The following is a 53,138-nucleotide window of genomic DNA, read 5'->3' as shown; positions in this document are numbered from 1 at the left end:
CAGACGACGGTACAGTGGCATCTGGCCACCCTCGAAACCGCGACGTACGCCACCGCCAGAACGAGAGTTCTGACCTTTGTGACCACGACCACCGGTTTTGCCGAGGCCAGAACCGATACCACGACCCAGGCGTTTACCCGCCTTTTTAGAGCCTTCGGCCGGAGACAGAGTATTTAAACGCATCTCTTACTCCTCAACTTTAACCATGAAGTAAACCGCGTTGACCATACCACGAACAGCAGGAGTATCCTCGCGCTCAACGGTATGACCAATACGACGCAGACCCAGGCCAAGCAGCGTTGCCTTGTGTTTCGGCAGACGACCGATTGCACTGCGGGTTTGAGTGATTTTAATAGTCTTTGCCATGGTCAATTACCCCAGAATTTCTTCAACGGATTTACCACGCTTGGCAGCGACCATTTCTGGAGAATTCATATTTTCCAGGCCATCAATAGTTGCACGAACCACGTTAATCGGGTTGGTGGAACCATATGCTTTGGCCAGAACGTTATGAACCCCAGCAACTTCCAGAACGGCGCGCATTGCACCACCGGCGATGATACCGGTACCTTCTGAAGCTGGCTGCATGAATACACGAGAACCCGTGTGAACACCTTTAACAGGGTGTTGCAGGGTGCCGTTGTTCAGCGCGACGTTAATCATATTGCGACGGGCTTTTTCCATCGCTTTCTGGATCGCTGCTGGAACTTCACGCGCTTTACCGTAACCAAAACCAACGCGACCGTTACCATCGCCTACTACAGTCAGAGCTGTGAAGGAGAAAATACGACCACCTTTAACGGTTTTAGATACGCGGTTTACCGCGATCAGCTTTTCCTGCAGTTCGCCAGCCTGTTTTTCGATGTGAGCCATCTTACACCTCTACCTTAGAACTGAAGGCCAGCTTCACGGGCAGCATCTGCCAGTGCCTGGACACGACCATGATATTGGAACCCGGAACGGTCAAAGGAAACATTGCTGATGCCTTTTTCCAGAGCGCGTTCAGCAACAGCTTTACCTACAGCTGCAGCGGCGTCTTTGTTACCGGTGTACTTCAATTGTTCTGAGATAGCTTTTTCTACAGTAGAAGCAGCTACCAGAACTTCAGAACCGTTCGGTGCAATTACCTGTGCGTAAATATGACGCGGGGTACGATGTACCACCAGGCGAGTTGCACCCAGCTCTTTGAGCTTGCGGCGTGCGCGGGTCGCACGACGGATACGAGCAGATTTCTTATCCATAGTGTTACCTTACTTCTTCTTAGCCTCTTTGGTACGCACGACTTCGTCGGCGTAACGAACACCCTTGCCTTTGTAAGGCTCAGGACGACGGTAGGCGCGCAGATCTGCTGCAACCTGACCGATCAGCTGTTTATCAGCGCCTTTCAGCACGATTTCAGTTTGAGTCGGACATTCTGCAGTGATACCGGCCGGCAGCGGATGCTCAACAGGGTGTGAGAAGCCCAGAGACAGGCCTACTGCATTCCCTTTGATCGCTGCACGATAACCTACACCAACCAGCTGAAGCTTTTTAGTGAAGCCTTCGGTAACACCAACAACCATTGAGTTCAGCAGGGCACGCGCGGTACCAGCCTGAGCCCATCCATCCACGAAACCATCACGTGGACCGAAGGTCAGAGCGTTATCTGCATGTTTAACTTCAACAGCTTTGTTGAGGGTACGAGTCAGCTCGCCGTTTTTACCTTTGATCGTAATAACCTGACCGTCGATTTTAACATCAACGCCGGCAGGAATGACGACCGGTGCTTTAGCAACACGAGACATTCTTTCCTCCGATTAGGCTACGTAGCAGATAATTTCGCCACCAAGACCAGCCTGGCGCGCTGCACGATCAGTCATAACACCTTTAGAGGTAGAAACAACTGCGATACCAAGACCAGCCATAACTTTTGGCAGCTCATCTTTTTTCTTATAGATGCGCAGGCCTGGGCGGCTGACACGCTGAATGCTTTCTACAACAGCTTTACCCTGGAAATACTTGAGAGTAAGTTCCAGTTCCGGCTTGGTGTCGCCTTCAACTTTAAAATCTTCGATAAAACCTTCTTCCTTCAGCACGTTGGCAATTGCCACTTTCAGCTTGGCGGAAGGCATGGTGACCGCAACTTTGTTCGCGGCCTGACCGTTACGGATACGGGTCAGCATATCCGCGATCGGATCTTGCATGCTCATCTGTCTTTACTCCCGTGATTCAATTGGTAATTACCAGCTAGCCTTTTTCAAGCCTGGCACTTCACCGCGCATGGCGGCTTCACGCAGTTTGATACGGCTCAACCCAAACTTGCCCACATAACCATGTGGACGACCTGTTTGACGACAGCGGTTACGCTGACGAGACGGGCTGGAATCACGCGGCAGAGACTGCAGCTTGAGAACCGCATTCCAACGATCTTCGTCGGAAGCGTTCACATCAGAAATGATCGCTTTCAGTTCAGCGCGTTTAGCGAAGAATTTATCAGCTAAAGCTACGCGCTTTACTTCGCGTGCTTTCATTGATTGCTTAGCCATTCAGTAACCCTACCTTACTTGCGGAACGGGAAGTCAAAGGCAGCCAGCAGAGCACGGCCTTCTTCGTCAGATTTCGCAGTAGTGGTAATGGTAATATCCAAACCACGCACGCGGTCGACTTTATCGTAGTCGATTTCTGGGAAGATGATCTGCTCACGGACACCCATGCTGTAGTTACCACGACCGTCGAAAGACTTAGCGGACAAGCCACGGAAGTCACGGATACGTGGAACAGCAATAGTGATCAGGCGCTCAAAGAACTCCCACATGCGTTCGCCACGCAGAGTTACTTTACAGCCGATCGGATAGCCCTGACGGATTTTGAAGCCTGCAACAGATTTGCGTGCTTTGGTGATCAGCGGTTTTTGACCGGAGATTGCTGTCAGGTCAGCTGCTGCGTTATCCAGCAGTTTCTTGTCAGCGATCGCTTCACCAACACCCATGTTCAGGGTGATCTTCTCGACCCGAGGGACTTGCATGACAGAATTGTAGTTAAACTCAGTCATGAGTTTGTTAACTACTTCGTCTTTGTAGTAATCATGCAGTTTCGCCATCGTACTACTCCAAATTACTTGATAGTTTCGCTGTTAGACTTGAAGAAACGGACTTTTTTGCCGTCTTCGAATCTAAAGCCTACACGGTCAGCCTTGCCGGTAGCCGCATTGAAGATTGCAACGTTAGAAACCTGAATAGCAGCTTCTTTTTCAACGATGCCACCTGGTTGGTTCAGGGCCGGAACCGGCTTCTGATGTTTCTTAACCAGGTTGATACCTTCAACGACGAGTTTGCCGGAAGACAGAACATTTTTTACTTTACCGCGTTTACCTTTATCTTTACCGGTTAACACGATAACTTCGTCATCACGACGGATTTTCGCTGCCATGATTCGCTCCTTAGAGTACTTCTGGTGCCAGAGAGATAATTTTCATGAACTTCTCAGTACGAAGTTCACGAGTTACCGGCCCAAAGATACGCGTGCCGATAGGCTGCTCGCTGTTATTGTTCAAAATAACGCATGCATTACCATCGAAGCGAATGACAGAACCGTCAGGGCGACGAACACCCTTCTTGGTGCGCACCACTACCGCTTTCAGCACATCACCTTTTTTGACCTTACCACGTGGAATTGCTTCTTTGATGGTGATCTTGATGATGTCGCCTACGCCTGCGTAGCGACGGTGCGAGCCACCCAGAACCTTGATACACATTACGCGACGTGCACCGGAGTTGTCGGCGACGTTCAGCATAGTCTGTTCTTGGATCATTTTAGTGCTCCGCTAATGTCAACTACTACCTGAGACTCTAAAATCAGAGCCGTTAAAAAGCCCCATATCGAGGGCGCGGCATTATAACACCGCTTCTGCAATATGGGTAGAAAAAATAAACGGCTCATCGCTGAGCCGTTTATTCGTATTGAGAATGCGTACTGTATTACAGAACCGCTTTCTCTACAACGCGAACCAGCGTCCAGGACTTAGTCTTGGACAGTGGACGGCATTCACGGATTTCAACCTTGTCGCCGATACCACATTCGTTGTTCTCGTCATGTACGTGCAGTTTGGTCGTACGCTTGATGAATTTACCGTAGATCGGGTGTTTCACAATACGTTCGATAGCTACAACAATGGATTTCTCCATTTTGTCGCTAACAACACGACCTTGCAGAGTACGGATTTTATCGGTCATTACGCACCCGCCTTCTGAGTCAGTAAAGTCTTAACGCGTGCAACATTGCGACGCACTTGCTTCAGCAGGTGAGTCTGTTGCAGCTGGCCACTTGCAGCCTGCATACGCAGGTTGAACTGCTCACGCAGCAGGTTCAGCAGCTCAGCGTTCAGCTCTTCAACGCTTTTTTCACGCAGCTCTTTTGCTTTCATTACATCACCGTCTTAGTTACAAAGGTGGTTTTGATAGGCAGTTTCGCTGCTGCCAGGCCGAAGGCTTCACGGGCCAGCTCTTCCGGAACACCGTCCATTTCATAAAGGACTTTGCCCGGTTGGATCAAGGCAACCCAGTACTCCACGTTACCTTTACCTTTACCCATACGAACTTCCAGCGGCTTCTCGGTGATCGGTTTGTCCGGGAATACACGGATCCAGATCTTACCTTGACGCTTAACTGCACGGGTCATTGCACGACGTGCTGCTTCGATCTGACGTGCAGTCAGACGACCACGGCCAACAGCTTTCAGACCGAAAGTGCCGAAGCTAACATCCGTACCCTGCGCCAGACCACGGTTGCGGCCTTTGTGCACTTTACGGAATTTTGTACGCTTTGGTTGTAACATCAGCGACGCTCCTTATTTACGGCCTTTACGCTGCTGCTTTTTAGGTTGAGCAGCCGGTTTTTCCGGTTGTTCAACAGCAGCCATACCACCCAGGATCTCACCTTTGAAGATCCATACCTTAACGCCGATTACACCGTAAGTGGTGTGCGCTTCAGAGGTGTTGTAGTCGATGTCAGCACGCAGAGTGTGCAGCGGTACGCGACCTTCACGGTACCATTCGGTACGTGCGATTTCCGCGCCGCCCAGACGGCCGCTAACTTCAACTTTGATACCCTTAGCGCCCAGACGCATTGCGTTCTGTACAGCACGCTTCATAGCACGACGGAACATAACACGACGTTCCAGCTGAGAAGTGATGCTGTCAGCAACCAATTTAGCGTCCAGTTCAGGCTTACGAACTTCAGCGATATTGATCTGTGCAGGAACGCCAGCGATATCCGCTACGACCTTGCGCAGTTTTTCTACGTCTTCGCCTTTCTTACCGATAACGATGCCAGGACGAGCAGTGTGAATAGTCACACGGATGCTCTTAGCTGGACGCTCGATAACGATACGAGATACAGACGCTTTAGCCAGTTCCTTAGTCAGGTACTGACGTACTTTAAAATCGCTGTCCAGGTTGTCAGCGAATTCTTTGGTGTTCGCAAACCAGGTAGAGTTCCATGGTTTTACAATACCCAGGCGAATACCATTAGGATGTACTTTCTGACCCATTGCTAGTCTCCAGAGTCTCAGCGATCGGACACAACCACAGTAATGTGGCTGGTGCGCTTCAGGATGCGATCTGCACGACCTTTCGCACGCGGCATAATGCGCTTCATGCTTGGGCCTTCATCTACGAAAATTTTCGCGACTTTCAGATCGTCGATGTCAGCGCCATCGTTGTGTTCAGCGTTAGCAATGGCAGATTCCAGTACTTTCTTGACCAATACCGCAGCTTTCTTGTTGGTATAGGTCAGGATGTCCAGGGCCTGCGACACTTTCTTACCGCGAATCAGGTCAGCAACAAGGCGAACCTTCTGTGCAGAAGAACGAGCATGGCGATGTTGAGCTAAAGTTTCCATCTCTTCCTCCTACCTTATTTCTTCTTCGCTTTTTTATCAGCAGCGTGGCCGCGATAAGTACGAGTCGGTGCGAATTCACCCAGTTTGTGACCAACCATTTCGTCGGTAACAAAGACTGGAACGTGCTGACGACCATTATGGACAGCGATGGTCAAACCGATCATGTTAGGAAAGATCGTTGAACGACGGGACCAAGTGCGCAGGGGCTTCTTGTCTCCGCTTTCCACCGCTTTCTCTACCTTCTTCAGCAAGTGCAGGTCAATAAAAGGACCTTTCTTGAGAGAACGTGGCATGGCTTATCCTCTAAAATTATTTGCTACGGCGACGTACGATAAATTTATCAGTACGCTTGTTGCTGCGGGTCTTCTTACCTTTGGTCTGAACGCCCCACGGAGTTACCGGGTGCTTACCAAAGTTACGACCTTCACCACCACCATGTGGGTGGTCGACTGGGTTCATCGCAGTACCGCGAACGGTAGGACGAACACCACGCCAGCGTGCAGCACCTGCTTTACCCAGAACGCGCAGCATATGCTCAGCATTGCCAACTTCGCCCAGAGTAGCGCGGCAGTCTGCTTCGACTTTACGCATTTCACCAGAACGCAGACGCAGGGTGACATAAGCACCGTCGCGCGCAACGATCTGAACGTAAGTACCCGCGGAACGCGCCAGCTGACCGCCTTTACCTGGTTTCATTTCTACGTTATGAACGGTAGAACCAACCGGGATATTGCGCATCGGCAGGGTGTTACCTGCTTTGATTGCAGCATCAACGCCAGACTGAATCTGGTCGCCAGCTTTCAGGCCTTTAGGGGCCAGGATGTAACGGCGTTCGCCATCTTTGTACAGAACCAGCGCGATGTTCGCGGAACGGTTCGGATCGTACTCAAGACGTTCAACAACTGCTGGGATACCGTCTTTGTTGCGTTTGAAGTCAACAATACGATAAGCCTGCTTGTGGCCACCACCGATGTGACGAGTGGTGATACGGCCATTGTTGTTACGACCACCGGATTTGCTGTTTTTTTCCAGCAACGGAGCAAAAGGTTTGCCCTTGTGCAGCTCAGGGTTAACCACTTTAACTACGTGGCGACGACCCGGAGATGTCGGTTTACATTTAACAACTGCCATTGTATTACTCCTCCGACTTACTCAGCGCCGCCAACGAAGTCCAGGTTCTGGCCTTCTTTCAGGGTGACGTAAGCTTTTTTCCAGTCGCTACGACGACCGATACGCTGTCCGTGACGTTTAACTTTCCCTTTAACAACCAGGGTGTTAACGACTTCAACTTCGACTTCAAACAGTTTCTGCACAGCAGCTTTGATCTCTGCTTTGGTCGCGTCTTTAGCAACTTTGAGAACGATGGTGTTTGTTTTTTCCATCGCAGTAGACGCTTTTTCAGAAACGTGCGGTGCGCGAAGCACCTTCAGCAGACGTTCTTCACGAATCATGCCAGCATCTCCTCAACTTGCTTAACAGCATCAGCAGTCATTACGACTTTGTCGAAGGCGATCAGGCTAACCGGGTCGATACCAGTCGCATCGCGTACGTCAACCTTGTGCAGGTTACGTGCGGCCAGGAACAGGTTCTCGTCCAGCTCACCGGTGATGATCAGCACATCTTCCAGAGCCATGTCTTTCAGTTTCTGAGCCAGCAGCTTAGTTTTAGGCGCTTCTACAGAGAACTTCTCGACAACGATCAGACGATCCTGACGTACCAGTTCGGACAGGATGCTTTTCAGCGCGCCGCGGTACATCTTTTTGTTAACTTTTTGACTGTGGTCCTGTGGACGCGCAGCGAAGGTCACGCCACCTGAACGCCAGATCGGGCTCTTGATAGAACCTGAACGCGCACGGCCGGTACCTTTCTGGCGCCATGGCTTTTTGCCAGAACCAGTTACTTCAGCACGAGTCTTCTGAGCACGAGTACCCTGACGAGCACCAGCTGCATAAGCAACAACAACCTGGTGAACCAGCGCTTCGTTGAAATCACGACCGAAGGTAGTTTCGGAAACAGTCAGCGCGCTCTGCGCGTCTTTCAATACTAATTCCATTGCTATCCCCTTACGCCTTCACAGCTGGTTTAACGATCAGGTCGCTACCGGTTGCACCCGGGACCGCACCTTTAACCAGCAGCAGGTTGCGCTCAGCGTCAACACGTACTACGTCCAGGCTCTGAACGGTTACACGTTCGTTACCCAGCTGACCTGCCATTTTCTTGCCTTTGAACACTTTGCCCGGAGTCTGGTTCTGACCGATAGAACCCGGAACGCGGTGAGACAAGGAGTTACCGTGGGTAGCGTCCTGGGTACGGAAGTTCCAGCGCTTAACGGTACCAGCAAAACCTTTACCTTTAGAGGTACCGGTTACGTCAACTTTTTTAACGTCAGCAAACAGCTCAACGCTAATGTCCTGACCTACGGTGAACTCTTCGCCTTCAGCAAGACGGAATTCCCACAGACCACGGCCAGCTTCTACGCCAGCTTTAGCGAAGTGACCCGCTTCTGGTTTGGTTACACGGTTAGCTTTTTTAGCACCAGTGGTAACCTGAATAGCGCGGTAGCCATCGTTAGCCAGATCTTTAACCTGAGTAACGCGGTTTGCTTCAACTTCGATTACGGTTACTGGGATAGAAACGCCATCTTCAGTGAAGATGCGGGTCATACCCACTTTTTTACCGACTAAACCAATCATTGTTTCAACCTCTCAATCGCTCGATGACCTGATTAACCCAGGCTGATCTGCACGTCTACACCGGCAGCCAGATCCAGACGCATCAGAGCATCAACGGTTTTCTCAGTTGGCTCAACGATGTCAACCAGACGCTTGTGAGTGCGGATTTCGTACTGATCACGCGCGTCTTTGTTAACGTGCGGAGAGATCAGAACGGTAAAGCGCTCTTTGCGGGTCGGCAGCGGGATCGGACCACGGACTTGCGCACCAGTGCGCTTAGCAGTCTCGACGATTTCCGCGGTTGATTGATCGATCAGACGATGATCAAACGCTTTAAGGCGGATACGGATTCTTTGGTTCTGCATGAGACCAGAGCTCCAATTATTTTATAAACGAAAATGATTACTCCTCAAACCCATTACGATTGATGGGAGAGTGTAACCGTTCTTACGTAGCTCCCCAATTGGGAGCATTGTTGAGTAACAAAATGCGCTACCCAGGTTCATATCGAACCAGCCGTCAATTACGACAAGCCCGCGCATTATACGTATTTACAGGCTTAATGCAAGTCGACTGTGTCGATAATAACCAACCTTTTGCAAGACACGTACACTACTGGTCAATATCTGCTATCGCCTGCTTAACACGCGCTTCAAGATCGCCCTTTTCTCCGGCAGCAACCGGATGCTCAGCGTCGCTTTCCTCCGACACACTAACATCCGTCTCTTCCACCGGCACCGGCAAGGGACGCTTCTTATAGATATAGTGCTCCTCAGAAAGCCGATAATGCTGAGGCTCTGGTGATGAAGACGCGTGCAGAGCAATCCCGCGGTACAGGTAATACCCGACCATCGCGCAACCCACACTATATAAAAGCCAGGACAATGCGATGCATATCCCCGCCCAAAGCGGGCGCGGCATATCTGGCCGGACAAAGCGTACTTTGGACTGCAAAGAGGTTTCCGTTTGCTCGCTCATATCGTCCCTCTTTCCTGAATCAACGTTGGACTTTCACCCAGGGCTTGCCATAGCCTGATAAGTGACAACTGTCCCATCACACCATCGACTTTAATCTTATTTTGCGCCTGAAACTGGCGAACCTTCTCAGTTAGCAGCGAACTCCATTCTCCCGTCCCTTCCGCCTCGACATTCAGCACGCGGCTCAGCATCGTATCAAGCCAGACAATGTCATCGGTGCTACTCTTCTTTGTTATGCTTGCGTTGCCGTCGGGCGATGGCTTCCACATTCGCGTCACATTCCCTGTCCAGACATGGCTGAACCATGCCTTATCAAGGATCCATGTTTGATTTCCTGACAGCACGGTAAGCGTGTTCTCTCCTCCCCCGATCACGACGACAGGGAAACTGGCGCTATCAACTTCCAGGGTGGCGACCCAGGGAAGTCCGTCAGACAACAGTGTTTCAAGCGTTTCGGTGCCGGAAAGGCAGGCCATCCCGCCCCGGTATGCCTGATCGCACCAGGCTTCCCCTTTGTCTACCTCATACCCCCAGACGCTAAACAGTAAACTGAGCGATTCATTGGTAGACATCGTCTCTGCCATCAGTCGCGCATGAGTTGAGACAGGTCTTGAGAATTCTACAGGAAGCAACGTTGTGAGCGGTGGCAGCCACTGGGAAAGAGGCCTGGCGAAGTATGCGCCACCACCACCACATAGCACCGTTAACACCAACAGCAGCAACCAGGTTAAGCCCTGACGGCCCGGTGCGGGCAGGTAACGCAGCGCCTCACGCTGAAGAGAAGCGTCAATAATGGAGGCGGCGTGTTCCTCCTCCTCCATCTTATTACGGCGAATAACCCCTCCCAGTCGCGCGGCAAGATGAAGATTGCCATCGCAACGTCTCATGCATCGTCTGATAAATTGTTCCGGAAGAGTGTTGGTTGTCTCAGGGCCAATGCCTGCATGAGAGGAGATCACCTTGCGGTAATCTTTACTGTCCGGCGCGGGTATCTCAAACCATACCGGCTGTAATACCCGTAACTCGCGCTGCTGACGACGGTTGAATATCCCTGTAAGTAGCAATCGGGCTTGCGGCATCATGGTCATAAACGCCAGAATCGTTGAAACAAGCCCCCTGGAGATTCGGTGTCCATCTTCCAGGACAAACAGCGGCATACTGCCGTGTGTCACGGTCCCCGCGCTGTACAGCTCCTCCCAGAGCTTCTCAACAGGGAATATTTTTCCCGCCAGACTGTTATCCGTCTGCGAATCCGCAATAATCACCCACTCCCACAGGTAACCTTTTCGGTTCAAAGGGCTGATGGTGAGCGCGCGATAAGGCCACGCGCTAATCACCCCTTGCGCAAGCACACTTTTTCCTGACCCTTTACCGCCCTGTAATATTAGCCATTGTTCCTGAATTAACGTGGAAAACATGCTGTCCCGAATCAGACAATGCCGCGTAGTATAAAAAGTATTTAGCTCATCCATGAATAGCCGCATTACCTCGAAAATTATTCTATTCCTAAAATAGGGATATATATTGCATATGACTTGCTGCGTGCCAATGACTGATTATATTATGACGGACTTAAACAAGAAACACGTTCACTCTTAGTCATTCTTAAAAGTGATTTCATGGCAACCATCTCTCCCTTAGTGAAAAATGCGTTATCGTATCGCACCCTGAGCCTTATGATTATATTGACTAGCGCTATGGGTATCTTTATTTTCATTTACTCAGCATATATACAGTGGGGTAATAACAAAGCGTCGCTGATTAATGAGGATATCATCACGCCATTGAATAATTTTAATGAAAAATATAAATGGAATTTATCATCGTCAGTCAATAATCGCATTGACGCGCCCCCATTAGTGAGTGGCAACGTAGATACTCTGTCCCATATCCATTTAAGCGGTATTATTCATAGTTCGGATAAATTATCGTCCCGGGCCATTCTGCAGGAAGGGGGGGAACAGAATGTCTATTCTATTGATGATGTGCTTAAATCATCCAACAGCACGCGCATCATTGATATCACTAAGAACCAGGTGTTTTTCTCCTCAGGCGGAAACACCGCGCAGCTTACGCTGCTTACCGAACTGACGCCACCTGCCGCAACGCCAGAAAAAGTGAACGAGCAGCCGGCACCAACAGATGTCACATTGTCAGATTTTATTGAAGCGATTCCTGTCGTTGATAAAAATGTCTTGCTAGGATTGCGCCTTTTACCTCGCGGTAATACAGAATTATTTTCACGGACAGCCATTGCACCTGGTGACATTGCTATTCAGCTTAACAATATGTCTTTAACGCAACAGGCGAATTTAACCCAGGCGCAGGAGGCACTTAGACATCTGCAGACGGCTCAGATTACCCTCTTGCGAAATGCATCACCAAAACTAATTAATGTTGCCGTTCAACAATTCCAGGACGGTCAGGATAAATAAATGGATGGAACCTCCGCAAGCCAGCGACTGAAAGCGCTTTCGCTGTTTTTTTTGCTCATCGCCACCGCTAAGCCCGGATATTCAGCTGATTACACGGCGAATTTTAACGGTGCGGACATTCAAACGTTTGTCAACATCGTGGGACAAAACATGGGGAAAACGATTCTGATTGATCCCGATGTTAAAGCATCCATTTCCGTCAGAAGCGTAGATACCTTTAATAAAGAGGAATACTATCAATTTTTCCTCAGCGTGCTCGACCTTTATGGCTTTTCACTTATTACTCTTGATAATGGCCTGCTGAAAGTCGTGCGTTCAGAAACCGTGAAAAATCTTCCAGGAAAGCTTACCAGTAACACGCAGCCCGGCAAGGGTGATGAACTGGTGACACGTATTGTTTCTCTGGAAAATGTTCCAGCGCGATCGCTGTCTCCTCTGCTTCGTCAAATGCTCGATGGCGGTAATGTCGGTAACGTCTCGCATTATGAGCCCTCTAATGCGCTGGTCATTACCGGCAAAGCATCAACCGTCAATCGCATGCTGGAAGTCATTAAACGTGTCGATGTCATGGGTGACGAGCAAGAGCAAATTATCCCGCTGAAATATGCTTCCGCTGTCGATCTTGCCGATGTCCTTAACACGCTGTCGCGTGAGAACGCAAAAGAGGCACAACCTGCGACACTCCAGACGCACATCGTTGCCGATAAAAGAAGCAATGCGCTGATTATCAGAGGCTCAGAACGCGCCCGCGCAAGAATTGCTGAGTTGGTAAAACGTCTTGATACCCAGGAGCAAGGGCAAGGAAACACGCGGGTATGGTACCTGAAATATGCCAAAGCGGATAAGCTTGTTGACGTTTTAACCGGTGTCACGCAAAAACTGAAAGATGGCAAAAGTGGCACAACCAATACGGCAACCAGCAGCAGCCGCGATATCTCTATTACTGCAGATGAACAAACCAACTCACTGGTTGTGACCGCCGATCAGGGTATTCTCCAGCAACTCGATGAGGTTATCGCTAAGCTGGATATTCGTCGTGCACAGGTTCTGGTGGAAGCGATTATCGTTGAAGTTCAGGACGGTAAAGGTCTGAACCTGGGTGTGCAGTGGGCCCAGAAAAACGTTGGTGGACAACAGTTTACCAAAACTGGCCTGCCAATCTTTAACGCGGCACAGGGCGTGGGTGAATTCAAAGCAAACGGAGGGATCACCAGCGATAACCCAGCTTACAACCTCTTCAGTAATTATAACGGCCTTGCGGCAGGTTTTTTCAACGGCGACTGGGGGGTGCTCCTCACAGCACTCAATACCGACAACAAAAACGACATCCTGTCTACGCCCAGCATCGTTACGCTTGATAATAAAGAAGCAGCCTTCAACGTCGGGCAGGATGTGCCCGTACTTTCCGGTTCCCAGACGACCTCCGGCGATAATATTTACAATACCGTCGAGCGTAAGACGGTGGGGACCAAGTTAAAAGTCACCCCGCAGATTAACGAGGGTGATTCTGTTCTGATGGAGATCGAGCAAGAGGTTTCCAGCGTCGACACATCGACAAGCTCTTCCTCGCTCGGCCCAACCTTCAACACCCGAACAATACAGAATGCCGTCCTGGTGAAAAGTGGCGAAACCGTTGTGCTTGGCGGTTTAATGGATGACGCCAGTAAGCAAGAAGTTTCAAAAGTTCCCCTACTGGGCGATATCCCTTTGGTGGGACAGCTTTTCCGCTACACATCCAATGAGAAAAGCAAACGTAACCTGATGGTCTTTATCCGCCCGACCATTATCAGAGACGATGAGGTCTATCGTTCACTCTCACGTGAGAAATACACCAATTTCAAAGATCTGCAAAAAGAGAGACGAGAAAAACAAAGTGAAACACTGATTAACGTCGACAACATCAAAGAGCTTGAAGATCGGGCTTTTAATAATGCACCGGCAACACCGGACGCCAAAAATCCGTTCAGGGAAGGTCGAACGGAATGAGTCAGCACGCATGGAAAAAAGCGCAGCGCTATGGCATTGCCTTACAAGGAGAGACTCTCTTCTACTCGACAGATGCCACACTTGAGCATCTGCTCGAGTTCGCATCCGTTGCGCCAGAGTGCACCTGTTTTACCCGGCTCCCCCCGCAGCAGTTTGCCGAAAAGCTAGAACTTATTTACCAACAGAACAGCGGGTCAGCCCAGTTAATTGCCGAAGATATTAATAACTCGGACGATCTCAATACTCTCTCTGAAGAGATCCCAACGAATGAAGATCTGCTGAACGAGCAGTCGGACGCGCCGGTTATCAGGCTTATTAATGCCGTGCTCAGCGAAGCAATTAAAGAACACGCCTCAGATATTCATATTGAAGTGTTTGAAAAAGCGATGAGTATCCGCTTCCGGGTTGATGGCATCTTGCGCCCGGTGGTTCAGCCGAATAAAAAACTGGCGGCCTTACTCATCTCACGTATCAAAATCATGGCCAAACTGGATATTGCCGAAAAAAGGCTGCCGCAGGATGGACGCATTACCTTAAAAATTGGTCAGCGAAATGTGGATGTCCGTGTGTCGACGCTCCCGTCGCAGCATGGCGAACGTGTTGTTCTGCGTCTGTTGGATAAAAGTAGTCTGCGCTTATCCATCGATAAACTGGATATGTCAGCGGCAGACACACACAGTCTGAAGAATCTGCTTGCCCTTCCCCACGGTATTATTCTGGTCACGGGGCCAACGGGCTCCGGGAAAAGCACCACGCTCTACGCCATTCTCTCCGCGCTAAATAGCCCCGAACGCAATGTGCTTACGGTAGAGGACCCAATTGAATACGAACTGGAAGGTATCGGACAAACCCAGGTTAATAGCCGCGTAGATATGTCATTTTCCCGCGGACTACGCGCTATTTTACGTCAGGATCCTGATGTCGTCATGGTAGGAGAAATTCGCGATAACGAAACCGCTCAAATTGCGGTTCAGGCTTCTTTGACCGGGCATCTGGTGCTTTCCACTCTCCACACTAATAGCGCGTGCGGTGCCGTAACGCGATTACGGGATATGGGCGTTGAGCCGTTCCTTCTCTCTTCCTCGCTCGTGGGGGTGATTGCCCAACGTCTGGTCAGACGGCTATGCCCCCACTGTAAAACGACTCACGCCGTGCGGCCTCAGGAGCAACAGCTCCTGCAAGCACATGGGATTAATGCATCTCATCTCTGGCAAGCAAAGGGTTGCACCGCTTGCAGACAAAGCGGCTATCAGGGGCGCATGGCTATCCATGAACTGCTGCTCGCCACACCAGAACTGCGTGACGCTATTCACAATGAGCGCCATGAAAGGCAGCTGGAAGAGATCCAGCGTCGTCATCACCTCAGCCTGTTGGCAAACGGTCTTCGCGTAGCGGCAGAAGGGATGACCTCACTTGAAGAAATTCTGCGGGTGACCTCTGAAGGTCAGACTCCAGCGGATGGGCACCAATGAAATTTCACTGGACGGCGACGGACGCGCGGGGAAACCGCCATACGGGGCTGAGTGAGGCCGCGAGTGAAAGAGAGATGGTTGCGCAGTTGCGTAGCCAGGGGTTATTACCGCAAACGCTAAAACGGCAGCGACCCAAGGTTGCCCTCAGGGCTTTTTCGACACGAATCAGCCACAGCGAATTAACGCTTTTTACGCGTCAGCTGGCGACGCTGATCGCCGCGGCGCTGCCGCTGGATGAAGCGCTCGCCGTTGTTCAACAGCAAAAAGAAAATAAAAAACTGGCCGACGTCATCACTTCTCTGCATCTCGCCGTTCTGGAGGGACAGCCCCTCTCTGTGGCCATGCAAGCCCACCCTCGTCTGTTTGATACGGTCTTTTGCACCCTGGTAAAAGCGGGAGAGACGGTCGGCCAGCTGGGCACCGTTCTTGAAAGGCTGGCCGAATATAATGAAGCACGTCAGCAAATGCGCAGCAAACTCACACAGGCGTTGATTTACCCTGCCCTGCTCACCACGGTCGCCATTCTGGTGGTTATCATTTTGCTTACCACGGTGGTACCGAAGGTCGCCGCGCAGTTCACTCATCTTAAGCACGAGCTACCGCTTTCCACCCGAACGTTACTGGCTATTAGTCACTTTCTGTCGACATACGGTCCCTGGATCGCACTGACGCTGATCTGTGGTGGAACGCTATTCTCTTTCTGGCTGAAGCGCGGGAAAAACCGGGATCATTTTCATCGCTGGCTCATCGCGTTTCGCATTACCTCCCCGCTGGTCTGCGCGATCAATAGCGCCCGTTATCTGCGCGCCCTGAGTATTCTCAATCGCAGCGGTATTCCACTCCTGGAAGGGATGTCGCTCTCAGCAGAAGGTGTGGGCAACCGTGAAATTGGACAGCGGCTCAGCGACGCAGCAGAAAGTGTGCGCCAGGGAAATAGCATCAGCCAGTCCCTGAAGCAGACGCAAATATTTCCCCCCATGATGATTTACATGATTGCTTCCGGAGAAAAAAGCGGTCAGCTCGGGGAACTCATGCAGCGTGCGACAAATAACCAGGAGGTGCAGCTGCAAAACCGCATTTCGCTGACCCTGGCAATTTTTGAACCGGCGCTAATTGTTGTCATGGCAGCGATCGTTTTGTTTATCGTTGTCTCGATCATGCAGCCCATCTTACAACTCAACTCATTGATGAATTAAGGAAAAATCATGGAAGCGCAGAAGAAGGAAAGGCAGCGTGGTTTCACGCTTATGGAATTGATGGTCGTCATCGTGATTATGGGGGTTCTGGCCAGCCTGGTGGTGCCTAACTTAATGGGCAATAAGGATCGGGCAGACCGGCAAAAAGCCGCCAGCGATATTATTGCTCTCGAAAATGCGCTGGATATGTACAAGCTGGATAATCATCGTTATCCCACAACAGAACAGGGCCTGGAGGCGCTTATTACCGCCCCAGCGCAAGCTCCCCGGGCTGAAAACTACAACCCGGACGGTTATATCCGCCGTCTGCCCGCCGATCCGTGGGGGAATGACTACATCCTGATTAGCCCGGGTGAGCATGGCGCGATCGATATCATGTCCACAGGTCCTGATGCTGAAACCGGCACCGAGGATGATATCCACAACTGGGATAACGATAAAAAGTCACGCTAAAAATGGCCCATCAGAAAGGATTCACACTGCTGGAAGTGATGCTGGTTATGGTCATCATCGCCCTGGCGGCAGCCGGCGTTGTCGCTATGCAAAGTGACAGGCTGAGTGCTACCGGAAAGCTACTGCGGCAGATCGATGTCCTCAGACAGACAGTAAAATACATGTCAGACGTGGCGCTACTGGAAAAACATACTGTCGGCCTTCAGCTCACTACTGACGGCTGGCTTTTCTATGCACCGAAAAAGGATCGCACCGGTGAATGGCAGTGGCAGGAAATAGCAAACAATGACAATTTGCCGTTACGCGGCGATTGGGACGCACCGGCCAGGCCTGACGTGACACCCTCGTCGGAGGAGGCCAAACCGCAAATCGTCATCCTGCCCGATGGACAAGTCACTCCCTTTTCAGTGGTTTTCAACGCTGAAGATGGCGAAAAAATCGCCATCCTGCAATCACACGGCGCACTGCCGCTTGAGGTCATTCGCTTTAAGGAACCGCAATGAAACAACAAAGCGGAATGCTGCTGCTTGAAGTCTTGCTGGCAATGGCTATTTTTGCGACCGCCATTATTGCACTCCTCAACAGTATGCAATGGCAGCTTTCAGCGCTGGAAACGTTAAAACAGGAAACGCTAGCGCTTTGGGTTGCAGACAACGTACTCGTGACCTCGACTTACGGACAACTCGCCGCCAAAGAGGGAGCCTCTTCTCAATTAAATGAGACCTTCTCCTGGCAACTGGTTGAAGGGAAAAAAAGTTCGTCTCCTTTGCTTCAGAAAGAGGCCAGGGTGATAACGTCTGATGGCCGAACCCTCAGCCTGTATGCCTGGTCTTCAGATAGTAAGAAAACGGAGGCGAAGCATGAGTAAAGTCCCCAACGGCTTTACGCTTCTGGAAGTGATGCTGGCGATCGTCATTTTCTCAACGCTCAGCTTTCTGGCCTCTCAGGTGTTCTCCCAGGCAACCGAACAGTACCAGCGAGCCAAGAAGACTGGCGATGATTTTGAGGCCATCCAGCACACCGTGCTCATGCTTGAAAATGATTTAATGCAGTATGTTCCGCGGAAAAACCGGCAAACACCGCTCCCCTTCTTGAGTGAAAAAGAGAGCGTAATTTTCACAACACAAACCCGGGATCCCGCAATGCCTTTTGGGGCAACTTTCGTTTTGACGACCGTCCACTGGTATGTCGAAAACGACACATTATTCCGTGCAGTACGCTACTCATCCGACAGTGAAAAGGACGTGGCACCACAGCCCCTGCTGGATCATGTCTCCCATTTTTCTGCAACAATGACGCCGGCGGATGAAAAGAGCGTGTCAACGACAGCCACGATAACGCTGGAGCGTGACGGTAAAGCGGAAATAACCCGACGCGTTGTCCTGCCCGGCTGGTTTCCAGAAAAAAAAGCCGCCAGCCAACCTGCAGGAGCGACGCAATGAATGCGCAAAAAGGTTCTGCATTGCTGATTGTTTTAATGATTCTGGCGCTGATGGCTGCGCTGGCAGCAGAGATGACGATAAGTTTTCAGGTTCAGCTCCAGCGCACCCGGCGCATCAATGATAGCCTGCAGGGGAAATACGCTCTGCTCTATGCTGAAGCACAATCTATGGCGCGTTTTCAGGAGAAGCCTCGAGACGTACTCACCCACTCGGAGAGTCCTGGCGACGACACCGACGTCAGCTGGCAGATAAACGATCTGCACCATTGCTACAACCTGAACGCACTGAAGAATACGCCGGAAGAACCACTGGCGACGCCACCGTATGAAATCAGCGTGTTTTACGCCCTACTGGAGAAGCTCGCCGTTGAAAAATACCGGGCAGAAGAGATCGCACAATCCATCGCAGACTACATCGATGATAACGACTCAACGCGCGTTAAAGGTGCAGAAGACGAATACTATCAACATAGTCAGCCAGGCTACCTGACCGCCGGTCAGGTGCTCTTTTTACCCACAGAAGTGCGCAAAATTAAAGGGATGACTGACGCGCTTTATCAAAAACTCGCCCCTTTTATCTGCACCCGATTCAGCAGTGACCTCGCCATTAATATCAATACCCTTACTGAGCAGCAAGCGCCGCTTCTGGCAGCCCTCTTCCTCAACAATATCAGCTTGTCAGATGCAAAAATGCTCCTGAAAAAACGTCCTGTAAATGGCTGGGAAAAGGTAGAGGATTTTCTTTACCAGGCCCAACAGGATTTCAGCGCAGCAAAACCGCTGGTGGATTCGCTTAAAAAACAGATTACAACCAGCAGCAGTTATTTTTTGACCACATCCACGGTTCATGAGGGTGACCTTACCTTTGGTATGCGCACATTTTTCATTTATGACGAAAAAACTAAAACACTCAAACTCTATTTACGCCAGCTTACGGATGGCAGTAGCGAACAATAAAGCAGTTAACGTCCCTGCGACGAAACTGCTTTTCCGCCTTTCTGGATCGACGCCGAATGCCCTTGAATGGGTGGAATATGATGGATGTGGCTACAGCCAGGTTCAGAGTCTGACAACAGAACAGTTGCCGGAGATTGCCGCACGCCCGGCATCAGGATGCACTCATCTCGTTATTCCGGCCCAAAAGGCAACGAGCAGAATAATCGTCATCCCAGACGAAAATTACGAACTGACCGATCAAAAACTTCAGTGGCTTGCGGATGAAACACTGGACGAAGGCATGCCCTCGCTGCACTGGACGCTACTCTCTCGGGAGGGAACGCGAGTTTCCGTCATTGGCGTTGACGCCGACTGGCTTATGTCCCAACTTCGTCTCTTTGCCGGGGCTGGTTTTAACGTCACGCATGCGACGATTGACGCCCTTCGCTTGCCAGCCTGTGAAAGCGGCTGGACGGTATTATCAGACAGCTGTGGATGGTTGCTCAGAACGCATGAGAACAGTGTTGCCCATTTGACAGAACCCTGGCTGGCACAGCTGCTAGCGCATTATCCCCCGCAAGAGGTTGTCAGCTACGGTCCACTGCCAGCTGGCCTTTCCGCGAAGGAAACGCATCCCGCATGTCATAGTTTGACACTCCATCCACAGGAACCACCCGCTAACCTTTTGCACGGGAAAATGCGCCCGCCTGCCCCGCGCTCTTTCTGGTCCACCAATATCAAACGGGTGGCGCTTTGCAGTCTTCTCCTGTTAGCCGGGAGTGCGTGTCTGGCTCAGGTTGTCGTGTATTTGCAACTTCGGGAGTATGAAAAACAGCTGAGCCACACACTGACGCAGCAATGGCAACGTTATATTCCAGAAAACAGGCATACCCGTAATCTGCGTACCTATTTACCCAGGCAGCTACAGCAACGATCGCCTGCCCCCTATTTGCTCTTACAACAGCTTCAGGCTCATCTGTCCGCTTTCCCGGAACTGGCGCTGGAAGGGTTGAGTTATAACCCGGCACGTAATGATTTACGTCTTTTTATTTCTACCCGCGATGACCAACAGATCCAGGCGTTTTTAAATCAAAAACTGGCTGGCTACTCACTCAAAGTCGATAAACATGAACAGGGATTATGGACGATTCGAAATGATTAAACGCGCTCAGGAATGGTTTCACCAAAAAGATCCGCGTGAACAGCGGCTGCTACTCGCACTGCTTGTCTGCGGTGTCAGCATTCTTTTCTGGTTTGGGCTCTACCAGCCCCTGAAGCAGGCTACGGACACCATGCAATCCCGCTATGCTAAGGTGCAACGCGATCTGCAGTGGTTGCAGAAACAGGTTTCGGCTGCAGCTCTTCTTCCGGAAAAGAGACCATCAGGCTCCCTGGAGAATCAGGTTAAAAGCAGTTTGCACATGCTGGGCACTGCCGCAAAACTCCAGCGCACCGATAGCGGAGAACTGACTGTATCGGCCGATGCTCTCAGGATGGACGCTTTTATGAACTGGCTGGCAGTGCTACAGGGAGACTACGGTCTGCGGATTGCGGAACTTGAATTCCACGCCAGTGAACAGGGTACGGACGCTATAATCCTGACGCGCCTGACGCTCGGAGTGAAATAAAATGGATAGCTCACTGGTTACTCTGTTTCTCATCATTGGCCTGCTGTCAGGAACCGCAATGGGTATACTCACCTGGCGTTTGCCTGCCGAGATTTTACGACCGTCTTCGACAGGCGAGGCGGGTTCAACGTCAGAGTTTACGTTCTCTGGCTCCCGGTGCTGCCAGTGTCAAACCCCACTGTTCTGGTACGACACGGTTCCCCTGCTCGGCTGGATGCTTCTCAAAGGGAAATGTCGCCACTGCGGCCAGCCTGTTTCAACACGCTATCCCTTGCTGGAAGGGCTTTGTGCGATGATGGCCGTCATTTGCTATGCCCTCCATCCAGCATCAATGATAATGTCACTGGCGCTTTTTCTGTTCTTTTGGTTTGTACTCGCACTCAGCGTGATCGATCTGCAGCATTACCTTTTACCCGACAAGCTCACGCTACCGTTACTGTGGGTTGGCCTGTTTTTTAATGCCTTTTTTGGCCCTGTTTCCTCCCAGGACGCCATTGTGGGTGCCGCTGCCGGCTATTTAATTCTGTGGCTGCTCTACTGGCTGGTCCGCTTAATCTGTCACAAAGAAGGGATCGGTTACGGGGATTTCAAGATGCTTGCGGCAGTGGGCGCCTGGTGCGGCTGGCGAGAGGTACCCGTGATCCTTTACGTAGCGTCAATCGCAGGGATCTTTTACGGGCTTCTGCTGTGGGTAAAAAAAGGGCATTTCGGTGACCCGATACCTTTCGGTCCGGCGCTGGCACTGAGCGGCTGGGGCTGTTTCTGCTGGGCAACGCTGTGAGGAAGCAGGAAGGAGGGTTTCCTTCCTGTATCAACTACTCTTTTTCTTCGCGGATTTGCGCCTGCAGATAGTTTTGAATACCCAGCTTATCGATCAAATCCAACTCGGTTTCCAGCCAGTCTATATGGCCTTCTTCATCGGCAAGGATCTCAATCATCATGTCACGGCTGACATAATCAAAAACGCTGTCGGCATAGGCAATGGCTTCACGGAGATCTTTGGCACCTTCAAGTTCCAGCCTGAGGTCGGAACGTAGCATCTCCTCAACATCTTCACCGATGCCCAGCTTGCCGAGATCCTGCAGGTTTGGAATACCTTCAAGGAATAAAATGCGCTCGATATATTTATCGGCGTGTTTCATCTCATCTATAGATTCATGGTACTCAACGTCGTTCAGACGTTTAAGTCCCCAGTTTTTGAACATTCTCGCATGAAGAAAGTACTGGTTGATTGCGACAAGCTCATTTCCCAATAATTTATTGAGATAACTTATGATTTTAACATCACCTTTCATTATATAGTCCCTCCGCTTCCACTCATTGAAGCGTAGATCGGGCTACGGGGATGTCAAAAAAAAGATGGGCGCTTACGCGATCTCTTTGTATTCCGGGATCTGCATCAACTCGTCCTGCATGATTTCACGTGCAGCACGTACACATTTACCGCATTGATTTCCAACCGGAACAAATTTGCGAAGCTGCTGAAATGACTGTGGCTGAAACTGGCGAACGGCCTGACGTATTTTTTTGTCGCTTACACCATTACATAAACAAACGTACATAGAGACTCCCGTTCAAATTATGCGCAAAGTGTAAGTGAGAATGGTTATGATTACAATAGCACAAACGCCAGAATACGGGGCGGGTGCAGGCAAAAAATGCGAAAGTTTGTGACAACACCTGAGCAGCATAAAACAAAAAAGGACGCCGAAGCGTCCTTTTTTAATTCGGGGATAATTAATTAGCCCAGAACTTTAGCAACAACGCCCGCGCCAACGGTACGGCCGCCTTCACGGATTGCGAAACGCAGACCGTCGTCCATCGCGATTGGGTGGATCAGAGTCACAACCATCTTGATGTTGTCGCCTGGCATTACCATCTCAACGCCTTCTGGCAGTTCGATGGTACCGGTCACGTCAGTTGTACGGAAGTAGAACTGTGGACGGTAGCCTTTGAAGAACGGAGTATGACGGCCGCCTTCGTCTTTGGACAGGATGTACACTTCAGATTCGAACTTGGTGTGTGGCTTGATTGAGCCTGGCTTCGCCAGAACCTGACCACGTTCGATTTCTTCACGTTTGATACCACGCAGCAGAACACCAACGTTCTCACCAGCACGGCCTTCGTCCAGCAGTTTGCGGAACATTTCAACGCCAGTACAGGTAGACTTCGCAGTCTCTTTGATACCAACGATTTCAACTTCTTCACCAACTTTGATGATACCGCGCTCTACACGACCGGTAACAACGGTACCACGACCGGAGATGGAGAATACGTCTTCGATTGGCAGCAGGAATGGCTTGTCAATCGCACGCTCTGGTTCTGGGATGTAAGAATCCAGGAAGCCAGCCAGTTCGATGATTTTCTCTTCCCACTCTGCTTCGCCTTCCAGCGCTTTCAGCGCGGAACCACGAACGATTGGGGTGTCGTCGCCTGGGAAATCGTACTGAGACAGCAGTTCACGAACTTCCATCTCTACCAGTTCCAGCAGCTCTTCGTCATCAACCATGTCGCACTTGTTCAGGAACACGATGATGTAAGGAACGCCTACCTGACGACCCAGCAGGATGTGCTCACGAGTCTGAGGCATTGGGCCGTCAGTCGCAGCAACAACCAGGATCGCGCCGTCCATCTGCGCAGCACCGGTGATCATGTTTTTAACATAGTCGGCGTGGCCTGGGCAGTCTACGTGTGCGTAGTGGCGAGTCGGGGTGTCATATTCAACGTGAGAAGTGTTGATGGTGATACCACGCGCTTTTTCTTCTGGTGCGTTATCGATCTGGTCGAATGCACGAGCAGCACCGCCGTAGGTTTTAGCCAGAACGGTAGTGATTGCAGCAGTCAGGGTAGTTTTACCATGGTCAACGTGGCCGATAGTACCAACGTTAACGTGCGGTTTTGTACGTTCAAATTTTTCTTTAGACACGGCTATATTCCTTACTATAGTGCTCTCCCCTTCGGAGAGAGCACGGGACTTAGGTTTTAATCCTGTGGATTACTTACCACGGGCTTCAATAACGGCCTGAGCAACGTTGTTAGGCGCATCATCATACTTCAGGAATTCCATGGTGTATGATGCACGACCTTTGGTCAGAGAACGCAGCTGAGTTGCATATCCGAACATTTCAGACAGCGGAACTTCAGCGTGGATCTTAACGCCAGTTACTTCAGATTCCTGACCACGCAGCATACCGCGACGACGGCTCAAGTCACCGATAACGTCACCGGTGTTCTCTTCAGGAGTTTCTACTTCAACCTTCATGATTGGCTCAAGCAGAACTGGTTTTGCTTTCTTAAAGCCTTCTTTAAAGGCAATAGACGCAGCCAGTTTAAACGCCAGTTCAGAGGAGTCAACGTCGTGGTAAGAACCGAAGTGCAGACGGATACCCATGTCAACAACTGGGTAGCCAGCCAGAGGGCCCGCTTTCAGCTGTTCCTGGATGCCTTTATCAACGGCTGGGATGTATTCGCCAGGAATTACACCACCTTTGATGTCGTTGATGAACTCGTAACCTTTCGGGTTAGAGCCCGGCTCCAGTGGGTACATGTCGATCACAACGTGACCGTACTGACCGCGACCACCAGACTGCTTAGCGTGTTTACCTTCAACATCGGTAACTTTCGCGCGAATCGCTTCGCGGTAAGCAACCTGAGGTTTACCCACGTTCGCTTCAACGTTGAATTCACGCTTCATACGGTCAACGATGATGTCCAGGTGCAGTTCACCCATACCTGCGATGATGGTCTGGTTAGATTCTTCATCAGTCCATACGCGGAATGATGGGTCTTCTTTCGCCAGACGGCCCAGAGCCAGACCCATTTTTTCCTGGTCAGCTTTGGTTTTTGGTTCAACCGCGATGGAGATTACCGGCTCTGGGAATTCCATACGCTCCAGAATGATCGGGTGATCCGGGTCACACAGGGTGTCACCAGTGGTCACGTCTTTCAGACCGATAGCTGCAGCGATGTCGCCCGCACGAACTTCTTTGATCTCTTCACGTTTGTTAGCGTGCATCTGTACGATACGGCCAAAACGCTCACGCGCCGCTTTCACGGAGTTCAGGATGGTGTCACCGGAGTTAACCACACCAGAGTAAACGCGGAAGAAGGTCAGGTTACCCACGAATGGGTCGGTAGCAATTTTGAACGCCAGTGCAGAGAACGGCTCGTCGTCGCTTGCGTGACGCTCAGCCGGAGTATCTTTACCGTCGTCCAGGATGCCGTTGATCGCAGGAACGTCAACCGGAGATGGCAGGTAGTCAACTACCGCATCCAGCATCGCCTGAACACCTTTGTTCTTGAACGCAGAACCACAGGTTACCAGGATGATTTCGTTGTTCAGAACACGCTGACGCAGAGCTTTTTTGATCTCTTCTTCAGTCAGTTCTTCACCACCCAGGTATTTCTCCATCAGCTCTTCAGAAGCTTCAGCAGCGGATTCGATCAGGTTCTGGTGCCATTCGTCAGCCAGGTCCTGCATCTCAGCCGGGATGTCTTCGTATTCGAAGGTCACGCCCTGGTCTGCGTCGTTCCAGTTGATGGCTTTCATTTTCACCAGGTCGATAACGCCGGTGAAGCCTTCTTCAGCACCAATTGCCAGCTGCAGCGGAACAGGGTTCGCGCCCAGACGGGTTTTGATCTGACCAACAACTTTCAGGAAGTTAGCACCCATACGGTCCATTTTGTTAACGAACGCGATGCGTGGAACTTTATATTTGTTCGCCTGACGCCATACGGTTTCAGACTGTGGCTGAACACCACCAACTGCGCAATAAACCATTACCGCGCCGTCGAGCACACGCATGGAACGTTCTACTTCGATGGTGAAGTCAACGTGCCCTGGGGTGTCGATGATGTTTACGCGATGCGGTTCGTACTGCTTAGCCATACCTGACCAGAATGCAGTAGTCGCTGCGGAGGTGATAGTGATACCACGCTCCTGCTCCTGTTCCATCCAGTCCATGGTGGCTGCGCCGTCATGAACTTCACCGATTTTATGGTTTACACCGGTGTAGAACAGAATACGTTCGGTAGTAGTGGTCTTACCGGCGTCGATGTGCGCACTGATACCGATGTTACGGTAGCGTGCGATGGGTGTTGTACGAGCCATTTGATTCCTCGTTTGTTTCTTTAGGCGTTCAGTTAAGTTACCCAGAGCGGGCGGCTTCTCTGAAGCGCCCGCCTGGTGACTAATACTCCGAAGGGATTACCAACGGTAGTGTGCGAACGCCTTGTTGGCTTCTGCCATACGGTGAACGTCTTCACGTTTCTTAACTGCAGTACCTTTGTTTTCTGCAGCATCAGAAAGTTCGTTCGCCAGACGCAGAGCCATGGATTTATCACCGCGTTTACGAGCAGCTTCAACGATCCAACGCATTGCCAGAGCATTACGACGAACCGGACGAACTTCAACTGGAACCTGATAAGTAGAACCACCAACGCGGCGGGACTTAACTTCTACAGTTGGGCGAACGTTGTCGAGAGCGACTTCGAAAGCTTCCAGTTCATTTTTACCAGAACGCTGAGCCAGGGTCTCAAGCGCGCTGTATACGATGGCTTCTGCAGTAGATTTTTTACCATCTACCATCAGGATATTTACAAATTTTGCCAGCAGTTCTGATCCGAACTTCGGATCTGGAAGAATTTTACGCTGACCAATGACGCGACGACGTGGCATGGGAATACTCCGTTGTTAATTCAGGATTGTCCAAAACTCTACGAGTTTAGTTTGACATTAAGATAAATCAGTTTGGCCTTACTTAACGGAGAACCATTAAGCCTTAGGACGCTTCACGCCGTACTTGGAGCGAGCCTGCTTACGGTCTTTAACACCTGAGCAGTCCAGCGCACCACGAACGGTGTGGTAACGAACACCCGGAAGGTCTTTAACACGACCGCCACGGATCAGGATCACGGAGTGCTCCTGCAGGTTGTGACCTTCACCACCGATGTAGGAAGTCACTTCGAAACCGTTAGTCAAACGCACACGGCATACTTTACGCAGTGCGGAGTTTGGTTTTTTAGGAGTGGTGGTATATACACGAGTACATACACCACGTTTCTGCGGGCAGGCTTCCAGCGCAGGCACGTTGCTCTTTGCAACTTTGCGTGCGCGTGGTTTGCGTACCAGCTGGTTAACTGTTGCCATTAAATAGCTCCTGGTTTTAGCTTTTGCTTCGTAAACACGTAATAAAACGACCTCATACAATATGAGGACGCGAAATTTTAGGGCTACGTCGAAAAGGTGTCAAGAAATATACAGCGATCTCGGATCACCAGTTCATTTGACTGGCGTGCGTCACAGTAAGATTGACGAAATCAGTATAGCCAACCACGTCAATTTTGGCTGAAATTTGACCAGAAAGACCTCGCGCGTCCAGATCGTCCTTCAGCGCAGAGACTGTTATGGGGGCATTCGTGAGAATTTCAACGAAACGGCTGCCTTCAAGCGCCGCGAGCACGCCGTCCTGAATGAGCAGCAAATCATCACCTTCGCGCAGCATGCTCAACAGTGTGTCGATATCACATTGCCACGGTGAGTGGCTCAGAATATGGAGCATGGTGGCCTCAGAACGTCAAAACGGTGTCGTAGTGGGAAAGGTGTTCACGCAGATCAGAGGAAGGTAAGAGCGTCACATCCAGCACAAAAGACGACTTATCACTCAAACCGCGCGCCGTTAAGGAGTCGGCACAGACATAGCAGGTTTCGATATCGTACAGCGGCAGCACTTTGAAGGTTGCGATGTAATCGCGCGCCAGGATGGCCTGCGGCTGTTGGCCCACGAGCAGTTGAAACACCCCGTCCCCCAGAAAAAAGACGCCGATATCTTCTGTTAACGCCGATGTCGCAAGTAACGCATCCAGCCCTTCGCGGCCCGAGGCGCTACCGTGCGGCGCAGAAGTAAAAACAAATGCCACGCGGTTCATCAGAATTGCACCACTCTGTCGCAGGTTAACGCCGCCTGAGCCAGCGCGCCCAGACCACTCAACGAAAAGCCAGGCTGAAGGTTAGCGCCCGATAACCCCAGGCGATCGGCTTCGGTTGCATCCGTCACGCCGCGACGCAGTGCCGCCGCCACGCAGATGTTCAGCTCAACGCCCTGCTTTTCATTTAACGCCTGCCACGCGCGGACCAGATCAAACTCATCGCTCGCCGGTGACGTAAACTGGTTCGCGTTATACACCCCTTCCCGATAGAAAAAGACGCTCGCCAGTTCATGTCCGGCCGCCAGTAGCGCATGCGCAAACTGCAGCGCGCTGCTGGCCTGCTGAGTGCCGTACGCCGGGCCTGTCACCATTAACGCAAAACGCATTACTTATCTTGCCCTACGAAGTCGCCGCTTTTGAACTGGCGGATGTAGAGGTAGACCGTATGCTTGGAGATATTCAGACGATCGGCCACCTGGTTAATGGCGTCTTTGATATCAAAAATCCCTTTCTCGTAGAGATTGAGTACGATCTGACGATTCTTGGCATTGTTCGAGACGTTGCGATCGGCATTCACCTCTTCAATCGTAAACTCAAGCGTTTGAGTCACCAGATCTTCTACGGAGGAGGCAAAGTTAACGGAGGAGCCAACGTCTGGCGTTTCAGGCGGAATAAAGGTGCTCATGATTTGCGAGAAAGGCACATCAAGGTTCATGTTGATGCACAGCAGCCCAATCACACGATGTTCGCGGTTTCGAATCGCGATAGTTTCTGATTTCATCAGCACGCCGCTTTTGGCGCGGGTGAAATAACATTTGGAGACGCTGCTGTCCGCGCCGGTCATGTCATGCAACATACGCAATGCAAGGTCGGTGATTGGCGAACCAATTTTACGGCCGGTATGCTCACCATTAGCAATGCGGATGGCGGAACACTTCAGATCTTGCAGGGAGTGCAATACGATTTCGCAGTGGGAACCAATGAGCATCGCTAACCCGTCCACCACCGCCTCATAGGATTTAAGAATATCGAAGTCGGTCTGGTCAAAAGGACGTTGATCCAGCAAATCAAGTTCACTGGTTTCGTTGGTTAAAAGCGACCTGGACATGAAAAAAACACTCCTTTTCAGGAGCCTGTCGTTAGGTTTTCAGGGCAGGCTCATTATCTACACGGACAACTAAATTAATACAGCGTACCAGACGCTTTCCAGTGTTAATTATATCTGCCCCGCAATAAAAAAACCGCCGCCTTAAAGGCGGCGGTTTTTATTACATTACTTCTTAGCGTCTGTCGCAGCTTTCTGATCTGCCTGCGCTTCCGGTTTCGCATCCGCTTTCGGTGCTGGTTTAATGTCCAGCAGCTCTACGTCGAAGACCAGCGTGGAGTTAGCCGGGATACCCGGAACGCCCGTTTTGCCGTAGGCCAGATCCGGTGGAATAACCAGCTTGATCTTGCCGCCTTTCTTGATGTTTTTCAGGCCTTCAGTCCAGCCAGGGATCACACCGTCCAGACGGAAGGAGAGCGGCTCACCGCGGGTGTAAGAGTTATCGAACTCTTTACCGTCGATCAGCGTACCTTTGTAGTTTACGACAACAGTATCGCTGTCTTTCGGCGCATCACCGGTGCCTTCTTTCTCAACTTTGTACACCAGGCCAGTAGAGGAGGTCTTCACACCCTTCTCTTTAGCAAAGGTATCGCGGTAGGCTTTGCCTTTCGCTTCGTTGTCTTTCGCGTCCGCTTCCATCTTGGTCTGAGCGGCACCCTTCACGCGTGCTTCGAACGCCTGCAGCGTCTGCTCAATTTCCTGGTCAGACAGCTTGCTCTTATCCGCAAATGCGTCCTGTACGCCTGCGATCAGCTGGGCTTTATCCAGTTTGATGCCCAGTTTCTCTTGTTCTTTCAGAGAGTTTTCCATGTAACGACCCAGAGATGCGCCCAGTGCGTAGGCGGATTTCTGGTCGTCATTTTTGAACGCCGCTTTGCTGTCTGCAGTGGCAGCAGGCTTCGCAGCAGTATCAGCAGCGAATGACAGCGGCGCATTCAGCGCAACAGCCATCGTCGTCGCCAGCAGCGTTACTTTAAACAGTGATTTCATCCATATCTCCAGGGCCTGGGGACTCTCACCCCAGCGTTAAACGTAAATGAGTGACGTACTATAAAACGTTGCAGAAGAAATCTACAGACAGACACTCCCAATTCTCACCACTTTTCAGACTATTTTTGTTTAAATAAGTTTCTTGCCAGCGGGATAGAGACTGCACTTAAGGATAAACTCAGTTAAACTGCGCCGCCGCTGGACCATCAGGTAAATCAGACATAAACGAGGTGAATGATGAAGGATACAACGATAGAATCGAGAATGGCTGAGCTGGAAAGCCGCCTGGCTTTTCAGGACATCACCATCGAAGAGCTAAACCAGACCGTCACAGCACATGAACTCGAAATGGCGAAGCTGCGGGATCACATGCGTCTGCTGACGGAAAAGCTAAAGGCAACGCAGCCGTCAAACATTGCCTCTCAGTCTGAAGAGACACCACCACCTCATTATTGAGGCGTAAAAAAAGCGGGGTCACCCGCTTTTTTATTTTCCGCTTAGCGGAATTAGTGGCAACCGCAGCCGCCGTTACCGCAACCACCTTTGCCATGGTCATGACCATGGTCGTGATCGTGGCCGTGACCACCGCAGCAGCCGTCGTGGCCGTGGTCATGGTCGTGACCGTGCGCACCGTGAACGTGGCCATGAGCCAGCTCTTCTTCGGTCGCTTCACGGATCGCAACAACTTCTACGTTGAACTTCAGGTTCTGGCCAGCCAGCATGTGGTTGCCGTCAACCACAACGTGGTCGTCTTCAACTTCCGTGATTTCAACAGGCACTGGACCCTGGTCAGTTTCAGCCAGGAAGCGCATGCCAACCTGCAGTTCGTCAACGCCCATGAACACGTCTTTAGGAACGCGCTGAACCAGGTTGTCGTCATACTGACCGTAAGCGTCGTTCGCGCCGACAGCAACGTCGAATTTGTCGCCAACTTCATGACCTTCCAGCGCAGTTTCCAGGCCGGAAATCAGGGAACCGTGGCCATGCAGGTAGTCCAGCGGCGCACTCACCGGAGACTCATCAACCAACACACCGTCTTCTGTACGTACCTGATAGGCCAGGCTGACCACCAGGTCTTTTGCTACTTTCATGATATCTCCTGAGCGTGGGAAAATTGCTGGCGCAGATTGTAGCGGAAATCTGCACCCGTGTACCCTTTAGCTTAAAAAAACTCAGGGCATATCGCTAGTCCGGATGAAAAATGCCGATCACTTGCTCTTCTTTGCGAACATGATCGCGGGCCTCTTTATCGGCCTCACGCATCTGGTGACCACACTTAACACACTCAACGATATCAATATTATTTTCTCGCCACATCGCCAGAGTATCTTGCGCCTGGCAGGACGGGCATTTTGCACCTGCGATAAAGCGTTTACGGACAGCCATCTTTCGTTACCCTTTATTCAAATTCATCCCAGCCATCAAGCTGGCGTCGTTCCTGTTGCATCTCTCGCTGGAAGATCTCCTCCAGCTCGCGACGCGCTTCCCGCACGCGGGAGATCTGCGCCGTGTCGGTATGTACCGGCATCAGTTCGCGCAGCATTCGCATATCCAGCCGACGGAAGTGCATCTGGGCACGTTGCGCCTGATGAGGATGCATACCCAGCGAGATCAACGCCTTACGGCCTAACTCCAGCGCACTGGAGAACGTCTCACGGGAGAAGTGTTTCACACCCGCCTGCAACAATTCGTGAGCTTCAACACGTCCCCGGGCACGCGCCAGTATATGCAGGTGCGGGAAGTGCTGTTGACACAGCTCCACCAGTTTCATCGTGTCTTCCGGATCGTTACAGGTGATCACGATGGACTCGGCGGCCTCAGCGCCCGCCGAGCGCAGCAGCTCAAGCTGGGTCGCGTCGCCGTAATACACCTTGTAGCCATATTTACGCATCAGGTTAACCGCACTGATATCGCGTTCCAGCACCGTAATGCGCATCTTATTCGCCATCAACAGGCGACCAATCACCTGCCCGAAGCGGCCAAAGCCCACCACTATCACCTGGGGTTTATCGTCTTCTACCCATGGCGCTTCATCTTCATCGTCCGTCGGGTTTAAGCGGCGCGACAGCAGTTTATCCACCAGCTTCATCAGCAGCGGCGTGGTCATCATCGACAGCGTCACCGTCACCAGCAGCAGCGCCATCTGATCGTCCTTAAACAGCTTCTGAGAGGACGCGGCGGAAAACAGCACAAACGCGAACTCTCCCCCCTGGCTTAACACGCTGGCAAACTGCATACGTTCCGAACTGCGCAACCCGTAAATACGCGCCATGACGTACAGCACCAGCATTTTCACCGCCACCAGGATGGCGACGCTGACCACAACCCAGAGCAGATGGGTATAAAGCACACCGAGATTGAGCGCCATCCCCACCGAAATAAAGAACAACCCTAACAGGAGCCCTTTGAAGGGATCGATGGCAATTTCCAGTTCGTGACGATACTCGCTCTCCGCCAGCAGCACCCCGGCGATAAAAGTACCCAGCGCCATTGATAGCCCCAGCGCGTCCATAAACAGCGCCGAGCCAAGCACCAGCAACAGCGTCGCAGCTGTAAACACTTCACGCACGCCCGATGCGGCAATAAAGCGGAACACCGGACGCAACAAGAAGCGTCCGCCAATCAGCATGCCCGCAAAGGCCAGCACCTTCATGGAAATCTTTGCCCAGTCGAAGCTATCGTCGCCAGAACCCGCCAGCAGCGGCACCAGCGCCAGCGCCGGGATCACCGCTAAATCCTGAAACAGCAGCACCGAAAAGCCCAGTTGCCCGGCTTCATTGCGGTTCATCCCTTTGTCGCGCATCAGCTGCAACGCCATCGCCGTCGACGACATGGCGAGACCAATCCCGCCAATCACCGCGGCCTGCCAGGAAAAGTGGGTCAGCATTAGCAGGCCAGCCAGAATCGCGGCGCTGAACAACACTTGCGCGGCACCCACGCCAAAGATAGAGCGTCGGAGCTGCCACAATTTAGAGGGATTCAGTTCCAGACCGATGATGAACATCAGGAACACCACGCCGAGCTCGGAGAAATGGAGAATTTCATCCACATCGCTGATGAATCCCAGTCCCCAGGGACCAATGGCGATCCCCGCGAGCAAATATCCCAGTACCGCACCGATGCCGAGACGGGCGGCAAGCGGAACCGCGACGACGGCCGCAAATAAAAACAGTACCCCGGCGAGGAGCAAATTCGATCCTTCCATTAACGACCTCCTGCCGGAATCGGCGATGCCAGCCACTCGCCATAAGCTCTGGCGTGGCTGGCCAGTTCTTTCGGATCCTGACGCCGTGCCCAGTAGACAATGATCGGGCTCATCCAGTGCATACGGCACATCGCCGCCGTCAGCTCGAATGGCCGCAGGATATCGCTCATCGGATAACGGTTCAGCCCGTCGTGACGGTAAGCACTTTCGGGTTCACCGGTGGTGATCACGCTACGCCAGTACTTTCCCGCCAGCTGGTTTCCCCCCACCCCACTGGAGAAGCCGCGGCTCAGCACGCGGTCCAGCCACTCTTTCAGCAGTGCCGGACAGCTATAGGTATAAAGCGGGTGCTGGAACACAATCACGTCATGCTGACGCAGCAGTTCCTGCTCGTACGGAATATCAATAAAGAAATCAGGATAGTGCGCGTAGAGATCGTGCACCGTAACGTTACTGAGCTGTGTGGCCGGCTTAAGCAGCACCCGGTTCGCCACCGAGTCCTGAGATTCCGGATGGGCATACAGCAGCAGCACTTTCGCTGTCTGAGACATCATTCCCCTCCCGGTCGTGTTTCTGTTTTTGTGTATCGTTGTTGTTTTGGGCTACCATGGCGGCCCGGTGCGGAAAATGGCCCACACCTTACATTATCATAATGACAAATTAACATAGTCGGAACATACGGCGCTTCTATGATTGTTTTCTCCTCGTTACAAATTCGTCGCGGCATGCGCGTTCTGCTCGATAACGCCACTGCTACCATCAACCCGGGCCAAAAAGTGGGTCTGGTCGGCAAAAACGGCTGTGGCAAATCCACGCTGCTGGCGCTGCTGAAAAACGAGATTAGCGCGGATGGCGGAAGCTTTACTTATCCGGGAAACTGGCAGCTCGCCTGGGTGAACCAGGAGACGCCTGCCCTGAGCGAACCGGCCCTCGACTATGTTATCGACGGCGACCGTGAATACCGCAAACTCGAAGCGGAACTCCACGCCGCCAACGAGCGCAACGACGGTCACGCCATCGCCACCGTTCATGGCAAGCTGGACGCCATCGACGCGTGGACCATTCGCTCCCGCGCCTCCAGCCTGCTGCACGGCCTGGGCTTCAGCAATGAACAGCTGGAACGCCCGGTCAGCGACTTCTCCGGCGGCTGGCGTATGCGCCTCAACCTGGCGCAGGCGTTGATCTGCCGTTCTGATCTTTTGCTACTCGATGAACCGACTAACCACCTCGATCTCGATGCGGTTATTTGGCTGGAGAAGTGGCTTAAGAGCTATCAGGGCACTCTGATTCTGATCTCCCACGACCGCGACTTCCTCGATCCGGTGGTGGATAAAATCATTCATATCGAACAGCAAACGATGTTCGAATATACCGGCAACTACAGCTCTTTCGAGCGCCAGCGCGCGACGCGCCTGGCCCAGCAGCAGGCGATGTACGAAAGCCAGCAGCAGCGCGTGGCGCACCTGCAAAGCTTTGTGGATCGCTTTAAGGCCAAAGCCTCTAAAGCCAAGCAGGCCCAGAGCCGCATCAAGATGCTGGAACGCATGGAGATGATTGCCCCGGCGCACGTCGATAACCCGTTCCACTTCAATTTCCGCGAACCGGAAAGCCTGCCGAATCCACTGCTGAAAATGGAAAAAGTGAGCGCGGGCTATGGCGATCGCATTATTCTCGACTCCATCAAGCTCAACCTGGTGCCGGGTTCACGTATCGGTCTGCTGGGGCGTAACGGCGCCGGTAAATCAACGCTAATCAAACTCCTGGCGGGCGAACTTAACCCGGTCAGCGGCGAAATCGGCCTGGCGAAAGGCATTAAGCTTGGCTATTTCGCTCAGCATCAGCTGGAATTTTTACGCGCGGATGAATCGCCTATCCAGCACCTTGCGCGTCTTGCACCGCAGGAAATGGAGCAGAAGCTGCGCGATTACCTCGGCGGCTTCGGCTTCCAGGGCGATAAAGTCACCGAAGACACAGAGCGTTTCTCCGGCGGTGAAAAAGCCCGCCTGGTACTGGCGCTGATCGTCTGGCAGCGCCCGAACCTGCTGCTGCTCGATGAACCGACCAACCACCTGGATCTCGACATGCGTCAGGCGCTGACCGAAGCGCTGATTGAGTTCGAAGGCGCGCTGGTGGTGGTCTCGCACGATCGTCACCTGATCCGCTCCACCACAGACGATCTCTACCTGGTGCATGATGGCAAAGTTGAACCGTTCGACGGCGATCTGGAAGACTACCAGCAGTGGCTGACGGACGTGCAGAAGCAGGAAAACCAGCCGGACGAGTCGGCGAAAGACAACGCCAACAGCGCGCAGGCGCGTAAAGACCAGAAGCGTCGCGAAGCGGAGCTGCGCACTCAGACTCAGCCGCTGCGTAAAGAGATTGCCCGTCTGGAAAAAGAGATGGAGAAGCTCAACGCCACGCTTGCCACCGTTGAAGAGAAGCTAGGCGACAGCGACCTGTACGATCAAAGCCGTAAAGCGGAGCTGACGGATTGCCTGCAAACGCAGGCAAAGACCAAATCGAGCCTCGAAGCGTGCGAAATGGCGTGGCTGGACGCGCAGGAACAGCTGGAAGCGATGCTGCAGGCCGACTAACACACCGGGAGGGTTATGCGTTTCGATACCACGAGCGAGATTACATTCCGCAAACTCAGCATCTTCATGACCTTCATGGAGAAAGGGAATATCGCCCGTACCGCCGAAACGCTCGGGCTAAGCGGTGTCAGCGTGCACCGCGCGCTGCACACGCTGGAAGAGAACGTGCGCTGCCCGCTTTTTACCCACAAGGGGCGCAATCTGATTGCGCTGCCTTCCGCCTGGACGCTGCTGGAATATTGCCAGGAAGTCATGCAGGTGATGGAGCGCGGGCTGGAAGAGTCGCGCAAAATCGCCGGTATCGGCCAGGGTCGGTTGCGCGTCGGTACGCTCTACTCGCTCACCCTGGAAACCGTACCGCGCCTGATTATGGGCATGAAATTACGCCGTCCGGATCTGGAGATGGATCTGACGATGGGCTCTAACGACACGTTGCTACACATGCTGGACGAAGGGTCGCTGGACGCCATATTGATCTCCATCTCCGAAAGCGATATCGACCGTAACAGCCTCGAAGTACTGCCCCTGTTTCACGACGACATTTTCCTTGCCGCGCCCGCGTCCGCCACGCTGAACGCCCATGGGCCAGCGGATCTTCGTGATTACGAACACCAGAAATTTGTCGCGCTGGCAGAAGGGTTCGCCACCTACGCCGGGTTCCAGGAAGCGTTCCACATCGCCGGATTCGAGCCGGAAATCGTCACGCGCGTGAATGACATTTTCTCTATGTTGAGCCTGGTGCAGGCGGGCGTCGGTTTTACGCTGATGCCGGGGAGGATGAAGAAAGTGTATGAGAACTCGGTGCAGCTATTGAAGCTGGCGGAACCGTACCAGATGCAGCAGCTGATTGCGATTGTCTTTGCCCGCAACCGCGAGCAGGATCCGAGCCTGCGCGCACTGGCCGCCGAAGGGCGGATGTATGCGCGCAGCCTTCAGGAAGGTGCCTGATGTTATTGCCCGGTGGCGCTACGCTTACCGAGCCTACTCCCGGATTGTAGGCCCGGTAAGGCGCAGCCGCCACCGGGCGAAAAACCTACGCTCGAAGCCGCCCCGCCAGATGCACCGCCACATCCACCCCGCTGCGTTCCAGCGAAATGGATTCCCCTTCCCACGCCGCCTGTCGCGTTAAGCAGGTCAGCACGCCGCCGGGCGGCATCTCGATTGCCAGCCGCGCATCGCGTTCATTCGCGGATATCACCGCCTCCTGCCAGCGCACGGTACGCGCCATGTTCATCGCCAGATCGTCGGTAATTTTTTCCGGCTGCCAGAGCACGCGTCCGGTACTGCCGCTCAGATACGCGCAGCGTGGGCGTGAAAGCGTGACCGATTCAAACGCTGCCGCCAGCTTCTGCGCCGGGTCCGCCAGCAGTGCGCAGTGCGACGGCACGCTGACCGCCAGCCGTTTGGCCTTGCTCGCCCCTTTCGCCAGCGCCCGCTCGGCTACCTGCGCCATCCCTTCATCGGAGCCGGCAATCACGATCTGCGTTTCGGCGTTCAGGTTCGCGATATACGTGCCCGTGCCTTCGATAAGCTGTTCCACCTGCGACAGGGTCAACCCCATAATCGCCGTCAGGCCATAGCCGTGCGGATACGCCTGCTCCATCAGATCGCCGCGCAATGCAACCAGCTTAAGGGCGTCGGTAAATTCCAGTGCGCCAGCCATCACTGCTGCCGGGTACGCGCCAATCGACAAACCGCTCACAATGTCCGGCGTCACACCGCGCCGTTCAAGCTCGCGTGCCCAGGCCACGCCTGAAATCAACAGACAAAGTTGAACCGCGCGGGTGTGGCGTAACGAGGCTGCACTGTCCAGCGTATCGACTTCGCTTCCCAGCACCTTACGCGCCTGAGCCAGCGCCGTTCCCGGCAGGTTATGCAGCATACCTTCATGCTGCGTGCCCTGCCCCGGAAAGGTAAACAGTATTTTCATTACTCCTCCCTGCGCCACGGGTCCGTTACCAGACGCGGTCCGCGGCGGGTTTTCAGCAGCGTTTTGCCGTCGCGCAGCCACTCCGCCAGCGCGAATCCCCCTTCGGGTGTATCGACCTGCGTATCCGCCCGGCACAATGCATGGCCGAGCTGCGACTGCCATGCGGTAAACGCATCAGGGGAAATCGGCTGAGGGGCGCGGATCAACAGGTCGAGATCGCTGTCGGCGTGGATAACCGGAATACCGGTCGCCAGCGCATAGCCAGTGCTGCCGGTAATGCCCCACGACCATGGCCACAGCTGCTGAGAAAGTTGTAGCGCCACCTGTACCGGTGGCTGCGTCACAAAGGGCGAGCGTAGCAGATCCGCCGTTACGCTCAGTGATTCGGGTGACACCACACGCGTTACGTGTTCTGGTTTCACCCATCCGGCCGCCCGCTGGTCGCGGCGCAGGCCGCGCACGCCAACGGGAATACGGCCAGCGTTATCAACATCACGCCGCACTACGACCGGCAAACCGGTATGCCAGGCCGCCTCCACCCAGTCGTCGGTGATGCCTTCCAGCGCGTCTCGCGCGGTAAGCCAGATGAGGTCGTGGGGGCGTAATGTTATGGTCATGATTACATTCCTGAGGTCAGCGAGATAAACAGCGGCAGCGACAGGATACACAGTACGGAGCTTAACAGCAGTACTGCTTCCGCATCCGGAGACTGCACGCCAAAGCGGTTACCGAACACCACACCGAAGAAGCCCGCAGAAAGCGCAATCATCAGGATAGCGGTGATCGCCACGGAACCGTGCAGACCAAAGAGTAAAACGATACCCCAGGCAATCGCAGGCTGAATCAGTAGCTTGGCGATAGTTGACGTGATCACCATGGTGTTGATCTGCAGCTTACGGGCAGAGAGGATCACCCCGGTCAGGAACAGCGCTGCAGCGGTCGCGGACAGCCCCAGCGGTTTAATCGCCGCCAGCACCAGTTCCGGCATTTTGATACCGATGGCGGACAAAATGACACCCAGCAGCGGGCCCATCACGATCGGTTTTTTAATCGAACGCCACATCAGCACCGGCAGCATGGAGAGCGTTGAGCCAGAGTTATTCCCTTCGGTGCGCGCTTTTTCACGTTCCAGAATGAGCAGGCAGAACGGGGTCATCAGCACCGAACCGCAGGCGATGGAGACCGCAACAGACAGTGATGTCGATGAACCTTCACCCAGCACGCTGCCCAGAATAGGCAGGCCGAGCGCCGCATAGTTTGGCAGGGCGACGGTCAGCGTCAGCACGGCGGCATCCTGCGGCGATTTTTTAAAGACGCCGGTGGCGAGGAAGTAGATGGCCGCATAGGTTATCCACATCGCCAGGGTCAGTACCAGAATCAGCGGCGACTGGGCCACAATGCCGGTCCACGGCGTTTGCACGGTGGCGCTGAACAGCGCGGCAGGCAGTGCAAAATCCATCACGAAAATATTAAGCAGGGAAACGTTTTTGTTATCGACCATCTTTGCCTTACCGGCCCAGAATCCCAGCAGCATGATGACGAAAATCGGTGCAAGAGCATGAACAATTACGTAAGTCATAATTCACCTGTAGTAAAAAAGTTTAAGCACTGGCGCGATGATTATTATTTTCAGGATGCAGGTTCCCGCGCGGACGTAACGGTTACGTCCGCGGGGTCGTGCATCTGGCAGGTCTCTTTTTACTTACCAGCTTGCCCGCATGCGTTCGCGTACGAGGGCAGAGCTGCGGCGGTTGTCAGCACCCAGACGATTGTTCAACGTGGTGTCCTGACGAGCGTCACTGATGGCCTGTTGCAGGGTGGTTTTCACCTGCGCCAGATCGTTATCGGAGGGGGCATCCGGGTTGCTGATGTCCAGCAGGTTTGAAAGCAGCCCCAGGGTGGCGTAGTTGCTGATGTCATAGGCCATCGGCGGAATGGTGGCCGCCAGTTTTTCCAGCGCGTCGACGGTTCGCAACGTAATGCGCGCCGCAGACTCTTTACCCATCGCGTGGATCAGCACCCCTTTATCGTTGAAAGCAATCAGGCGGTTAGCCTGGTAGCCATGCGCCAGAAATGCGCCGGACATCGCTTTACCGACGATAAGCCCAATCACCGGATGACCGGCCAGGCGCGCGTTGGCATACGCGGCGGCTGCCCCCGCCAGCGCCTGGTGGATACCAAACGCCTCTTCGCGACGGCCATAGGCCTGGCTTGGGACGTCAATCACCGCCACAATCGGACGCTTCACGGACTTACTGGCATCCTCGGCCACGGTTTCGCTCACCACTTTCGCCAGCGTCCAGCCCTCCAGCAGACCGACTTCCCCTTTCGCCGCGCGCGGGAAATGGTTGTGGGCATCCGGTACCACGGCAACAAAACGCACCGCTTCACCGTTCAGTTCGCCGTCTGCCGCCTGCACGGACGGGCAAAGCCCTTCCACACGTTTTACATTCGGCGCGAGCAGAGTCATCCAGAGTTCGCCACGGCTTATTGCGTTAGTCATCATTTCACCTCCCGGGCAAAAAGCGCGTTAATTTGTTCGGCATCGGCCTGTTTGCGGGTGTCGAAATTCGTCAGACGGTTCAGGTAATCGTCGTAGTTATCGGTGCGGTGTTTCGCGGGTACGCCCCTGGCAATCGCGTCGTTCATCGCCGCTTTCACCGCGTTGATACCGTCACCGACCAGCGCGTCAACCAGCCCGCTTTGATAGCGCACTTCGCCACCGGTCATGCTCCAGATAAACGGACGGTCACGGGAGTCGTACTCTTCAATCCCCGCTTCCTGCTCGATGACCTGCGGACCGTTCAGTCCGAGACGCGCTTCGCGGGTCACAATCAGGTAGCTGCACAGCGCCGCCGCGATGGACATCCCACCGAAGCAGCCCACGGTCCCTGCGACAATCCCGATAACGGGCGTGTAACGACGCAGGTCAACAATCGCCGCGTGGATATCGGCAATGGCGGCCAGACCCAGGTTCGCCTCCTGCAGACGAACGCCGCCGGTTTCGAGGCACAGCACAGCCTGAGTCGGAATGCCGTTGCGGTTATCTTCTGCCGCCAGCTCCAGCGCCGCCGCCATTTTGGCACCGGACACTTCACCCATGCTGCCGCCCTGGAACGCACCTTCAATGGCGACCACAACGGCTGGCTGACCGTTGATCGTGCCTTTCGCCACCACCATGCCGTCGTCCGCCTGCGGAACAATGCCCTGTGGCCCAAGCCACGGAGAGATAATGCCTTCAAACGGATCCAGCAGTTCGCGATAGCTACCCTCATCGAGCAGGGCCTGCGCACGCTGGCGTGCTTTCAATTCGATAAAGCTGCTGTCATCACGCATGGCTCACCCCCTCAAAAACCTGTTCGATACGAATGCGAGCCACGCCCGGCGTCGCGCCGAAATCATGAATGGTCAGTTTTCCTGCTGGCAGGCTACTGACCGTTTGCAGGCGGTTGAACAGTGCCTCCCAGCGACCCCGGCTGTTGTCGACGGAGGTGGTGATATCAATGGTTAACGTCTGGCCCGGTTCGGCGGTGAAGAGCACCTCCATATCCCCGGAACCGACTACCCCTGCCAGGGCCCTGCCGCTTAACGCGCGGCTGGCTGGCACGGTCAATGTGATTTTTTCCATAACATCCTCTTAATGCTTTGAATAAGGCGTTTCGACGCGATCGAGAAACAGCGTGGCAGCAAGCAGGTCAGCAGCGCCGCCTGGGGAGGCGTTTAGCGCCAGCATCTGACGGTCTAAGTTAGCCAGCGCCTGCTGGCCTGCAGCCGTTGCACAACCTCCGGCGTTCAGTACCGCACGGGCACCGTCCTGCATGGCGTCCAGCCCCTCCAGCCCGGCGCGCGACAGCACGCAGGTGTCGGTAAGCGACGTCATGATCGCCATCAGCGCGTCAAGCCTGGCGTGCGTTTCACTGCTGCCGTTGAGACGGCTCAGGCGAAGCTGCGGCAACGCGCGCTGCATAATGTGCGGGAACGCCTGCTGAGCCTCTTCGCGTGCACCCGGTACGCGGTAGCGGTGCGTGGCGCGAAGGCCTTTGCTGAACACTTTCGGCGCCGCCTCGTCAGGGAGTTTCGCCAGCTGCGCGGCAGTGCGGGCGACGTCGTGCGCCCTGGCTTCCCCGCCCAGCATCGCCACCGCGCTGACCAGCAACCCCAGCGCCCAAATCGCGCCGCGATGGGTGTTTACGCCACACGTTGCAGCCATCATCTGCTGCTCGCCTTCGCGACCAAGACGGCCAACGGTTTGCCGAAGCGCAATATCTGCCGGACGCAGCCAGCTTTGCTGCGCCAGCGCCTGAAACGTCGGGGTCAGGCTGCGCGCGGAGCGCTCCATCAGCGCAAGGGATAAATCGTGGTGCGCACCGTTCCCCCGACTGTCCACCAGACCGGGTTTCGGGCTTAATCGTGCTTCGTCAATCAGACACTGCGTGGCGGTTCGCGCCAGCCATTCGGCACCGCCTTCAACCTGAATCTGGGGCAGAAGTTTCATTACCAGCTCCGGAATTTCGCAGGTGGGTTGTACAGACCGCCGGACCATTCAACGAGGTCTGACACGCTGCCCGCCGCCAGCAGAGAGCGGGTGGCGTCGGTGCGGCGAATACCCATATCTTCCGGATAAACAACCTTGCCGCTCTGGCGCAGTTCCGCCACGCGTTTAGCATCCACGCCCAGGCCGATATCGGTAATCCCCGCCACAGCGGCGACCATGGCACGACGCTCCTCAAGATCTTTGGCGCGATAGAGGTAAGCAATCCCCTCTTCCGTCAGCACGTGCGTCACGTCGTCGCCGTATATCATGACCGGCGCCAGAGGCATCCCGGACGCTTTTGCCACGTCAACAGCATCAAGCTTTTCCACAAAGGTCGGCTTTACGCCCGCCTGGAAGGTTTCCACCATCTGCACGACCAGTTTTTTACCGCGCTGCATCGGGTCAGGTTCGGTGATCATGTTCAGCCAGGCCGGTGTAGCGTGGCGACGACCATGTGGGTCGTGCCCCATGTTTGGCGCACCGCCGAAGCCGGAAAGACGACCGCGTGTCACCGTTGAGGAGTTGGCGTAACCATCAACCTGCAGAGTTGAGCCGATAAACATATCGACCGCATACTGACCGGCCAGCTGACAGAACGCACGGTTGGAACGCATGGAGCCGTCGGCACCGGTAAAGAAGATGTCCGGACGGGCGCGGATGTACTCTTCCATCCCCAGCTCGCCGCCGAAGCAGTGCACGCTTTCCACCCAGCCGCTTTCAATTGCCGGGATCAGCGTTGGGTGCGGGTTCAGGGTCCAGTGCTTACAGATTTTGCCCTTCAGGCCGAGCTGTTCGCCGTAGGTCGGCAGCAGCAGTTCAATCGCTGCGGTGTTAAAACCGATCCCGTGGTTGAGGGACTGCACCTGATGTTCCGCGTAGATGCCCTTAATCGCCATCATCGCCATCAGGATGTGTTCCTGTTTGATCAGTCGCGGATCACGGGTAAACAGCGGTTCGATAAAGAATGGCTTGTCGGCAACGACAACATAGTCAATCCAGGAGCCCGGAATATCGACGCGCGGCAGGTCGCATTCGTCGTCCACCAGTTCATTCACCTGCGCAATCACAATCCCGTCGTGGAAGGCCGCGGCTTCCACCAGTGCCGGAGTATCTTCGGTGCTCGCCCCGGTGTAGAGGTTGCCTTTGCGGTCTGCTTTAAACCCCGCAATCAACGCCACGTTGGGCGAGAGGTCGACGTAGAGGCGTGAATAGAGCTCGATATAGGTATGGATAGCGCCGATTTCGAGCTGACCATCTTCCAGCAGCTGGGAGATTCGCAGGCTCTGCGTCCCGGAGAAGGAGAAGTCCAGCTTGCGGGCGATGCCTTTCTCAAAGATATCCAGATGCTCGCTACGGCCGACGCTCGGCATGATCATATGCAGATCGTGGACAATTTGCGGGTTCACTTCAGCCAGCGAGCGTGAAAGGAAATCGGCCTGCTTCTGGTTGTTACCTTCCAGAACGACCTTATCGCCAGGGGCGATCAGTTTTTCCAGCATGGCGACAAGATCGCCGGTTGGCAGTACCTTGCCCTGCACCGGTACGGACGCCAGACGACGCGCTTTTTCGCTGCGTCGCGTGTTCCATTGCCGGGTGGGTGTTTGCCCAGATAACATTATTAACCTCCTGATTCAGCTAATCATTTTGATTTGCTTAACGTTGAGTAAAGTGTGCGCTCTGGTGGGAAAGGCATCAATTAAGCGTAGAGCGGAATCATTAGCCTGAGAGTAATAATCACGGTAAAGATTTGTGATCGGGATCAGTTCATGTTTCGGAAAACCAGGCTAAACGGGGTACAATTCGGAAAGTATCGTTAATTTCCGACAAGAATCAGCATCGCGCTTATGACCCAAATCATTCCAACAGACTTCGACATTGCAGCCGAAGACAGCACCGAGTTCGTGCCCATGCGCGGTGTGTCCAACTGCCATTTGCAGACCATGCTGCCACGGCTGATCCGCCGTAAGGTTCAGTTCACGCCGCACTGGCAGCGGCTTGACCTGCCAGACGGTGATTTTCTGGATCTCGCCTGGAGCGAAGACCCCGAGCAGGCACGTCATAAGCCGCGTCTGGTGGTTTTTCATGGTCTGGAAGGGAGTCTGCACAGCCCTTATGCGCATGGATTGATTGAGGCAGCAAAAGCGCGCGGCTGGCTCGGGGTGGTGATGCATTTTCGTGGCTGCAGCGGCGAGCCAAATCGACAGAAACGCATCTATCACTCGGGTGAAACCGAAGACGGAACCTGGTTTTTACACTGGCTGCGGGAAAACTATGGCACCGTGCCAACGGCGGCCGTGGGGTATTCGCTGGGCGGAAATATGCTCGCCTGCCTGCTGGCCAAAGAGGGCGACAGCGTACCGCTCAATGCCGCAGTGATTGTCTCCGCGCCGTTTATGCTGGAGCAGTGCAGCTACCATATGGATAAAGGGTTTTCCCGCGTCTATCAGCGCTATCTGCTCAACCTGCTGAAAGCCAACGCCGCACGTAAGCTGAAGGCTTACCCGGATACCCTGCCGGTCAGCCTGCGCCAGTTGAAAAAGGTGCGCCGCATTCGTGAATTCGACGATCTGATCACCGCAAAAATTCACGGCTTCGCCGATGCGATCGACTATTACCGTCAGTGCAGCGCCATGCCGTTGCTCAGCAAAATCACCCAGCCGACGCTGATTATTCACGCCAAAGATGACCCGTTTATGGATCATCACTCTATTCCCGCGCAGGAATTCCTTCCCGACAATGTTCACTATCAGTTGACTGAACATGGCGGCCACGTTGGATTTATTGGCGGGACGCTGCGCCGCCCGAAAATGTGGCTGGAGGCGCGTATTCCTGACTGGCTTACTCCTTATCTGGACGGTGCAAAATGATCATCCCCTGGCAGGATCTGTCTCCCGAAACGCTCGATAATCTGATTGAAAGCTTTGTATTACGTGAAGGCACCGATTATGGTGAACATGAACGCTCACTCGAGCAGAAGGTCAACGATGTAAAACGCCAGCTGAAAAGCGGCGACGTGGTGCTGGTGTGGTCAGAACTGCATGAGACGGTCAATATCATGCCCCGCAACGCGTTTCACGGCTGACCTTCCAACCTTTTCAGTCAGGGAGTTGCTATGTCTGCCAGACATCCCATTATTGCCGTTACGGGGTCGAGTGGTGCGGGAACGACCACCACCAGCCTCGCGTTTCGTAAGATTTTCGCCCAACTGAATCTCCGGGCGGCGGAGGTCGAAGGCGACAGTTTTCACCGCTATACGCGACCTGAAATGGACATGGCGATCCGTAAGGCGCGCGATCTGGGTAAACACATCAGCTATTTCGGTCCCGAAGCCAATGACTTTGGCCTCCTTGAGCAAACCTTCCTGGAGTACGGTCAGAGCGGCAAAGGGCAATCGCGTAAGTATCTGCATACCTATGATGAAGCTGTGCCGTGGAATCAGGTGCCGGGCACCTTTACCCCCTGGCAGCCGCTGCCGGAACCCACCGATGTGCTGTTTTATGAGGGATTACACGGCGGCGTAGTCACCCCACAGCATGACGTGGCGCGTCATGTGGATCTGCTGGTTGGCGTGGTGCCTATCGTGAACCTGGAGTGGATCCAGAAGCTGACGCGCGACATGAGCGAGCGCGGCCATTCGCGCGAAGCGGTGATGGATTCGGTGGTGCGCTCCATGGAAGACTACATCAACTACCTCACGCCACAGTTCTCCCGCACGCACATTAACTTCCAGCGCGTGCCGACGGTGGACACCTCTAACCCGTTCGCGGCGAAAACCATCCCGTCGCTGGACGAGAGCTTTGTGGTGATCCACTTCCGCAATCTCGAAGGCATTGATTATCCCTGGCTGCTGGCGATGCTGCAGGGCTCGTTTATTTCGCACATGAATACGTTAGTGGTACCAGGCGGAAAAATGGGGCTGGCGATGGAGCTCATCATGACGCCGCTGGTGGAGCGGTTGATGGAAGGGAAGCAGATTGCGTGAGTTGTTCTGCCCGGTGGCGCTGCGCTTACCGGGCCTACGTTCATGCTTTTGTAGGGCGGGTCAGCGAAGCGCCACCCGCCAAAAGATTAAGCCTCGATCACTTCATACGAATGCGTGATTTTTACCGCTTTCTCCAGCATTAACGCCACAGAGCAGTATTTTTCCGCAGACAGATCCACCGCACGCGAAACCGCCGCGTCTTTAAGCGCTTTACCGGTGACCACAAAGTGCAGATTAATGTGGGTGAACAGGCGTGGCGCCTCTTCGCGACGTTCTGAGGTGAGTTTAACCTCGCAATCCGTCACGTCATGACGACCTTTTTGCAGAATCGACACCACGTCAATCGCGCTGCATCCACCCGCCGCCATCAGCACCATTTCCATTGGGCTGGGGGCTTTATCGCCGGAGTTACCGTCCATCAAAATCTGGTGCCCTGACGCGGATTCGCCCAGGAACGTTAAACCTTCAACCCATTTCACGCGCGCTTGCATATTCTTTAACTCCAACGTTGCATTTTCGGTGACAGATTACGCGTGCGTTACATTTCTCGCAACGGAAGGCGACCTGCATCATGCTGAAGCGAGACACCAGGAGACACGCGGCGAAAGCTATGCTAAAACACTCAGGATGCTACAGTAATACATTGACGTTACACATGTATGCAGAGGACATCAAACTTTACTGGCTGCGAAACGTTACGACAGCCGACTTCCCAGGGTATGGGTAAGAATTCGATTGCAACCCCAGAGTCCGGATGCATCTGATGACTCTGGTGACAGCTTATAACAGAGGATAACAGCGCATGGTGCTTGGCAAACCGCAAACAGACCCGACTCTCGAATGGTTCTTGTCTCATTGCCACATTCATAAGTACCCATCGAAGAGCACGCTGATTCACCAGGGTGAAAAAGCGGAAACGTTGTATTACATCGTCAAAGGCTCGGTGGCAGTGCTGATCAAAGATGAGGAAGGGAAAGAGATGATCCTTTCTTATCTGAACCAGGGCGATTTTATCGGTGAACTGGGCCTGTTTGAAGAAGGCCAGGAACGTAGCGCCTGGGTTCGTGCAAAGACAGCATGTGAAGTGGCTGAAATTTCTTACAAGAAATTCCGTCAGTTGATTCAGGTAAACCCTGACATCCTGATGCGTCTTTCTTCCCAGATGGCGCGTCGTCTGCAGGTCACATCCGAGAAAGTGGGTAACCTCGCCTTCCTGGACGTCACCGGTCGTATCGCGCAGACCCTGCTGAACCTGGCGAAACAGCCAGACGCCATGACCCACCCGGACGGCATGCAAATTAAAATTACCCGTCAGGAAATTGGTCAGATCGTCGGTTGCTCCCGCGAAACGGTGGGTCGTATCCTGAAAATGCTGGAAGATCAGAACCTGATCTCTGCCCACGGTAAAACCATCGTGGTCTACGGAACGCGTTAATTCCGCTCAAACGGCGTGCCATCGCAAGGTGTCACGCCGTTTTTGTCTCTATTCCCCATGTGGCGCAGGCTGATCTATCACCCGGAAGTTAATTACGCACTGCGACAAACGCTGGTGTTGTGCCTTCCTGTGGCCGTGGGCCTGATTCTGGGACATCTCCAGCAGGGTCTGCTGTTTTCTCTCGTTCCCGCCTGCTGCAACATCGCAGGTCTGGACACGCCGCATAAACGCTTTTTCAAACGCCTGATCGTTGGCGGTTCGCTGTTTGCTGGCTGTAGCCTCGCCGTGCAGCTTTTACTGGCGCGCGATATTCCGCTGCCGCTGATCCTGACCGTACTGGCGATGAGCCTCGGTGTTACAGCAGAAATCAGTTCCCTGCACGCCCGCCTGCTTCCCGCTTCACTGATTGCCGCCATCTTCACCCTGAGCCTCGCCGGGAATATGCCGGTGTGGGAGCCGCTGCTGATCTACGCCCTCGGCACGCTGTGGTACGGGCTGTTTAACTGGTTCTGGTTCTGGCTGTGGCGGGAACAGCCGCTGCGTGAATCTCTGAGCCTGTTGTATGTGCAGCTTGCAGATTACTGCGAAGCCAAATACACCTTGCTGACCCAGCATACCGACCCGGAAAAATCCTTACCGCCGCTGCTGACGCGCCAGCAAAAGGTGGTGGATCTGATAAGCCAATGCTATCAGCAGTTGCATATGCTCGCCGCCAACAAGAATCACGAATATAAACGCCTGCTGCGTACTTTCCAGGTGGGGCTGGATCTGCAGGAGCATATCTCCGTGAGCCTTCATCACCCACAAGAGGTGCAAAAGCTGGTCGAGCGCAGCCACGCCGAGGCGGTGATCCGCTGGAATGCGCAGACCGTCTCCACGCGCCTGCGGGTGCTGGCGGACGACATTCTCTATCACCGCTACCCCACGCGCTTTAACATGGATAAACAGCTCGGCGCGCTGGAGAAAATTGCTCGTCAGCATCCGGATAACCCGGTCGGCCAGTTTGCCGCCTGGCACTTCAGCCGCATTGCCCGCGTGCTGCGCACCCAGCGCCCGCTGTATCCCCGCGACCTGATGGCGGATAAGCAAAAACGTCTGCCGCTCCTGCCAGCACTCAGAAGCTATCTCTCTCTTAAGTCTTCTGCCCTGCGCAATGCCGCGCGGATTAGCGTTATGCTCAGTATCGCCAGTCTGATGGGCATGGCGCTGCATCTGCCGAAACCGTACTGGATCTTAATGACCGTGCTGTTTGTCACCCAGAACGGCTACGGCGCCACGCGGGTACGTATTCTGCATCGGGCAGGCGGCACGATGGCGGGGCTGATTATTGCGGGCGTAACGCTACACTTCCACGTTCCCGAGGGGTATACCCTGGCAGGGATGCTGGTGATTACGCTGGTGAGTTACCTGATTATCCGCAAAAACTACGGCTGGGCGATGGTGGGCTTTACGGTGACGGCGGTATATACCCTTCAGCTGCTTACGCTAAACGGGGAACAGTTTATCGTTGCCCGCCTGATCGATACGCTGATTGGCTGCCTGATCGCCTTTGGTGGCATGGTCTGGCTGTGGCCGCAGTGGCAAAGCGGATTGCTGCGCCAGAACGCCCACGACGCGCTGGAGGCTGACCAGCAGGCCATTCGTCTGATCCTGAGCGACGACCCGCAGCCCTCCCCGCTGGCGTATCAGCGGATGAAAGTTAATCAGGCGCACAACGCCCTGTTTAACTCGCTCAACCAGGCGATGCAGGAGCCAGGCTTTAACGCGCACTATCTGGCGGACATGAAGCTCTGGGTCACGCATAGCCAGTTTATCGTCGAGCATATTAACGCCATGACCACCCTGGCGCGCGAGCACACGATGCTGACGCCGGATCTGGCGCAGCGTTATTTGCAGTCGTGTGAAATCGCCCTGCAGAGGTGTCAGCAGCGTCTGGAGTATGACGCGCCGGGTGAGTCGGGGGATTCGAACATTCTGGAAGCGCCGGAAACGCTGACCCACGGGCCGATGAGCACCCTGGAGCAGCATTTGCAGCGCGTGCTGGGCCACCTGAACACCATGCACACCATTTCGTCGGTGGCATGGCGTCAGCGTCCTCATCATGGCATTTGGTTAACGCGCCGGTTAAAACGAACCGAGTATTAGCCTTTAACGATCTTCGCGACCGCTACGGCAAAGCGGGTTAACCCGTCTTCAATGTCTTTCTCTTCCACCACCAGCGAAGGTGCGAAACGCATCACGTCTGGCCCCGCATTCAGCACCATTACCCCTTCGTGGGCGGCAGCATGCAGAAAATCGCGGGCGCGGCCTTTGTACTGTGGCGTGAGCTCGGCACCCATCAGCAGACCCATGCCACGGATTTCGCTGAACACATCATACTGGTCATTGATCTTTTGCAGATGTTTTACGAACAGCTCACGCTTCGCATTCACGCCGTTCAGCACTTCCGGGGTATTGATGGTATCAAATGCCGCACCCGCCACGGCGCTCGCCAGCGGGTTACCGCCATAGGTTGAGCCGTGCGAACCGACATGAAACGCAGAGGCGATCTCCTGAGTCGTCAGCACCGCACTCACCGGGAAACCACCGCCGAGCGCTTTGGCACTGGTCAAAATATCCGGCGTCACGCCGTAGTGCATATAAGCGAACAGATCGCCGGTACGTCCCATTCCGCACTGCACTTCATCAAACACCAGCAGCGCCTGATGCTCATCACACAGCGCGCGCAGCCCTTGCAGGAATTCCGGGGTGGCCGCCGTCACGCCGCCTTCGCCCTGAATTGGCTCCACGACTACCGCACAGGTGTGGTCGTCCATCACCGCTTTCACCGCATGCAGATCGTTAAACGGCACATGGATGATGTCGGCCGGTTTTGGGCCAAAGCCGTCGGAATACTTCGGCTGGCCGCCGACGGAGACGGTAAAGAACGAGCGCCCGTGGAAGGCGTTGTGGAAGGCGATGATTTTGGTTTTGTACGGGCTGTGACGTGTCGTCGCGTAATAACGCGCCAGCTTAAAGGCGGTTTCGTTGGCTTCGGTGCCGGAGTTCATAAACAGCACACGCTCGGCAAACGTGGCATCAATGATTTTGCGGCCCAGACGCAGCGCCGGCTCGTTGGTGAATACGTTACTGGTGTGCCACAGGGTTTCGCCCTGGGTTTTCAGCGCCTCCACCAGCGCAGGATGGCAATGACCCAGCGCCGTGACCGCAATACCGCCCGCGAAATCCACATACTCTTTTCCCTGCTGATCCCAGACGCGGCTGCCTTTCCCCTTAACCGGGATAAACTCAGTCGGTGCATAAATCGGCAGAATCACTTCATCGAATGTTGCGCGGGTAATTGCTGGTTGTTCAGTTGCCATGTCATGCCCATCCATTTTATGTCACATTGATTGTGAAAATATAATCACAAAATATGCATAAAAAATCACAGCAAGGCAACAGATATTCAGCGATGGAAGAAATTAGCCAGCAGGTCATGCCCTTGCTCGCTAAGGATACTTTCCGGATGGAATTGCACGCCCTCAAGATCCCACTCGCGGTGGCGAATCCCCATGATCTCCTGCGTATCGCTCCAGGCGGTCACCTCAAAGCAGTCTGGCAGCGTCGGCGGGTCAATCATCAGCGAATGGTAGCGCGTCACGGTTAAGGGATTATTGAGCCCCGTGAATACCCCGGTACTGGTATGCGTGACCGGCGACGTTTTTCCGTGCATCACTTTCGCGGCACGCACGATGGTGGCGCCGAATACCTGGGCAATGGCCTGATGGCCCAGGCAGACGCCCAGAATGGGCAGCTTGCCAGCATAGTGCCGGATAACATCCAGAGACACGCCCGATTCCGACGGCGTGCAGGGGCCGGGTGAAATCACAATTTTCTGCGGAGCCAGCGTCGCAATATCGGTCAGAGTCACGTCATCGTTACGGCGGACAACCACCTCAGCTCCCAGCTCACAAAAATACTGGTAAAGGTTCCAGGTGAAGGAATCGTAGTTATCAATCAGCAGAATCATGGCGGCTCCCGAAAAAAATGCCGCCCTATTCTACTCAGATTCCCGCGCTTCGCTCACTACTTTGGCAAAGACAGCGTTCAGCGCAGTCAAATCGCCCGTGGCGCCGCTTCGGTTCGCCGCCACCCACTGCTCGGGATCGATACCCCGCCAGTCCAGCATATACCCGGCATGAATGGCCAACTGCTCAAAGAAGACCCGTTGGGCAATACCATTGCCGCTCATAAAAGGATGCAGCATATTGATTTCACAGTAGTAGTGACTAACTCTGTTCACAAAGGTTTCTTTCTGAAGACCCACCAGATACTTTTCGCTTTCCAGGTCCGCCATCAATTCATTGCCCATCTTCTCGATGTACTCGAAGTGGCAGAAAGGAATGTCACCTTTAAAAATATCGTCGGTACGGTATTCGCCCGCCCGCTTCAGCTCTTTGCGATACAGATGGCGGTGAATAAGGCAAAGATGGGGTAAACCGGGCGCGGAAGGCCCGAGCTCCAGCGTCTCAATATGGGTTCTGAAGGACCATGACCTTTTTCAAGGAGACAACTGGCCTGAAGATTGACGTTACGCTGCTGCTCCCAAATACGGGATTTTTGCTTGTCGGTGAGTTTTTTCACTTAACGCCTCCCTGAATAGTCCGTTTGCCACAAGTATAAGCAGCAAAACGCGCTTTCGCAGGGAGGGGGCATTACACGGGCGAGCGCCGCCCGTGTCAAAGAGGGTTACGGCAGTACTTTTGCGGAGAGGATCACGACCGGTTTGGACGGCACATTCTGGTACGGGCCGACGTCATGAGTAGGAACCTGAGAAATCTTATCCGCCACGTCCATCCCTTTCACAATTTTACCGAAGACCGCGTAACCGAAGTCGCGCTGGCCGTGGTCGAGGAAGGCGTTATCCGCCACGTTGAGGAAGAACTGGCTGGTGGCGCTGTCTTTATCCGCCGTACGCGCCATGGAAATCGTGCCGCGCTTGTTCAGCAAGCCGTTGTCCGCTTCGTTTTTGATCGGCGGGTTCGGCTGCTTCTGCTGCATCTGCTCGTTGAAACCACCGCCCTGAATCATGAAGCCAGGGATCACGCGGTGGAAAGTGGTGTTGTTATAAAAACCACTGTTCACATAGTCGAGGAAGTTTTTCACGGAAACCGGAGCTTTCTGGCTATTCAGTTCCAGCTCAATATTCCCGGCAGAGGTGGTCAGCAGAACGTGAGGGTCCCCTTTGGCTGCCAGCGCAGCAGGGGAAACGGCAGAAAGAGCAAACACAGCTGCGACAGCCGCCAGTGTTGATTTGAGCATGAGAATTCCTTAACAAAGCGCAGTATAAAAAGCGAATGGCTTGATTCTAAAGAGCAGTA

General features: G+C 53.7%; 70 protein-coding genes and 2 pseudogenes (1 of these 72 cut by a window edge). 20 read left to right on the top strand and 52 right to left on the bottom strand.

The annotated features are described in order from the left end of the window. From rplO to O1723_RS02035, 23 genes are all read right to left on the bottom strand, one after another. Positions 1–183 carry the 5' portion of a 50S ribosomal protein L15 gene (rplO, locus tag O1723_RS02145; RefSeq protein WP_014885468.1) on the bottom strand. It extends 252 nt beyond the left edge of the window, so 183 of the gene's 435 nt are visible here — the first part of the coding sequence; the start codon lies at positions 181–183; the stop codon falls past the left edge of the window. 3 nt (positions 184–186) lie between these two features. Next, on the bottom strand, positions 187–366 hold the full coding sequence (rpmD, locus tag O1723_RS02140; RefSeq protein ID WP_003863301.1) for a 50S ribosomal protein L30: 180 nt from the start codon (positions 364–366) through the stop codon (positions 187–189). A gap of 6 nt (positions 367–372) precedes the next feature. Continuing rightward, the gene (rpsE, locus tag O1723_RS02135; RefSeq protein WP_003863299.1) at positions 373–873 is read right to left on the bottom strand and encodes a 30S ribosomal protein S5; all 501 of its coding nucleotides are present in this window, start codon (positions 871–873) and stop codon (positions 373–375) included. 14 nt (positions 874–887) lie between these two features. Next, positions 888–1,241: a 50S ribosomal protein L18 gene (gene rplR / locus O1723_RS02130; protein WP_003863297.1), complete on the bottom strand. Its 354-nt coding sequence runs from the start codon at positions 1,239–1,241 to the stop codon at positions 888–890. Positions 1,242–1,250: 9 nt separating this feature from the next. Next, positions 1,251–1,784 (bottom strand): 50S ribosomal protein L6, encoded by a 534-nt coding sequence (gene rplF / locus O1723_RS02125; RefSeq protein WP_003863296.1) that lies wholly within the window; start codon positions 1,782–1,784, stop codon positions 1,251–1,253. Positions 1,785–1,796: 12 nt separating this feature from the next. Next, the gene (gene rpsH, locus O1723_RS02120; protein ID WP_006178918.1) at positions 1,797–2,189 is read right to left on the bottom strand and encodes a 30S ribosomal protein S8; all 393 of its coding nucleotides are present in this window, start codon (positions 2,187–2,189) and stop codon (positions 1,797–1,799) included. Between the two features lie 30 nt (positions 2,190–2,219). Continuing rightward, the gene (rpsN, locus tag O1723_RS02115; protein WP_003863291.1) at positions 2,220–2,525 is read right to left on the bottom strand and encodes a 30S ribosomal protein S14; all 306 of its coding nucleotides are present in this window, start codon (positions 2,523–2,525) and stop codon (positions 2,220–2,222) included. A 14-nt stretch (positions 2,526–2,539) separates the two neighbouring features. Further along, a complete protein-coding gene (rplE, locus tag O1723_RS02110; RefSeq protein ID WP_001096206.1) occupies positions 2,540–3,079 on the bottom strand; it encodes a 50S ribosomal protein L5 in 540 nt (179 codons plus the stop codon). A gap of 14 nt (positions 3,080–3,093) precedes the next feature. Further along, a complete protein-coding gene (rplX, locus tag O1723_RS02105) occupies positions 3,094–3,408 on the bottom strand; it encodes a 50S ribosomal protein L24 (RefSeq protein ID WP_003863287.1) in 315 nt (104 codons plus the stop codon). Between the two features lie 10 nt (positions 3,409–3,418). Further along, positions 3,419–3,790, bottom strand: a complete 372-nt coding sequence (gene rplN, locus O1723_RS02100; RefSeq protein WP_002919748.1) for a 50S ribosomal protein L14 — start codon at positions 3,788–3,790, stop codon at positions 3,419–3,421. A gap of 166 nt (positions 3,791–3,956) precedes the next feature. After that, complete coding sequence (rpsQ, locus tag O1723_RS02095) at positions 3,957–4,211, bottom strand: 30S ribosomal protein S17 (RefSeq protein ID WP_008503489.1); 255 nt, start codon at positions 4,209–4,211, stop codon at positions 3,957–3,959. After that, on the bottom strand, positions 4,211–4,402 hold the full coding sequence (gene rpmC, locus O1723_RS02090) for a 50S ribosomal protein L29 (RefSeq protein WP_003863282.1): 192 nt from the start codon (positions 4,400–4,402) through the stop codon (positions 4,211–4,213). The genes rpsQ and rpmC overlap by 1 nt, the downstream gene beginning before the upstream one ends. Further along, positions 4,402–4,812 (bottom strand): 50S ribosomal protein L16, encoded by a 411-nt coding sequence (gene rplP / locus O1723_RS02085; protein WP_002919759.1) that lies wholly within the window; start codon positions 4,810–4,812, stop codon positions 4,402–4,404. Before rplP ends, rpmC begins: the two co-directional genes overlap by 1 nt. A 12-nt stretch (positions 4,813–4,824) precedes the next feature. After that, positions 4,825–5,526 (bottom strand): 30S ribosomal protein S3, encoded by a 702-nt coding sequence (gene rpsC / locus O1723_RS02080; protein WP_000529945.1) that lies wholly within the window; start codon positions 5,524–5,526, stop codon positions 4,825–4,827. A 17-nt stretch (positions 5,527–5,543) separates the two neighbouring features. After that, positions 5,544–5,876: a 50S ribosomal protein L22 gene (rplV, locus tag O1723_RS02075; protein WP_002919773.1), complete on the bottom strand. Its 333-nt coding sequence runs from the start codon at positions 5,874–5,876 to the stop codon at positions 5,544–5,546. A gap of 14 nt (positions 5,877–5,890) precedes the next feature. Beyond that, positions 5,891–6,169, bottom strand: a complete 279-nt coding sequence (gene rpsS / locus O1723_RS02070; protein ID WP_001138117.1) for a 30S ribosomal protein S19 — start codon at positions 6,167–6,169, stop codon at positions 5,891–5,893. A 16-nt stretch (positions 6,170–6,185) separates the two neighbouring features. Further along, positions 6,186–7,007: a 50S ribosomal protein L2 gene (gene rplB, locus O1723_RS02065; protein ID WP_000301859.1), complete on the bottom strand. Its 822-nt coding sequence runs from the start codon at positions 7,005–7,007 to the stop codon at positions 6,186–6,188. Between the two features lie 17 nt (positions 7,008–7,024). Next, positions 7,025–7,327, bottom strand: coding sequence for a 50S ribosomal protein L23 (gene rplW, locus O1723_RS02060; RefSeq protein ID WP_000617546.1), 303 nt, complete (start codon positions 7,325–7,327; stop codon positions 7,025–7,027). After that, the gene (rplD, locus tag O1723_RS02055; protein WP_000424395.1) at positions 7,324–7,929 is read right to left on the bottom strand and encodes a 50S ribosomal protein L4; all 606 of its coding nucleotides are present in this window, start codon (positions 7,927–7,929) and stop codon (positions 7,324–7,326) included. Before rplD ends, rplW begins: the two co-directional genes overlap by 4 nt. 10 nt (positions 7,930–7,939) lie before the next feature. After that, a complete protein-coding gene (gene rplC, locus O1723_RS02050) occupies positions 7,940–8,569 on the bottom strand; it encodes a 50S ribosomal protein L3 (RefSeq protein WP_003863274.1) in 630 nt (209 codons plus the stop codon). Positions 8,570–8,601: 32 nt separating this feature from the next. Further along, entirely contained in the window at positions 8,602–8,913 is a 312-nt protein-coding gene (gene rpsJ / locus O1723_RS02045; RefSeq protein ID WP_001181005.1) for a 30S ribosomal protein S10, read from the bottom strand. Positions 8,914–9,160: 247 nt separating this feature from the next. Continuing rightward, positions 9,161–9,526: a hypothetical protein gene (locus tag O1723_RS02040; protein WP_023337880.1), complete on the bottom strand. Its 366-nt coding sequence runs from the start codon at positions 9,524–9,526 to the stop codon at positions 9,161–9,163. Further along, positions 9,523–10,998, bottom strand: coding sequence for a peptidoglycan-binding domain-containing protein (locus tag O1723_RS02035; protein WP_023337881.1), 1,476 nt, complete (start codon positions 10,996–10,998; stop codon positions 9,523–9,525). Before O1723_RS02035 ends, O1723_RS02040 begins: the two co-directional genes overlap by 4 nt. Positions 10,999–11,145: 147 nt before the next feature. Between O1723_RS02035 and gspC the strand changes: the two genes are divergently transcribed. The 12 genes from gspC to O1723_RS01975 are packed head-to-tail and all read left to right on the top strand — an operon-like array spanning position 11,146 to position 21,854. Beyond that, the gene (gspC, locus tag O1723_RS02030; RefSeq protein WP_023337882.1) at positions 11,146–11,961 is read left to right on the top strand and encodes a type II secretion system protein GspC; all 816 of its coding nucleotides are present in this window, start codon (positions 11,146–11,148) and stop codon (positions 11,959–11,961) included. After that, positions 11,962–13,947 (top strand): type II secretion system secretin GspD, encoded by a 1,986-nt coding sequence (gene gspD / locus O1723_RS02025; protein ID WP_023337883.1) that lies wholly within the window; start codon positions 11,962–11,964, stop codon positions 13,945–13,947. After that, a complete protein-coding gene (gene gspE, locus O1723_RS02020; RefSeq protein ID WP_023338825.1) occupies positions 13,944–15,419 on the top strand; it encodes a type II secretion system ATPase GspE in 1,476 nt (491 codons plus the stop codon). Before gspD ends, gspE begins: the two co-directional genes overlap by 4 nt. After that, the gene (gene gspF / locus O1723_RS02015; protein WP_023337885.1) at positions 15,416–16,615 is read left to right on the top strand and encodes a type II secretion system inner membrane protein GspF; all 1,200 of its coding nucleotides are present in this window, start codon (positions 15,416–15,418) and stop codon (positions 16,613–16,615) included. Before gspE ends, gspF begins: the two co-directional genes overlap by 4 nt. 9 nt (positions 16,616–16,624) lie before the next feature. Beyond that, positions 16,625–17,068, top strand: coding sequence for a type II secretion system major pseudopilin GspG (gene gspG / locus O1723_RS02010; protein WP_014885475.1), 444 nt, complete (start codon positions 16,625–16,627; stop codon positions 17,066–17,068). Between the two features lie 2 nt (positions 17,069–17,070). Next, the gene (gspH, locus tag O1723_RS02005; RefSeq protein ID WP_023337886.1) at positions 17,071–17,571 is read left to right on the top strand and encodes a type II secretion system minor pseudopilin GspH; all 501 of its coding nucleotides are present in this window, start codon (positions 17,071–17,073) and stop codon (positions 17,569–17,571) included. Next, on the top strand, positions 17,568–17,936 hold the full coding sequence (gene gspI / locus O1723_RS02000; RefSeq protein ID WP_023331447.1) for a type II secretion system minor pseudopilin GspI: 369 nt from the start codon (positions 17,568–17,570) through the stop codon (positions 17,934–17,936). The genes gspH and gspI overlap by 4 nt, the downstream gene beginning before the upstream one ends. Further along, the gene (locus O1723_RS01995; protein WP_023331448.1) at positions 17,929–18,510 is read left to right on the top strand and encodes a PulJ/GspJ family protein; all 582 of its coding nucleotides are present in this window, start codon (positions 17,929–17,931) and stop codon (positions 18,508–18,510) included. The genes gspI and O1723_RS01995 overlap by 8 nt, the downstream gene beginning before the upstream one ends. Continuing rightward, positions 18,507–19,466: a type II secretion system minor pseudopilin GspK gene (gene gspK, locus O1723_RS01990; RefSeq protein ID WP_023331449.1), complete on the top strand. Its 960-nt coding sequence runs from the start codon at positions 18,507–18,509 to the stop codon at positions 19,464–19,466. The genes O1723_RS01995 and gspK overlap by 4 nt, the downstream gene beginning before the upstream one ends. Next, positions 19,447–20,607 carry a type II secretion system protein GspL gene (gene gspL, locus O1723_RS01985; protein WP_023338827.1) on the top strand — a complete coding sequence of 387 codons (1,161 nt, stop codon included), beginning with the start codon at positions 19,447–19,449 and terminating at the stop codon, positions 20,605–20,607. Before gspK ends, gspL begins: the two co-directional genes overlap by 20 nt. After that, positions 20,600–21,073 carry a type II secretion system protein GspM gene (gene gspM, locus O1723_RS01980; protein WP_023337889.1) on the top strand — a complete coding sequence of 158 codons (474 nt, stop codon included), beginning with the start codon at positions 20,600–20,602 and terminating at the stop codon, positions 21,071–21,073. The genes gspL and gspM overlap by 8 nt, the downstream gene beginning before the upstream one ends. A 58-nt stretch (positions 21,074–21,131) precedes the next feature. After that, complete coding sequence (locus O1723_RS01975) at positions 21,132–21,854, top strand: prepilin peptidase (protein WP_158002414.1); 723 nt, start codon at positions 21,132–21,134, stop codon at positions 21,852–21,854. A gap of 34 nt (positions 21,855–21,888) precedes the next feature. Here the strand turns inward: O1723_RS01975 and bfr are convergent, their stop codons facing one another. The 11 genes from bfr to fkpA all read right to left on the bottom strand — a co-directional run bounded on the left by bfr (position 21,889) and on the right by fkpA (position 30,095). Further along, positions 21,889–22,368 carry a bacterioferritin gene (bfr, locus tag O1723_RS01970; protein ID WP_014885483.1) on the bottom strand — a complete coding sequence of 160 codons (480 nt, stop codon included), beginning with the start codon at positions 22,366–22,368 and terminating at the stop codon, positions 21,889–21,891. Between the two features lie 72 nt (positions 22,369–22,440). Next, positions 22,441–22,635, bottom strand: a complete 195-nt coding sequence (gene bfd, locus O1723_RS01965; RefSeq protein ID WP_008503493.1) for a bacterioferritin-associated ferredoxin — start codon at positions 22,633–22,635, stop codon at positions 22,441–22,443. A gap of 179 nt (positions 22,636–22,814) precedes the next feature. Next, positions 22,815–23,999, bottom strand: coding sequence for an elongation factor Tu (gene tuf, locus O1723_RS01960; RefSeq protein WP_014171903.1), 1,185 nt, complete (start codon positions 23,997–23,999; stop codon positions 22,815–22,817). 69 nt (positions 24,000–24,068) lie between these two features. Next, positions 24,069–26,183, bottom strand: a complete 2,115-nt coding sequence (gene fusA / locus O1723_RS01955; RefSeq protein WP_014885485.1) for an elongation factor G — start codon at positions 26,181–26,183, stop codon at positions 24,069–24,071. 96 nt (positions 26,184–26,279) lie between these two features. Beyond that, positions 26,280–26,750 (bottom strand): 30S ribosomal protein S7, encoded by a 471-nt coding sequence (gene rpsG / locus O1723_RS01950; RefSeq protein ID WP_003861706.1) that lies wholly within the window; start codon positions 26,748–26,750, stop codon positions 26,280–26,282. 96 nt (positions 26,751–26,846) lie between these two features. Continuing rightward, positions 26,847–27,221 carry a 30S ribosomal protein S12 gene (gene rpsL, locus O1723_RS01945; protein ID WP_000246815.1) on the bottom strand — a complete coding sequence of 125 codons (375 nt, stop codon included), beginning with the start codon at positions 27,219–27,221 and terminating at the stop codon, positions 26,847–26,849. A gap of 124 nt (positions 27,222–27,345) precedes the next feature. Next, positions 27,346–27,633, bottom strand: a complete 288-nt coding sequence (tusB, locus tag O1723_RS01940; protein WP_014885486.1) for a sulfurtransferase complex subunit TusB — start codon at positions 27,631–27,633, stop codon at positions 27,346–27,348. A gap of 7 nt (positions 27,634–27,640) precedes the next feature. After that, positions 27,641–28,000 (bottom strand): sulfurtransferase complex subunit TusC, encoded by a 360-nt coding sequence (gene tusC / locus O1723_RS01935; RefSeq protein ID WP_023337891.1) that lies wholly within the window; start codon positions 27,998–28,000, stop codon positions 27,641–27,643. After that, entirely contained in the window at positions 28,000–28,386 is a 387-nt protein-coding gene (tusD, locus tag O1723_RS01930) for a sulfurtransferase complex subunit TusD (RefSeq protein WP_023337892.1), read from the bottom strand. Before tusD ends, tusC begins: the two co-directional genes overlap by 1 nt. Next, on the bottom strand, positions 28,386–29,108 hold the full coding sequence (locus O1723_RS01925) for a helix-turn-helix transcriptional regulator (protein ID WP_014885489.1): 723 nt from the start codon (positions 29,106–29,108) through the stop codon (positions 28,386–28,388). Before O1723_RS01925 ends, tusD begins: the two co-directional genes overlap by 1 nt. A gap of 165 nt (positions 29,109–29,273) precedes the next feature. Further along, positions 29,274–30,095, bottom strand: coding sequence for an FKBP-type peptidyl-prolyl cis-trans isomerase (gene fkpA, locus O1723_RS01920; protein WP_023331457.1), 822 nt, complete (start codon positions 30,093–30,095; stop codon positions 29,274–29,276). A gap of 237 nt (positions 30,096–30,332) precedes the next feature. On the opposite strand from fkpA, the gene O1723_RS01915 reads away from it, so the two are divergent. Further along, entirely contained in the window at positions 30,333–30,551 is a 219-nt protein-coding gene (locus O1723_RS01915) for a protein SlyX (RefSeq protein WP_248191085.1), read from the top strand. A gap of 50 nt (positions 30,552–30,601) precedes the next feature. On the opposite strand, the gene slyD is transcribed toward O1723_RS01915, so the two are convergent. The 4 genes from slyD to kefG all read right to left on the bottom strand — a co-directional run bounded on the left by slyD (position 30,602) and on the right by kefG (position 33,851). Beyond that, positions 30,602–31,186 (bottom strand): peptidylprolyl isomerase, encoded by a 585-nt coding sequence (slyD, locus tag O1723_RS01910; RefSeq protein ID WP_023337893.1) that lies wholly within the window; start codon positions 31,184–31,186, stop codon positions 30,602–30,604. A 94-nt stretch (positions 31,187–31,280) separates the two neighbouring features. Further along, on the bottom strand, positions 31,281–31,481 hold the full coding sequence (locus tag O1723_RS01905; protein ID WP_003861689.1) for a YheV family putative zinc ribbon protein: 201 nt from the start codon (positions 31,479–31,481) through the stop codon (positions 31,281–31,283). 13 nt (positions 31,482–31,494) lie between these two features. Continuing rightward, on the bottom strand, positions 31,495–33,300 hold the full coding sequence (kefB, locus tag O1723_RS01900; RefSeq protein WP_014885492.1) for a glutathione-regulated potassium-efflux system protein KefB: 1,806 nt from the start codon (positions 33,298–33,300) through the stop codon (positions 31,495–31,497). Further along, positions 33,300–33,851, bottom strand: a complete 552-nt coding sequence (gene kefG, locus O1723_RS01895) for a glutathione-regulated potassium-efflux system ancillary protein KefG (RefSeq protein WP_014885493.1) — start codon at positions 33,849–33,851, stop codon at positions 33,300–33,302. The genes kefB and kefG overlap by 1 nt, the downstream gene beginning before the upstream one ends. Before the next feature lie 138 nt (positions 33,852–33,989). Between kefG and O1723_RS01890 the strand changes: the two genes are divergently transcribed. Both O1723_RS01890 and O1723_RS01885 read left to right on the top strand, forming a co-directional pair. Continuing rightward, positions 33,990–35,894, top strand: a complete 1,905-nt coding sequence (locus tag O1723_RS01890; protein ID WP_248191083.1) for an ABC transporter ATP-binding protein — start codon at positions 33,990–33,992, stop codon at positions 35,892–35,894. A 15-nt stretch (positions 35,895–35,909) separates the two neighbouring features. Further along, positions 35,910–36,842 (top strand): LysR family transcriptional regulator, encoded by a 933-nt coding sequence (locus tag O1723_RS01885; protein WP_023337895.1) that lies wholly within the window; start codon positions 35,910–35,912, stop codon positions 36,840–36,842. Between the two features lie 85 nt (positions 36,843–36,927). On the opposite strand, the gene mdcH is transcribed toward O1723_RS01885, so the two are convergent. The 8 genes from mdcH to mdcA all read right to left on the bottom strand — a co-directional run bounded on the left by mdcH (position 36,928) and on the right by mdcA (position 43,974). Beyond that, entirely contained in the window at positions 36,928–37,824 is an 897-nt protein-coding gene (gene mdcH / locus O1723_RS01880) for a malonate decarboxylase subunit epsilon (RefSeq protein WP_023337896.1), read from the bottom strand. Beyond that, entirely contained in the window at positions 37,824–38,441 is a 618-nt protein-coding gene (locus O1723_RS01875) for a malonate decarboxylase holo-ACP synthase (protein WP_023337897.1), read from the bottom strand. Before O1723_RS01875 ends, mdcH begins: the two co-directional genes overlap by 1 nt. A gap of 2 nt (positions 38,442–38,443) precedes the next feature. Continuing rightward, on the bottom strand, positions 38,444–39,403 hold the full coding sequence (locus tag O1723_RS01870) for an AEC family transporter (RefSeq protein WP_023331468.1): 960 nt from the start codon (positions 39,401–39,403) through the stop codon (positions 38,444–38,446). Between the two features lie 123 nt (positions 39,404–39,526). Further along, positions 39,527–40,327 carry a biotin-independent malonate decarboxylase subunit gamma gene (mdcE, locus tag O1723_RS01865; RefSeq protein WP_032645410.1) on the bottom strand — a complete coding sequence of 267 codons (801 nt, stop codon included), beginning with the start codon at positions 40,325–40,327 and terminating at the stop codon, positions 39,527–39,529. After that, positions 40,327–41,160, bottom strand: a complete 834-nt coding sequence (locus O1723_RS01860; RefSeq protein ID WP_014885503.1) for a biotin-independent malonate decarboxylase subunit beta — start codon at positions 41,158–41,160, stop codon at positions 40,327–40,329. The genes mdcE and O1723_RS01860 overlap by 1 nt, the downstream gene beginning before the upstream one ends. Next, positions 41,153–41,452: a malonate decarboxylase acyl carrier protein gene (gene mdcC / locus O1723_RS01855; RefSeq protein WP_014885504.1), complete on the bottom strand. Its 300-nt coding sequence runs from the start codon at positions 41,450–41,452 to the stop codon at positions 41,153–41,155. The genes O1723_RS01860 and mdcC overlap by 8 nt, the downstream gene beginning before the upstream one ends. Before the next feature lie 9 nt (positions 41,453–41,461). After that, entirely contained in the window at positions 41,462–42,319 is an 858-nt protein-coding gene (locus O1723_RS01850; protein WP_023337899.1) for a triphosphoribosyl-dephospho-CoA synthase, read from the bottom strand. Next, positions 42,319–43,974, bottom strand: a complete 1,656-nt coding sequence (gene mdcA, locus O1723_RS01845; protein WP_014885506.1) for a malonate decarboxylase subunit alpha — start codon at positions 43,972–43,974, stop codon at positions 42,319–42,321. Before mdcA ends, O1723_RS01850 begins: the two co-directional genes overlap by 1 nt. Before the next feature lie 228 nt (positions 43,975–44,202). On the opposite strand from mdcA, the gene O1723_RS01840 reads away from it, so the two are divergent. From O1723_RS01840 to O1723_RS01830, 3 genes are read left to right on the top strand one after another with little or no spacing between them, the layout of a single operon-like run. Beyond that, the gene (locus O1723_RS01840) at positions 44,203–45,225 is read left to right on the top strand and encodes a hydrolase (RefSeq protein ID WP_023331471.1); all 1,023 of its coding nucleotides are present in this window, start codon (positions 44,203–44,205) and stop codon (positions 45,223–45,225) included. After that, a complete protein-coding gene (locus tag O1723_RS01835; RefSeq protein WP_003861664.1) occupies positions 45,222–45,440 on the top strand; it encodes a YheU family protein in 219 nt (72 codons plus the stop codon). The genes O1723_RS01840 and O1723_RS01835 overlap by 4 nt, the downstream gene beginning before the upstream one ends. 30 nt (positions 45,441–45,470) lie before the next feature. After that, the gene (locus O1723_RS01830; RefSeq protein WP_014885508.1) at positions 45,471–46,340 is read left to right on the top strand and encodes a phosphoribulokinase; all 870 of its coding nucleotides are present in this window, start codon (positions 45,471–45,473) and stop codon (positions 46,338–46,340) included. An 86-nt stretch (positions 46,341–46,426) separates the two neighbouring features. Here the strand turns inward: O1723_RS01830 and O1723_RS01825 are convergent, their stop codons facing one another. Beyond that, on the bottom strand, positions 46,427–46,831 hold the full coding sequence (locus O1723_RS01825) for an OsmC family protein (RefSeq protein ID WP_014885509.1): 405 nt from the start codon (positions 46,829–46,831) through the stop codon (positions 46,427–46,429). 311 nt (positions 46,832–47,142) lie between these two features. On the opposite strand from O1723_RS01825, the gene crp reads away from it, so the two are divergent. Both crp and O1723_RS01815 read left to right on the top strand, forming a co-directional pair. After that, positions 47,143–47,775 (top strand): cAMP-activated global transcriptional regulator CRP, encoded by a 633-nt coding sequence (gene crp, locus O1723_RS01820; RefSeq protein WP_000242758.1) that lies wholly within the window; start codon positions 47,143–47,145, stop codon positions 47,773–47,775. A 57-nt stretch (positions 47,776–47,832) separates the two neighbouring features. Beyond that, the gene (locus O1723_RS01815; protein ID WP_023337901.1) at positions 47,833–49,920 is read left to right on the top strand and encodes a YccS/YhfK family putative transporter; all 2,088 of its coding nucleotides are present in this window, start codon (positions 47,833–47,835) and stop codon (positions 49,918–49,920) included. Here the strand turns inward: O1723_RS01815 and argD are convergent. The 5 genes and pseudogenes from argD to ppiA form a co-directional block, all read right to left on the bottom strand. Further along, positions 49,917–51,137, bottom strand: coding sequence for a bifunctional acetylornithine/succinyldiaminopimelate transaminase (gene argD, locus O1723_RS01810; protein ID WP_023337902.1), 1,221 nt, complete (start codon positions 51,135–51,137; stop codon positions 49,917–49,919). The two genes, O1723_RS01815 and argD, sit on opposite strands and share 4 nt — an antisense overlap. 86 nt (positions 51,138–51,223) lie before the next feature. Further along, a complete protein-coding gene (gene pabA, locus O1723_RS01805; protein WP_023337903.1) occupies positions 51,224–51,787 on the bottom strand; it encodes an aminodeoxychorismate synthase component 2 in 564 nt (187 codons plus the stop codon). 30 nt (positions 51,788–51,817) lie between these two features. Then, positions 51,818–52,285 (bottom strand): annotated as a pseudogene (locus tag O1723_RS01800) (putative adenosine monophosphate-protein transferase Fic); the annotation flags it as partial. Positions 52,286–52,317: 32 nt separating this feature from the next. Next, positions 52,318–52,401, bottom strand: a pseudogene (locus O1723_RS01795) (YhfG family protein); the annotation flags it as partial. A gap of 105 nt (positions 52,402–52,506) precedes the next feature. Next, a complete protein-coding gene (ppiA, locus tag O1723_RS01790) occupies positions 52,507–53,079 on the bottom strand; it encodes a peptidylprolyl isomerase A (RefSeq protein WP_014885514.1) in 573 nt (190 codons plus the stop codon). Between the last annotated feature and the right edge of the window lie 59 nt (positions 53,080–53,138).

It is taken from the genome of Enterobacter cloacae complex sp. HYC080_NIDB, from assembly GCF_056673325.1.
Note: the sequence above shows the minus strand (reverse complement) of the source record. Positions and strands in the feature narration are given on the sequence as shown.

What these genes read in the sequence shown, in the direction of transcription:
- rpsQ (WP_008503489.1), bottom strand. Translation starts at nt 4,211, where the DNA reads ATGACCGATAAAATCCGTACTCTGCAAGGTCGTGTTGTTAGCGACAAA.
- gspI (WP_023331447.1), top strand. Translation starts at nt 17,568, where the DNA reads ATGAAACAACAAAGCGGAATGCTGCTGCTTGAAGTCTTGCTGGCAATG.
- O1723_RS01850 (WP_023337899.1), bottom strand. Translation starts at nt 42,319, where the DNA reads ATGAAACTTCTGCCCCAGATTCAGGTTGAAGGCGGTGCCGAATGGCTG.
- gspH (WP_023337886.1), top strand. Translation starts at nt 17,071, where the DNA reads ATGGCCCATCAGAAAGGATTCACACTGCTGGAAGTGATGCTGGTTATG.
- rplX (WP_003863287.1), bottom strand. Translation starts at nt 3,408, where the DNA reads ATGGCAGCGAAAATCCGTCGTGATGACGAAGTTATCGTGTTAACCGGT.
- O1723_RS02040 (WP_023337880.1), bottom strand. Translation starts at nt 9,526, where the DNA reads ATGAGCGAGCAAACGGAAACCTCTTTGCAGTCCAAAGTACGCTTTGTC.
- O1723_RS01830 (WP_014885508.1), top strand. Translation starts at nt 45,471, where the DNA reads ATGTCTGCCAGACATCCCATTATTGCCGTTACGGGGTCGAGTGGTGCG.
- rpsJ (WP_001181005.1), bottom strand. Translation starts at nt 8,913, where the DNA reads ATGCAGAACCAAAGAATCCGTATCCGCCTTAAAGCGTTTGATCATCGT.
- rplC (WP_003863274.1), bottom strand. Translation starts at nt 8,569, where the DNA reads ATGATTGGTTTAGTCGGTAAAAAAGTGGGTATGACCCGCATCTTCACT.
- rpsC (WP_000529945.1), bottom strand. Translation starts at nt 5,526, where the DNA reads ATGGGTCAGAAAGTACATCCTAATGGTATTCGCCTGGGTATTGTAAAA.
- fkpA (WP_023331457.1), bottom strand. Translation starts at nt 30,095, where the DNA reads ATGAAATCACTGTTTAAAGTAACGCTGCTGGCGACGACGATGGCTGTT.
- O1723_RS01870 (WP_023331468.1), bottom strand. Translation starts at nt 39,403, where the DNA reads ATGACTTACGTAATTGTTCATGCTCTTGCACCGATTTTCGTCATCATG.
- rplR (WP_003863297.1), bottom strand. Translation starts at nt 1,241, where the DNA reads ATGGATAAGAAATCTGCTCGTATCCGTCGTGCGACCCGCGCACGCCGC.
- rpsG (WP_003861706.1), bottom strand. Translation starts at nt 26,750, where the DNA reads ATGCCACGTCGTCGCGTCATTGGTCAGCGTAAAATTCTTCCAGATCCG.
- rplB (WP_000301859.1), bottom strand. Translation starts at nt 7,007, where the DNA reads ATGGCAGTTGTTAAATGTAAACCGACATCTCCGGGTCGTCGCCACGTA.
- tusB (WP_014885486.1), bottom strand. Translation starts at nt 27,633, where the DNA reads ATGCTCCATATTCTGAGCCACTCACCGTGGCAATGTGATATCGACACA.
- O1723_RS01825 (WP_014885509.1), bottom strand. Translation starts at nt 46,831, where the DNA reads ATGCAAGCGCGCGTGAAATGGGTTGAAGGTTTAACGTTCCTGGGCGAA.
- fusA (WP_014885485.1), bottom strand. Translation starts at nt 26,183, where the DNA reads ATGGCTCGTACAACACCCATCGCACGCTACCGTAACATCGGTATCAGT.
- mdcA (WP_014885506.1), bottom strand. Translation starts at nt 43,974, where the DNA reads ATGTTATCTGGGCAAACACCCACCCGGCAATGGAACACGCGACGCAGC.
- gspF (WP_023337885.1), top strand. Translation starts at nt 15,416, where the DNA reads ATGAAATTTCACTGGACGGCGACGGACGCGCGGGGAAACCGCCATACG.
- O1723_RS01840 (WP_023331471.1), top strand. Translation starts at nt 44,203, where the DNA reads ATGACCCAAATCATTCCAACAGACTTCGACATTGCAGCCGAAGACAGC.
- O1723_RS01925 (WP_014885489.1), bottom strand. Translation starts at nt 29,108, where the DNA reads ATGTCCAGGTCGCTTTTAACCAACGAAACCAGTGAACTTGATTTGCTG.
- O1723_RS01860 (WP_014885503.1), bottom strand. Translation starts at nt 41,160, where the DNA reads ATGCGTGATGACAGCAGCTTTATCGAATTGAAAGCACGCCAGCGTGCG.
- rplV (WP_002919773.1), bottom strand. Translation starts at nt 5,876, where the DNA reads ATGGAAACTTTAGCTCAACATCGCCATGCTCGTTCTTCTGCACAGAAG.
- rpmC (WP_003863282.1), bottom strand. Translation starts at nt 4,402, where the DNA reads ATGAAAGCAAAAGAGCTGCGTGAAAAAAGCGTTGAAGAGCTGAACGCT.
- O1723_RS01995 (WP_023331448.1), top strand. Translation starts at nt 17,929, where the DNA reads ATGAGTAAAGTCCCCAACGGCTTTACGCTTCTGGAAGTGATGCTGGCG.
- tusC (WP_023337891.1), bottom strand. Translation starts at nt 28,000, where the DNA reads ATGAACCGCGTGGCATTTGTTTTTACTTCTGCGCCGCACGGTAGCGCC.
- kefG (WP_014885493.1), bottom strand. Translation starts at nt 33,851, where the DNA reads ATGTCTCAGACAGCGAAAGTGCTGCTGCTGTATGCCCATCCGGAATCT.
- tusD (WP_023337892.1), bottom strand. Translation starts at nt 28,386, where the DNA reads ATGCGTTTTGCGTTAATGGTGACAGGCCCGGCGTACGGCACTCAGCAG.
- argD (WP_023337902.1), bottom strand. Translation starts at nt 51,137, where the DNA reads ATGGCAACTGAACAACCAGCAATTACCCGCGCAACATTCGATGAAGTG.
- gspL (WP_023338827.1), top strand. Translation starts at nt 19,447, where the DNA reads ATGGCAGTAGCGAACAATAAAGCAGTTAACGTCCCTGCGACGAAACTG.
- rpsS (WP_001138117.1), bottom strand. Translation starts at nt 6,169, where the DNA reads ATGCCACGTTCTCTCAAGAAAGGTCCTTTTATTGACCTGCACTTGCTG.
- O1723_RS01875 (WP_023337897.1), bottom strand. Translation starts at nt 38,441, where the DNA reads ATGACCATAACATTACGCCCCCACGACCTCATCTGGCTTACCGCGCGA.
- O1723_RS02035 (WP_023337881.1), bottom strand. Translation starts at nt 10,998, where the DNA reads ATGGATGAGCTAAATACTTTTTATACTACGCGGCATTGTCTGATTCGG.
- rplP (WP_002919759.1), bottom strand. Translation starts at nt 4,812, where the DNA reads ATGTTACAACCAAAGCGTACAAAATTCCGTAAAGTGCACAAAGGCCGC.
- ppiA (WP_014885514.1), bottom strand. Translation starts at nt 53,079, where the DNA reads ATGCTCAAATCAACACTGGCGGCTGTCGCAGCTGTGTTTGCTCTTTCT.
- rplE (WP_001096206.1), bottom strand. Translation starts at nt 3,079, where the DNA reads ATGGCGAAACTGCATGATTACTACAAAGACGAAGTAGTTAACAAACTC.
- rpmD (WP_003863301.1), bottom strand. Translation starts at nt 366, where the DNA reads ATGGCAAAGACTATTAAAATCACTCAAACCCGCAGTGCAATCGGTCGT.
- slyD (WP_023337893.1), bottom strand. Translation starts at nt 31,186, where the DNA reads ATGAAAGTAGCAAAAGACCTGGTGGTCAGCCTGGCCTATCAGGTACGT.
- gspD (WP_023337883.1), top strand. Translation starts at nt 11,962, where the DNA reads ATGGATGGAACCTCCGCAAGCCAGCGACTGAAAGCGCTTTCGCTGTTT.
- rplW (WP_000617546.1), bottom strand. Translation starts at nt 7,327, where the DNA reads ATGATTCGTGAAGAACGTCTGCTGAAGGTGCTTCGCGCACCGCACGTT.
- rplF (WP_003863296.1), bottom strand. Translation starts at nt 1,784, where the DNA reads ATGTCTCGTGTTGCTAAAGCACCGGTCGTCATTCCTGCCGGCGTTGAT.
- O1723_RS01905 (WP_003861689.1), bottom strand. Translation starts at nt 31,481, where the DNA reads ATGGCTGTCCGTAAACGCTTTATCGCAGGTGCAAAATGCCCGTCCTGC.
- O1723_RS01815 (WP_023337901.1), top strand. Translation starts at nt 47,833, where the DNA reads ATGTGGCGCAGGCTGATCTATCACCCGGAAGTTAATTACGCACTGCGA.
- mdcH (WP_023337896.1), bottom strand. Translation starts at nt 37,824, where the DNA reads ATGAAAATACTGTTTACCTTTCCGGGGCAGGGCACGCAGCATGAAGGT.
- mdcE (WP_032645410.1), bottom strand. Translation starts at nt 40,327, where the DNA reads ATGACTAACGCAATAAGCCGTGGCGAACTCTGGATGACTCTGCTCGCG.
- O1723_RS01890 (WP_248191083.1), top strand. Translation starts at nt 33,990, where the DNA reads ATGATTGTTTTCTCCTCGTTACAAATTCGTCGCGGCATGCGCGTTCTG.
- O1723_RS01975 (WP_158002414.1), top strand. Translation starts at nt 21,132, where the DNA reads ATGGGTATACTCACCTGGCGTTTGCCTGCCGAGATTTTACGACCGTCT.
- pabA (WP_023337903.1), bottom strand. Translation starts at nt 51,787, where the DNA reads ATGATTCTGCTGATTGATAACTACGATTCCTTCACCTGGAACCTTTAC.
- kefB (WP_014885492.1), bottom strand. Translation starts at nt 33,300, where the DNA reads ATGGAAGGATCGAATTTGCTCCTCGCCGGGGTACTGTTTTTATTTGCG.
- rplN (WP_002919748.1), bottom strand. Translation starts at nt 3,790, where the DNA reads ATGATCCAAGAACAGACTATGCTGAACGTCGCCGACAACTCCGGTGCA.
- rplD (WP_000424395.1), bottom strand. Translation starts at nt 7,929, where the DNA reads ATGGAATTAGTATTGAAAGACGCGCAGAGCGCGCTGACTGTTTCCGAA.
- bfd (WP_008503493.1), bottom strand. Translation starts at nt 22,635, where the DNA reads ATGTACGTTTGTTTATGTAATGGTGTAAGCGACAAAAAAATACGTCAG.
- rpsH (WP_006178918.1), bottom strand. Translation starts at nt 2,189, where the DNA reads ATGAGCATGCAAGATCCGATCGCGGATATGCTGACCCGTATCCGTAAC.
- bfr (WP_014885483.1), bottom strand. Translation starts at nt 22,368, where the DNA reads ATGAAAGGTGATGTTAAAATCATAAGTTATCTCAATAAATTATTGGGA.
- mdcC (WP_014885504.1), bottom strand. Translation starts at nt 41,452, where the DNA reads ATGGAAAAAATCACATTGACCGTGCCAGCCAGCCGCGCGTTAAGCGGC.
- gspK (WP_023331449.1), top strand. Translation starts at nt 18,507, where the DNA reads ATGAATGCGCAAAAAGGTTCTGCATTGCTGATTGTTTTAATGATTCTG.
- crp (WP_000242758.1), top strand. Translation starts at nt 47,143, where the DNA reads ATGGTGCTTGGCAAACCGCAAACAGACCCGACTCTCGAATGGTTCTTG.
- O1723_RS01835 (WP_003861664.1), top strand. Translation starts at nt 45,222, where the DNA reads ATGATCATCCCCTGGCAGGATCTGTCTCCCGAAACGCTCGATAATCTG.
- gspE (WP_023338825.1), top strand. Translation starts at nt 13,944, where the DNA reads ATGAGTCAGCACGCATGGAAAAAAGCGCAGCGCTATGGCATTGCCTTA.
- O1723_RS01885 (WP_023337895.1), top strand. Translation starts at nt 35,910, where the DNA reads ATGCGTTTCGATACCACGAGCGAGATTACATTCCGCAAACTCAGCATC.
- rpsE (WP_003863299.1), bottom strand. Translation starts at nt 873, where the DNA reads ATGGCTCACATCGAAAAACAGGCTGGCGAACTGCAGGAAAAGCTGATC.
- rpsN (WP_003863291.1), bottom strand. Translation starts at nt 2,525, where the DNA reads ATGGCTAAGCAATCAATGAAAGCACGCGAAGTAAAGCGCGTAGCTTTA.
- gspC (WP_023337882.1), top strand. Translation starts at nt 11,146, where the DNA reads ATGGCAACCATCTCTCCCTTAGTGAAAAATGCGTTATCGTATCGCACC.
- gspM (WP_023337889.1), top strand. Translation starts at nt 20,600, where the DNA reads ATGATTAAACGCGCTCAGGAATGGTTTCACCAAAAAGATCCGCGTGAA.
- gspG (WP_014885475.1), top strand. Translation starts at nt 16,625, where the DNA reads ATGGAAGCGCAGAAGAAGGAAAGGCAGCGTGGTTTCACGCTTATGGAA.
- rpsL (WP_000246815.1), bottom strand. Translation starts at nt 27,221, where the DNA reads ATGGCAACAGTTAACCAGCTGGTACGCAAACCACGCGCACGCAAAGTT.
- O1723_RS01915 (WP_248191085.1), top strand. Translation starts at nt 30,333, where the DNA reads ATGAAGGATACAACGATAGAATCGAGAATGGCTGAGCTGGAAAGCCGC.